This window comes from Arthrobacter sp. Edens01, assembly GCF_001307035.1.
Classification (GTDB): Bacteria; Actinomycetota; Actinomycetes; order Actinomycetales; family Micrococcaceae; genus Arthrobacter_B.
The window spans coordinates 480,576-534,560 of the sequence record NZ_LKIU01000005.1 but is presented as its reverse complement, the minus strand read 5'-3'; the positions used below and the strand labels follow the sequence as shown (position 1 = coordinate 534,560).

The window sequence follows — 53,985 nt, the reverse complement described above, 5'->3', positions numbered from 1 at the left end:
AAAAACCATTCCCAACCGGAAACTTTCTTTTCTTTTCGCACCGCTGTGGTGTTTTACCAGCATATTCCATCCAGGCCGTTTTAGCAATTCGGTGAATTCCCGAAATCTGCTCGAAACAACCAGATGATCCCACACGAAAACGAAGCTTTTTCGCGGCAAAGCCGTGAACCAGCCTCTGTTTTTTGTGGATTGGTCTCCGTCCGGGGATCTCCGTAAGCCTTGGCTTCCGGCGCCCCAACCGCGGCGACTCCAATTACTTTACACACCCCCGGGCACCCGTGCAAGCCGGACCGGGTGTGACCTCCTGCACCCCCGCCTGTAGCCCTGCATGCAGCCCGAAGCGGGGCCCCGCGGCACACAAACCGGGTTGGAATGCCTCCCGTCCCCAAGGAGATCCAGACAAGCAGGAAGGCCGGGCCCCCGAGGGAGCCGGCCTTCCAGTGCTGAGAGGTGTAACCGCCGGTTACTTGGCGGAGACCACCGCGGTAGCGAGGTTTCTCTTGCCTCGGCGAAGCAGCAGGTACTTGCCGTGCAGCAGTTCGGTCTCGCCGATGACGGCGTCGATCTCGGTTACTTTGCGGTTGTTCACGTAGGCTCCGCCTTCGGTGACGGTCCGCCGGGCTTCGGAGTTGGTCTTCGAGAGACCCGTAGCCACCAGCAGGTCGATGATGCCGAGGGCGTCAGTTCCGACCTCTGCCCGGGGCAGTTCGGCGGTGGCCGCGGTCAGCGTTGCCTCATCCAGTTCTTCGAGCGACCCCTGACCGAACAGTGCGGCCGATGCAGCGATGACCTTGTCCGTGGCATCGGTTCCGTGAACCAGGGAGGTCACGTCGTAAGCCAGGGCCCGCTGCGCTTCGCGCTTGTGCGGCGCTTCCTGAACCGAACGCTCAAGTTCCTCGATCTCCGCCTTGGAACGGAACGTGAAGACCTTGAGCCGGTCGATGACATCGGCGTCGGCAGTGTTGAGCCAGAACTGGAACATGGCGTACGGGCTGGTCATGGAACCGTCCAGCCAGACGGCATTGCCTTCGCTCTTGCCGAACTTGGTGCCGTCGGAGTTGGTGATCAGCGGAGTGCCCAGTGCATGCACCGTGGCGCCTTCAACCTTGCGCACCAGCTCGGTGCCGGAAGTCAGGTTGCCCCACTGGTCCGATCCGCCGGTTTCCAGCACGCAGTTGTAATCGCGGAAGAGCTGGAGGTAGTCCATGCCCTGCAGCACCTGGTAGCTGAATTCCGCGTAGCTGATGCCTTCGTCGGAGTTCAGGCGGGAGGCAACGATCTCCTTCTTGACCATGGTGCCCACCCGGAAGTGCTTGCCAATGTCACGCAGGAAGTCGATGGCGCTCATGGGCGCCGTCCAGTCCAGGTTGTTCACCATCCGGGCGGCGTTCTCGCCCTCGAAGCTGAGGAAGCGCTGCACCTGTCCCTGCAGGTAGCCGACCCACTCGTTCACCGTCTCTTTGGTGTTCATGGTGCGTTCCGCCGTCGGACGCGGGTCACCTACGAGTCCGGTGGATCCGCCGACGAGCGCGAGCGGACGGTGTCCGGCAAGCTGCAGACGCCGCATGGTGAGCAGCTGGACAAGGTTGCCCAGGTGCAGGCTGGGTGCCGTGGGATCGAAGCCGCAGTAATACGTGACCGGATCCCCGGCGAGGAGTTTCTCAAGTTCCGCCTCATCGGTGGAGAGCTTGATCAGCCCACGCCATTTCAGTTCCTGCCAGATGTTGGCAAAGCTCGGATCGTTCTGCTGGGCAGCAAGGCCCTCGGAGGTCTGGGTATTCTGTGGCACGCCTTCTAAATTATCAGGATTCGGCGGCGTCGATGCCCGCCGGGATGCCGTGCTCCGCAATAAGACGCAGCCGCTGGGTGGGACGGGTCATCGCAACGTACAGATCCCCCACCTTCCCGGCCGCTGCCGTAAGCAGTTCAGACGGTTCAAGGATGACGACGCCGTCGAACTCCAGTCCCTTGGCCTCCCGCGGGGAAATCACCACGATGTCCTGGCTCAGTCCCCCCGCGCCGGTGCCGACCCTGTCTCCGTACAGCGCCGTGATTTCCCTGCGGACTGTTTCCAGCCGGTGGTCCTCGGTGATGACGGCCAGCAGCCCGCCTTCAATTGCTGCGAGGTCTTCCGGCAGCGTCTCAAGGAGCCGGGTCAGGAGGCTGCCTTCGGGCACAGTATCCAGGAAAGGCGCCCACTGGCCTTCACGGACGGCCTTGGGAGCGGAAACCACCAGTCCGGCCGCATTGGCCATCCGGACGGCTGCTTCGGCGATCTGCGCAGGGGTGCGGTAGTTAACGGTAAGTTCTTCCAGGGTCCACCGCTCCCCCACGAAGGGCTCAAGCGCCTGCTGCCAGGATGTTGCGCCGGCGGCAGAGGACGTCTGTGCAATGTCGCCCACCACCGTGAAGGATTTCAGCGGGCAGCGGCGCATCAGCAGCCGCCACTGCATGGCCGAGAGCTCCTGTGCCTCGTCCACCACCACGTGGCCAAAGGCCCAGGTGCGGTCGACGGCGGCGCGGTCGGCAGCGGTGAGCCGCTGCTCGGTGGCCATATTGTGGTTCGCCAGGTCCTCGGCGGAAAGAATGCCGTGGGCTCCGGAGTCTTCCAGGAAACCTTCAGTGTTTTCGATGGCACGCTCGGCGTTGGCCAGGTCGCGCTTGCGCGCTTCTTCCAGCGCTGCGCTGTCCCGTCCGGCGGAGGCATCGAGTTCACCCAGCAGCTCGGCGGCTTCGTCCAGCAGCGGAACGTCGGACTCGGTCCACGGTGCGTCCGGGCTGCGCCGCAGTGCTGCGCGCTCGGCCTCCGTGAGTTCCGGGGCCGCCGCTTCAAGCTGCCCGGGCTTGCTGAAGAGTTCGCTGATGAGCTTCTCCGGCGTCAGCGGCATCCAGCACAGGTTCAGTGCCACGCGGACATCGCGGGAGCTTCGGACGTCCTCGGCGAGATAGGCGCGGTCGGTGCTGTTGCCCGCGCCGGCCGATTCCTCCAGGATCTCCGTCATCTGATCGGTCAGCTCGCGCAGGAGGATCTTCACGAAGGTCACACGCGCTTCGTTGTGCGGCTTGCCGGTGGCACGTGCACGGTCACGGGCACGGGCCACCTGCTTCGGGGTCAGCGTGATCCAGGTGCCTTCAATGTTCAGCCGCCTCGGTTCGGTGAAGTTCCGCTGCCGGTTCGCCACCGCGCGTGCAACGACGTCGGCCATCGACAGTCGGCCCTTGATCTCCGCTGCCGCGGGAGTCTCTTCTCCGGAGGCAGTGATGCCGGGCATCAGCTGGCCAAGACTGGACATAACGACGCCGGTCTCGCCCAGGGAAGGCAGCACACGCTCGATATAGCGGATGAACGCGTTGGACGGGCCGACCAGCAGCACGCCGGCGGACTTCAGCCGTTCGCGGTGGGTGTAGAGCAGATAGGCGGCGCGGTGCAGGGCAACGGCGGTCTTGCCGGTGCCCGGTCCGCCCTGGACCACGAGGGTTCCGGGCAGCGGCGCACGGATAATCCGGTCCTGTTCGGCCTGGATGGTGCCGACGATGTCCGACATCTGCCCCGTGCGCTTGGAATTCAGGGCGGCAAGCAGTGCGCCCTCGCCCTGCAGGTCCTGCCCCTCTTCAAGCATGGAATAGTCCAGGACATCATCTTCCAGTCCCTGGACGTCACGGCCCTTGAGCATCAGGTGCCGGCGGCGGCGCACGCCCTGCCGTTCAAATGCCGTTGCCTGGTAGAAAGTGCCTGCTTCCGGGGCACGCCAGTCGACCATCAGCCGCTGCAGGTCCGCCGTGGACAAGCCGATGCGGCCGATGTAGCGGGTTTCGCCGTCGTCGAGGTCCAGCCGGCCGAAAACCAGGCGGTCATCGACGGCCATCAGCTGCGCCAGCCGGTCCTCATACATGGTGGCAAACGCGTCGCGCTCGGACCGGTTCTGGTGTGAACCGGCAGAGTGGCTGCGCCGCACCTGGGCCAGCTGCTCTCGTTTTTCCTCGCGCAGCTCATCGAGCCGGTGGTACAAGCCGGCCACGTATTGGCGCTCGTTTTCCAGCTCCGTGTGGGCCGAAGACTCTTCAGGCATGTTCGCGTTCCCTCTCGCAAAGGCAGACCGTCAAGTTTACCGTGCTTCGGCACATTTTGTATGCCCTGTCCAGAGTGCGGCCGAGCCGCGGCCTGCCCGAGGGCAAAAGGCTAGTACGTGCGCAGCGAAAGGACCTTGTAGCCCGCCAGGTTTTCGCGTCCGCCCAAGCCGTCGAGTTCCAGTACGACGCCGATTCCGGCAACTGTGGAACCTGCGCGTTCAATCAGCCGGGCGGTGGCGCCAAGGGTGCCGCCGGTGGCCAGTACATCGTCGAGGACCAGGACCCGGGAACCGGCCGGAATGTCACCGATGTGTACTTCCAGGCTGTTGGTGCCGTACTCCATCGAATACGTCTCGTTGTAGGTGGGCCGGGGAAGCTTGCCCGGCTTGCGGACCGTGATGACGCCGTGGCCCGATGCGTATGCTGCAGCCGCTGCCAGCAGGAAACCGCGGGCTTCGACGCCCGCTACGTAGTCGAAGGTTCCCTCGAACCCGGCTAGCAGGGCATCGACCATGCCGCGCAGGGCAGGTCCGTCTGCGAAGACCGGAGTCAGGTCCCGGAAAATGACTCCGGGAGTTGGGTAATCCGGAACGACCGCGCACAGGCGGTCGATGGTCTCAAGAATGGATTCGGCAGGTACTACAGGAGCTGAAGCTTCGTCTTTCACCCATCCACCTTACCGGTCCGGCAACCGGACTCAGCGGTCCATCGCCGGATTCGGCCTGCGCCGCTTGTCACACTGAGGCGCTGCACCTGCGCTAGCGGCCCGTTGCCCTTGAAGTTGCTCCCGCCGGCCGCCGGCGTACGACGGCGGGCCGGTACTTGGAGACCGTGGGCTCGCCGGTGAGCCAGAAACGCCAGGGAAAGGCAGCGCCACCGCCTTCACCGCTGACCCCCACGCGCGGCCCCACGGAGATTCGGGCCGGATCTGCCGGCTGCGGGGGCAACTCGAGGCGCAGCGGCCCGCTAAAAACGTCGGCACCGTTCAGTTCGCGGTCGATCCCCAGCGCCTGTGCCAGCCGGGCCGGACCGCGGGCCAGGTCCAGGTCCGTTTTGGGTTCCTTCCTGCGGCGGCGGGCCGTGCCGTGTCCTTCCACGATCTCCCCTGCCCGCAGCAGGAGCCCGGTGGCCTGCCCTGCTTCACCGCAGACCACGTTGGCGCAGTAGTGCATGCCGTAGGTGAAGTAGACATAGAGATGGCCGGCGGGCCCAAACATGGTCGCGTTGCGCGCAGAGCGGCCGCGGAAGGCATGTGATCCGGGGTCGGCCTCCCCCAGGTAAGCCTCGACCTCGGTGATCCGGACGGCCACGTCCCCGTCCGGAGATTCGCGGCGGAGCACTGCGCCCAGCAGCCATGGGGCTGCTTCTGTTGCGGGAACGGCGAGGGCACTGCGCGGGTCGGAAGGATCCATTGACTCACCGTAGCAAGGCAGCCCGGGAGCTTCCGAAATCTCAGAGCGCAGTGCGGTAGAGCGCCTCCAGCGCACGCAGCCGGTGGGAGTTCGGGTTCGGGGTGCCGCCCTGAAGCCTGATAGCCGCTGAATCCAGGGCCAGGTGCCAGGCTGCCATCAGCGCGGCAGTGTCTTCCGGCGTACCGCCCGGGATGTACTGCCGGACGTGAAGCTTGGCCACTCCTCCATCTTCGCTGATTTCAATCTCCGCTTCCTGCCCCATGCCGAGGTTGCCGCTGGAACTTTCGACGGCGGAGCCCACGTCCTCGGCGGGGGCCCGGTACCAGCGTTCGAACTCGAGGGTCCTGCCGTCCGCAGCGTCCCTCACCGTCCCCATCGTGGGACTGACACCGAACTCGCGGGAGTACGCATCGCGCAGCGCCTCGCTGGATCCGGGTTCCTCCTGGGACGGCGATTCTCCGGCGGCGACGGCGCCAAAAGCGGCCATGATGCCCTGCCAGCCTGCACTGCCCTCGGCCAGGAAATCAGCGGTGTCCGTGTGCGCCCGGAAAGCCAGCAGCGCACCGCCGTCGGACTCCAGTACCTGCCAGTCAAGAACTGCTTCTTCACCAAGCTGGTCATCCCAGGTGATCTGGAGATTGGAGCGGGGACTGAGCTGGAGAACGGTCCCGGAAACGCCGCTTCCACCCATCTCCAGCGTGTATGCCTTGCCGAGTTCCCATCCCGGGCTGATCTGGCCCAGCCAGTTCTCCACCTTCTGCGGGTTGGTGAGGACATCCCAAATGTGGGCGGCGGGGTAATCGAGCTGCTTGTCGAAGGCCAGTACCCAGCCGTCACTGACTTTTTCGATGCGGCCCTCGGGAACCGGTCTGGATTCGGAGTTGCTGGACCCTGCTGGGGATTCGGACATGCCCCGGCCTTCCTGGACGTGGATGCTGACCATTTCAGGCTAGCGGCGGCAGCCGTCGTTCGGGAGGGGGTGCGGGCAGCTTGCACCGGGCGTGCGGAAGAGCGCCTAGAGCACGTACCTGTGCCGGATATGCCGCCGGCCCGGGTCTGCCTGCCAGAACTCGACTTCCCGCGGAGCCAGCGCGTAAAGCTGCCAGTCCGGGTTCTCGGAACCATCGGCGGCCGGCCGCTCCGCCCAGTCCCGGGCTGATGCTTCGGCGCTGAGCAGCACCACGTTTCCGGCCACCCGCACCTGTCGGCCGAGGCCGTGCCAGTAGAAGTTCATGGCCGCACGCGGATTCTCCTCCAGCTCCCGCCCCTTGCGGGAGGTGCGTGAGGTGGCGAAATGCCAGCCGTCGCCGTCGAGGTTCTTCAGGATCAGCATGCGGGAGGACAGGTTTCCGGCAGCGTCCGCCGTGGCGAGGGAGAACGCGTGCGGCTGGGGCACTCCGGCGGCCAGCGCCTCATCCAGCCAGGCCAGGAACAGCTCGGCGGGGTCCTCCGGTGCCTGCTCCGGATCGAAGCCGGGGAGGTTCTCGGCAAAGTCCGGCAGCGCCCGCAGGGTACGGCGAAGGTTCGAGTTGGACATGGCACCACGCTATCCCCTCCCCAAATCGAGATGGCAGAAACTGCCCGTATGACGCGTCAAACGGGCAGTTTCTGCCATCTCGATGGTGGGGGAAGGGGCTTAGGCAGCGAAGGCGCGGGCCGCGTCGAGCTGCTGCTTCAGCTCGGCCAGCTGCGACTCCACTGCTGAACGCGCAGTGCCGCCCTGGCTGCTGCGGCTGTCCAGCGAACCCTCGGTGGAGAGCACGGTGCGGACTTCCGGAGTCAGGTGCTCCGAGATGCCGGCGTATTCCTCGTCAGTCAGGTCCCAGAGTTCGACGCCGCGGGTTTCGGCGAGCTTCACGGCGGCACCGGAGAGCTCGTGCGCCTCGCGGAACGGCACGCCCTGGCGGACCAGCCATTCGGCGATGTCCGTTGCCAGCGCAAAGCCCTGCGGAGCCAGGGACTGCATGCGCTCGGTGTTGAAGACCAGGGTCGCGATCATGCCGGAGACGGCCGGGAGCAGCAGCTCCAGTGTGTCCGTTGCGTCGAAGACAGGTTCCTTGTCCTCCTGCAGGTCCCGGTTATACGCCAGCGGCAGGCCCTTGAGCGTGGCCAGCAGTCCGGTCAGGTCGCCGATGAGGCGGCCGGCCTTGCCACGGGCCAGCTCGGCGACGTCCGGGTTCTTCTTCTGCGGCATGATCGAGGAGCCGGTGGAGAAGGCGTCATCGAGCGTGACGAAAGAGAATTCCTTGGTCGCCCAGAGGATGATTTCCTCGCTGATCCGGGACAGGTCGACGCCGATCATGGCGGCAACCCAGGCGAATTCTGCGTAGACGTCGCGGGAGGCGGTGCCGTCGATCGAGTTCCAGGCCGCGGAGTCGAAGCCCAGGTCTGCGGCGACGGCGTTGGGGTCGAGCCCCAGCGAGGACCCGGCCAGTGCACCGGAACCGTACGGGGAAACCGCTGCACGCTTGTCCCAGTCGGCCAGGCGCTGCACGTCGCGCAGCAGGGCCCAGGCATGGGCCAGCAGGTGGTGGCTGAGCAGCACCGGCTGGGCGTGCTGCAGGTGGGTGCGGCCGGGCATGGCCACACCGAGGTGCTTCTCGGCCTGCTCCACCAGGGAGTCGATCGTGGCCAGCACACCGGCGGCGATGATCCGGGCGTGGTCGCGCAGGTACATCCGGCCCAGGGTGGCGATCTGGTCGTTGCGGGACCTGCCGGCGCGGAGCTTGCCGCCCAGCTGGGGTCCGGCGCGTTCGATCAGGCCGCGTTCCAGGGAGCCGTGGACGTCCTCATCCGACTCGGCCGGGAGGTAGGCGCCCGAGCGCACATCGGCGTCGAGCTCATCCAGTGCCTTGAGCATCCCGGCGAGTTCTTCGTCGGAGAGCAGCCCGGCTTTGTGCAGCACCCGGGCGTGCGCCCGGGAGCCGGCAATGTCATAGCCGGCAAGCCGCCAGTCGAAGTGGGTGGACTTGCTCAGGGCTGCCAGTGCGTCGGCCGGACCGCCGGCGAAGCGGCCGCCCCACAGTGCACCCTGGACCGTGGAGCCGCCGGCTCCTGGAAGGTTGGTCCCTGTTTCGATTGACGGCTTGCCGTTGACCATGTTCCTTACTTTCCTTCTGCCAGGCGCAGGTCGCGGGCCGAGGCGACCTTCGAGGACATGCCGAACAGCTCGATGAACCCGCGGGCCATCGACTGGTCGAATGTGTCACCGGTGTCGTAGGTGGCCAGGTTGAAGTCGTACAGCGAGGACTCCGACCGGCGGCCGGTGACCGTGGCGCGGCCGGCATGCAGGTTCATGCGGATGTCGCCGGAGACGTACTTCTGGGTGTCTTCGATGAAGGCATCCAGGGAGTTCTTCAGCGGGGAGAACCACTGGCCGTCATAGACCAGTTCGGTCCAGCGCTGGCCCACGGTCTTCTTGAAGCGGGCCTGCTCGCGCTCGATGGTGACGTTCTCGAGTTCCTTGTGTGCGGCGATCAGGGCCATGGCACCGGGAGCTTCGTAGATTTCGCGGCTCTTGATGCCTACCAGGCGGTCTTCGACGATGTCGATCCGGCCGATGCCCTGCGCGCCGGCACGGCGGTTCATTTCCTCGATGGCCTGCAGCGGGGTGACCGGCTTGCCGTCGATCGCTACCGGAACGCCTTCCTTGAAAGTGATGACAACTTCGTCAGCGGCAATGCCGGAGGCGGGATCGGAGGTGTACTCGTACACGTCCGGGGTGGGGCCGTTCCAGATGTCTTCCAGGAAGCCGGTTTCCACGGCGCGTCCCCAGACGTTGGCGTCAATGGAGAACGGGTTCTTCTTGGTGGTGACGATCGGCAGGTTCTTTTCCTCGGCGAAGGCAATTGCCTTGTCGCGGGTCAGGGCCAGGTCGCGGACCGGGGCGATGCACTTCAGGTCCGGGCCCAGGGTCTGGATGCCGACCTCGAAGCGGACCTGGTCGTTGCCCTTGCCGGTGCAGCCGTGCGAAACGGTGGTGGCACCGAATTCACGGGCAGCGGCCACCAGGTGCTTGACGATCACCGGACGGGACAGGGCGGAAACCAGGGGGTAGGAATCCATGTACAGGGAGTTGGCCTTCAGGGCCGGCATGGCGTACTCGGCGGCGAACTCGTCGCGGGCATCAGCCACGTAGGCTTCCACCGCGCCGCAGTCGAGGGCACGCTGGCGGATGGTCTCCAGGGATTCTCCGCCCTGTCCGACGTCGACCGCCACGGCGATGACCTCGGCGCCGGTTGCCTCGGCAATCCAGCCGATGGCTACAGACGTATCCAGGCCACCGGAGTAGGCCAGAACAATACGTTCGCTCACGAATGTGCTCCTCTTGCGATTGGTGCAGCGCGCACGCTGCGGTTTGGTTGTAAAAGTGGGGGAAAACCTGTTCCGGGGTGCCTGCCCGTCCAGGTTCTACAGTATGCGATTGTCAGGTGCCTGCCCGCTGGCAGTTGCCTCGTCCGCGATGGACAAAAAGCGTGCCGCCAGCTCCGCGCCGCCGTCGGGCTCCCGGGTGACCAGCAGCACGGTGTCGTCCCCGGCCAGGGTGCCCAGGATGGACGGCATGATGGAATGGTCGATTGCCAGGGCGAGGAAGTTCGCGGCGCCGGGCGGGGTGCGCAGCACCACGATGTTCCCGGAGGCCTCGGCGGTGACCAGCAGTTCGCCGCACAGGCGGGCGAGCCGCGCATCGAGCACTTCCGGGCTAATCCCGGACTGCGGGGTGCGTTCGCCTCCCTCGGAGGGAACGGCGTACACGAGCACCCCGTCCTTGCCGCGCATGCGCACGGCGCCGAGTTCCACCAGGTCGCGGGAAAGCGTGGCCTGATTGACCTGCACTCCGTCATCGGCCAGCAGCGCGGCCAGTTCTGCCTGCGACCGCACGGACAGTCCGGTCAGCAGCGCACGGATGCGGGCCTGCCGGGCTGTCTTGGTGGTGGGCATGGTCATACCGCTTCCTCCGGGATCCCGGTGAGGCCGGACCTCGCCATCAGCCAGACCATCAGTGCCTTCTGGGCGTGCAGCCGGTTCTCGGCCTCATCCCAGACCACGGACTGCGGGCCGTCGATCACGTCGGCGGAAATCTCGTAGCCGCGGTAGGCGGGCAGACAGTGGAGTACGACGGCGTCTTCCGCGGCCTGTGCCATGGCTGCGGAGTCCACGGCGTAGTTCCGGAACAGCTCCTGCCGGGCAGCTTTCTCGTCTTCCTGGCCCATTGAGACCCAGGTGTCAGTGGCGACGACGTCGGCTCCGGCAAGGGCTTCGGCGGCGTCCGTGGTGATCGTTACCGATCCCCCGGTTTCCTCGGCGCGGGCTGCCGCGGCGTCGACGATCTTCGGATCCGGCAGGTAGCCAACCGGTCCGGCGACCCGGACGTGCATGCCTGCGGTGACCCCGGCCAGCAGATAGGAGTTGGCCATGTTGTTGGCGCAGTCCCCCAGGTAGGTCAGCGTCAGGCCGGCCAGGGTGCCCTTGTGCTCGCGGATGGTCATCAGGTCCGCCAGGAGCTGGCAGGGGTGGTAGTCGTCGGAGAGCGCGTTGATGACCGGAACGGAGGAGTTCGCGGCCATCTCTTCCAGTCCGGACTGGGCGTAGGTGCGCCAGACGATGGTTGAGACCATGCGTTCCATAACCTTGGCCGTATCCGTGATGGATTCCTTGTGGCCCAGCTGGGACTCCCCCGCGCCAATGATCAGCGGGACGCCGCCCAGATCGGAGATGCCGGCGGCGAAGGAGACCCGGGTGCGCGTGGAGGTCTTGTCGAAGATGACCGCGACGGTCTGCCGGCCGGAGCCCTCACCGGCGTAGGGCTGGTACTTCCAGCGGTCCTTCTTCAGGGCGTCCGCAAGGTCCAGGACCTCAGCCTGTTCGGCCTGGGTCAGATCGGTGTCAACGAGGAAGTGGCGGGTCATGGCTGTCCAATCGTGGCCGCGGCGGCCTGCAGAAGGGCGGGGAGCTTGTCCAGGAAACTCTGCGCCTGGTCAGTGGTCAGGATGAGCGGCGGTGCCAGGCGAAGCGTCGCAGGCCCAGTGGCGTTGATGATGAATCCGGAGTCCAGGGCCGCCGTGACCACGGCTGGAGCAATCTCCTGCTCCAGGTCAATGCCGATCAGTAGCCCCTCACCGCGGACTTCGGTAACGCCGGCGGTGCCGCGCAATCCGTTCCGCAGGTACTCCCCTGTGGCCTGGACGTTCGCCAGGATGTCTCCGGATTCAATTGCGGAGAGCGTGGCCAGTGCGGCAGCGGTTGCCACGGGGTTTCCGCCGAAGGTGGTTCCGTGCTGGCCGGGGCTCAGCAGGGACGAAACGTCCGGCCCGAAGGTGATCAGCCCGCCGATTGGGAAGCCGCTGCCCAGTCCCTTGGCCACGGTCATGGCATCTGGAAGCACACCTTCGGAGGCGAACCAGCGTCCGGTGCGGCCGATGCCCGTCTGGACCTCGTCGAAGACCAGCAGCGCACCGGCGTCGCGCGTGATCTGCCGTGCTGCTTCCAGGTACCCGGCAGGCGGCACCCGCACACCGGCTTCACCCTGGATGGGTTCGATGAACACTGCGGCAACGGTCTCGTCCACGGCGGCACGCAGCGCCTCGACGTCCCCGTACGGAATGTGCTCGACGCCGGCGGGAAGCGGTTCGAAAGGCTCACGGTAGGCGGGCTTGGCGGTCAGCGCCAGGGCACCCATGGTCCGGCCGTGGAAGGCACGGTCCATGGCGATGATCCGGGTGCGTTCCGGCGTGGAGTTGCGCCGGGCGAGCTTGAAAGCGGCCTCAATGGCTTCGGTGCCGGAGTTGGCGAAGAAGACCTTGGATCCCGCCGGGGCCTGGGCGAGCTGCAGCAGCTTCTCGGCCAGCGCCACCTGGGTAGGACTGGTGAAGAAGTTGGAGATGTGTCCCAGGGTGTTCAGCTGGCTGGCAATCACGGAAGTGACGAACGGATGGGCATGACCCAGGGCGTTCACGGCGATTCCACCGAGCAGGTCCAGGTATTCCTTGCCGTCCGCGTCCCAGACCGTGCACCCGTGGCCGCGGACAAGCACGCGCTGCGGGGTGCCAAAGACACCCATCAGCGAATCGGTGTATCGTGCCAGCCATTCGCTGCCGGAACCGGCAGGGTCGACCACCGCGGACGCGGAGGGCTGCACAGCGGAAGTAGTGGGGTTGCTCATGCTTCTGCTCCGTCCGGAATGATCTGGGTGCCGATGCCGGCGGTGGTGAAGACTTCCAGCAGCATCGAGTGGGCCATGCGCCCGTCGACGACTGCGGCGCGGTCCACTCCCCCGTCCACGGCAGCCAGGCAGGCTTCCATCTTGGGGATCATGCCGGATTCAAGGGTGGGCAGCATATCCCGCAGTTCGCCGGCAGTGAGGGCAGAAATCAGCGAGGATTTGTCCGGCCAGTTGGCGTAGAGGCCTTCGACGTCGGTCAGGACCACCAGGCGGCAGGCGCCCAGTGCCACGGCAAGGGCAGCGGCGGCGGTGTCGGCGTTGACGTTGAGCACCTGACCCGTGGGGCTGCCGTCGGCGCCGATCTCCGGGGCGACCGTGGAGATGACCGGGATGCGGCCGGCTTCGATGAGGTCCAGGATGGCGCCGGGGTTCACGCCCACGACTTCGCCCACCAGGCCCAGGTCCACTTCTTCCCCGTCGATGACGGTTCCGGTGCGGACGGCCTGCAGGAGTCCACCGTCTTCTCCGGAGAGGCCAACGGCGTAGGGGCCGTGGGAGTTCACGAGGCCAACCAGTTCGCGGCCGACCTGCCCGGTGAGCACCATGCGGACGGCGTCCATGGCTTCGGGGGTGGTGACGCGCAGCCCGCCCTTGAACTCGGATTCGATGCCGAGCCGGTCCAGCAGGGCACTGATCTGCGGCCCGCCGCCGTGGACCACTACGGGGTGCACGCCCACGTGGTGGAGGAAGACGATGTCTTCGGCGAAGGCCTGGCGCAGTTCGTCGTTGATCATGGCGTTGCCGCCGTACTTGATCACGATGGTGCTGCCCGCGAAGCGCTGGATCCAGGGCAGGGCTTCAATCAGGGTGGCGGCCTTGTCCTGTGCCGCTGCCTGGTCCTGCTGGGTGGCTGTACTCATGCTGTTCTTTTCCCGCCTAGCTGCTGTACGCCGAGTTTTCGTGGACGTAGTCCGTGGTCAGGTCGTTCGTCCAGATGGTCGCGGACTCGGTGCCGGCAGCGAGGTCGATTTCAACGCTGACGGCCCGTCCGGTGAGGTCCACACCGTCGCGCGGTTCCCCGATGCCTCCGTTGCGGCAGACCTGAACGCCGTTGATGGTGACGTTGATCTGGTCAGGTTCGAACGCGGCGTCGGTGGTGCCGACGGCTGAGAGCACCCGGCCCCAGTTCGGGTCGTTGCCGAAGATGGCGGTCTTGAAGAGGTTGGAACGGGCGACGGCGCGGGAGGCGTTCTCGGCGTCGGCCACCGTGGCCGCGTGGACCGTAGTGATCGCGATGTCGTGGCTGGCGCCTTCGGCGTCGGTGATGAGTTGCTGGGCCAGGGAGTGGCACACCTCGGTGAGTCCGCGGGTGAACTCATCAGTGTCCGGGGTGGTGCCGGATGCGCCGGAGGCCATGAGGATCACGGTGTCGTTAGTGGACATGCAGCCGTCGGAGTCGGTGCGGTCGAAGGTGACGGCGGTGGCGGCGCGCAGGGCCGCATCCAGGGCAGCGGCGTCGAGGTCCGCGTCCGTGGTCAGGACCACCAGCATGGTGGCCAGGCCCGGTGCCAGCATGCCGGCGCCCTTGGCCATGCCGCCGATGCTGTAGCCGCTGCCGGTAAAGACTGCCTGTTTGGAGACGGTGTCCGTGGTCATGATCGCTTCGGCTGCCAGGGCACCGCCGTCGGCATCCAGCGCCGCTGCGGCAGCTTCGGCACCCGGGAGGATCTTGTCCATGGGCAGCTGCTCGCCGATCAGGCCGGTGGAGCAGACCAGCACATCGCCGGCGGAGATGCCGAGCAGGTCGGCGACTTTTTCGGCGGTGGCGTGGGTGTTCTGGAAACCCTGCGGGCCGGTGCAGGCGTTGGCGCCGCCGGAGTTCAGGAACACGGCGTCGGCCCGACCGTCGGACATCACCTGGCGGGACCAATGCACGGGAGCTGCAGCCACCCGGTTGCGGGTGAACACTGCGGCGGCTGCCTTGGACGGGCCATCGTTGACCACCAGGGCGACGTCTCGTCCGCCGGAAGCTTTGAGTCCGGCGGTGACGCCTGCGGCACGGAATCCGGCCGGCGCGGTGATGCCGGTTGCTGCGGTGGTGGTCATTACGGTGCTACTCCCTGCAGGGTGAGCCCGGTGGTCTCTTCGAGGCCCAGGGCGATGTTCATGGACTGGACAGCGCCGCCGGCGGTGCCCTTGGTGAGGTTGTCGATCACGGCGGAGACAATCACGCGGCCGGCGTGCGGATCGTAGGCGAGCTGCAGGGCGGCGTAATTGGAGCCGACCACCATCTTGGTGGCCGGCCACTGGCCTTCGGGCAGCACCCGGGCAAACGGTTCATCGGCGTAAGCCGCTTCCCACGCCTGGCGCAGGGCGGCGGCGTCGACACCGGGGCGGACCTTCGCCGTTGCGGTGGTGAGGATGCCGCGGGCCATGGGGGCCAGCGTCGGGGTGAAGGAAATGGAGACCTGCTCCCCCGCTGCGGCGGAGAGGCCCTGTTCGATTTCCGGAGTATGCCGGTGCCCGCCGCCTACGCCGTAAGGGCTCATGCCGCCCATCACTTCGGAGCCGAGCAGGTGCGGCTTCGCTGCCTTGCCCGCGCCGGAGGTGCCGGAGGCAGCGACGATAACGACGTCGTCGGGCTCCAGCAGTCCTGCTGCGAAACCGGGGGTGAGCGCCAGCAGCGAGGAGGTGGGGTAGCAGCCGGGAACGGCAATCCGGCGTGCGCCGCGCAGCATTTCGCGGTGGCCGGGCAGCTCGGGCAGGCCGTACGGCCAGGACCCGGCGTGCGGGGAGCCGTAGAACTTCTGCCAGGCTGCGGGATCGGTAAGCCGGTGGTCAGCGCCGGCGTCGATCACCAGGGTGTCTTCGGACAGCTGGGCGGCGATCTCTGCACTGGCTCCGTGCGGCAGGGCCAGGAAAACGACGTCGTGGCCGGCCAGGTTTTCCACCGTGGTGTCCACGAGCACACGGTCAGCCAGGGCGTGCAGGTGCGGCTGGAGTTCGCCGAGCCGGGAGCCGGCGTTGCTGTGGGCGGTGATGGCGCCAATTTCGACGCCGGGGTGGCCGGCGAGCAGGCGCAGGACCTCTCCCCCGGCATAGCCACTGGCACCTGATACAGCTACGGAAATCGTCATGCCAACCACCCTACAGCAGTTTTATGCATGAGGCTTCATAATTATGCAATGTGACTTCGGCGGGCACGGATCCGTGCCTCCCGGCCGACGCCGCCCTACGATGGGTTCGAAGGTCGTGAACCCGGTTACAGCCGCCAAACCATCGGAAGAGGCATTCCATGCATAAGGCCATTGTCGTCCCGAAAGCGGGCGGACCCGAAATCCTGCGCTATGAAGACGTGGATCTTCCGGTTCCCGGCCCCAACGAACTGCTGGTGAAGGTCGCTGCCGCCGGCGTGAACTTCATCGACACGTACCAGCGCAGCGGCGTCTACAAGATGAACTACCCCTTCATCCCCGGTTCGGAGGCTGCGGGAACCGTGGTCCAGACGGGTATGGACGTCGCCGCTTTCAGCGATGGAGACAGGGTGGCGACGGCGGAAGGCGGCGGCGCCTATTCGGAATACATGCTGCTGGATGCTTCCAAGGCACTGCCCGTGCCCCGCGACGTGAGCAGCGAAGTGGCTGCCGCTCTTCCACTGCAGGGTATGACGGCGCATTACCTGTGCAACTCCACCTATCCGGTCCAGTCCGGGGAAACCGTCCTGACCCATGCCGGTGCCGGCGGAGTCGGCCTTCTGCTGACCCAGCTCCTGAAGGCTAAGGGCGCCACGGTAATCACCACGGTTTCCACGGACGAGAAGGAAGCGCTGGCCTCGGCGGCCGGCGCGGACCACGTTCTGCGCTACGACGGTTTCGCTGACCGGGTCCGCGAGCTGACGGACGGGCGCGGCGTGGACGTGGTGTTCGACGGCGTCGGCGAGGCCACGTTCGACGGTTCCCTGGCCAGCCTTCGTCCGCGCGGAATGATGGTGCTGTTCGGCGGAGCGTCGGGCCAGGTGCCTCCGTTCGACATCCAGCGGCTGAACGCCCTGGGCTCGCTCTACCTGACCCGGCCGACCATAAGGGATTACCTGCTCAGCGCCGAGGAGCGGCAGTGGCGTGCGCGCGAGCTGTTCGAAATGGTGGAGGCCGGAACCCTGGATGTCCGGATTGGTGCCACCTATCCTCTGGCCGACGCTGCCCGTGCGCATGAGGACCTTGAGGGCCGGAAGACGACCGGCAAGGTGCTGCTGGTTCCGTAGGCCGGCCGGCCCTGGTTCTTGGGCTTCATCAGCGTCCCCGCCGGCCCTTTCTTGGTTTCCCTCCGCTTTGTCCCAAACGCTCCGGTTCGCGGCGGAGGGATCTGCACAAACCGGAGCGATCCCGATTCTCTCGACAGTGTTGCCATCCGCACCAACCCGTTATATCGTTTATCAATATTATTGACAATCGATATGGGGAATGATGACGAACGTGACGCACACCAGAAAACCGAAGTCCGTCCAGTTGGCGGTGATCTCGGTTTGGATCGTTGCCTGCCTCGCAGCACTCGGTAGTGCTGCGGAGGCATTCGTGACGATCTTCGGCCGGACTCCGTTGGCCTTCGGGGGTGCTGATCCGCGGGTGCAGCTCGTTATGCTCCCCCAAATCAATCAGGCGGAACTCCGTGAGGGTGCAGTTGGCTATCTGGTGGATATTCCGTTGTGGCTGCGCGTGCTGTGTGCGACCCCTGCACTGCTTTACATTGTCATGGCACTGGTGGCCGCGTTCCTCATCGCGAGAGTCCTGCAGGAAATCTCTGCCGGACGGCCGTTCACAGCGCGGGTACGGAAGAATCTACTGGCCCTTAGCTTTCTCCTGATTGGAGCTGGGCTTCTGTACGGCACGCTCGACGCTACGGCAAACCGGGCCGTCTTTGAGGTGGCGAGCAATTTCGGCACCGAAGGTTTCCCGCTCGGCGCGGATTACGCAGTAATCAGCACCGACGCTCCCCGGTGGCCGTACTTCATGATCACCAGCGGCGTCGTTGGCCTGGCGCTCTCCAGCGCTTTCAAGGCAGGCGGACGGCTGCAGGAAGAGACGGACGGACTTGTCTGACACTCGATCCGCTGCCGAGCCAGCCAGCGGCCACCGAGTGGTGTGCCATCTGGATAAGGTGCTGCTCCAGCGGGGAATGACGTTGACTGAGCTTTCAGTGCGGACCGGCATAACCATGGCAAACCTTTCCATCCTCAAAACGAACAAGGCCAAGGCCGTTCGGTTCACCACCTTGACAGCCGTCTGCGACGCTCTGGAAACCACGCCGGGCGAACTCTTCAGCATCGAGCCTCGGACTTGAAACTGTTTGTCAGCGTCTAGGCCCGCTGCCGGCTTGCCGGTTCCGCTCCACTTTGTGGCAATCGCTCCGATATGCCGCGGAGCGATCTGCACAAAGCGGAGCAGATCCGGGTTCTGTTGCCGGTTTGGGGGTTGCTGCCTGATCCAAGCGGCAGCAGAAGTGCGAACCGGTCGGATCTTCCTGAACAGGCAGCAGAATCTCCGCGCATCCCCCGCCCCCGTGTCCGATACCTCGGCTGCACTGCGGGCGCCGCGCGTTTGTGCGATGCTCGACGCCATGATGAGCGCACAAGGCCCGGATCGGGTCGCGCAGGTCGACGCCGTCAGCATCGCACTCGCCGCTGCCGGCATTCTGAGCGGCAACCTGCTCGGACTGCCGCCCGACGCACAGGCGGCCCAGCTGATGCTGCTATTCACCGGACTCGCCGCTGCCCTCCAGGTGATCAGGGACCGCCGGGCCGCCGCAAGACACGAAACCTTCCGCACATTCCAACCAACAGGCAAGCGCCTGGCGGGAACTCTGCTGTTGCTGGGAGTAGTCGTCGTCCCCGTAGCTCTTTACGTCAGCTCGATTCCGGGGCACGGTTGGATAGCGATCGGATATCTGCTGATTGGCATGGGAATGACCGCCCCGCTCCTGGTGGCGAACCGGAAAACCAGTTCGACAGATCCCGTGGGCAACCGTCCTTACTGAAAGGCGGCACGATTATGCAGTCGGACCCAGCGCAGGAGACCCTGGCACAGCGCATCCGGCAGAACCTGTCCTCCCACCCTGACGTCCGGGAGAAAAACATGTTCGGCGGCGTCGCCTTTATGGTGGACGGACACCTGGCGGTGTCGGCTGGCCGGGACGGGGACCTGCTGGTTTGTGTGGATCCGGCGCATTACCAGGATCTGCTGATCGCCGGCGGCCAGCCCGCCGTCATGGGCGCGGGCCGTCCGATGGGCGAAGGATGGATGAACGTTCCCATGGACATCATCGCGGACGGTGAAGCCCTGGACTGGTGGATCTCCGTCGGCCGTACGTCGCGGGGCGGCTAGGCCGGATCGGCGAGCAGAGCAAATTCCTTCCGCAGGTCCGTGCCCTCCGTGTGCAGCACCACTTGCATGCCCAACGCCTTGGCGGCTTCGATATTCGCCGGATTGTCGTCAATGAAGACCACGTCTTCGGGGGCTACACCCAGGCCGTCAAGGACGTGCCGGTAGATCCGCTCATTCGGTTTGACCATGCCCAGCCGGCCGCTGAAGTAGCGGGCAGCAAAGAACGCCGGCCAGGACGACTCCGACTCGTACCGGTAAGACATCTCCGCCGGCATGTTTGAGAGCAGCGCCAGCTGCGCGCCCTCCCCCGCCAGGAACTCCAGCACTTTCAGGGTGTGCGGATTGAGCCGGGACCACTGCCGGGCGTCCAATTCTTCGAGCCGCGCCAGCTCCTCTTCGTCCACACGCCGGCCGAGGACCGAAGCCCAGTAATCCTCGGGACTTAGCTCACCGCCGTCGTACTCCAGCCGGGTGGCCCAATAGGGACTCGATGCTGGCTGGAGATCCAGTCCGGTGACTTCCCGGAGCGCATCCCAGTCTTCCGGGAGCGGCGCGGCGGAGATCACCATGCCGTAGTCGAAGAGGTACCAGGTGCCGGGGCGGGAAAGAGTGCTCACCCGCTACAAGCTAGCAAAAGCGCGCAGAGCCCCGCCGGAAAATTCCGGCAGGGCTCTGCGCGTTTTGAGGTGGAACTACCGCTGCACGGCACCAAAACGCTCGGCGGCCAGCGCGACGGCGGCCGCCCGGGATTCGGAGGCCTCGTCGGCGGTCAGCGTGCGGTCATCGGCGCGGAAGCGCAGGGCAAAGGCCAGGGACTTGTGCCCCGGCTCGATGCCCTTGCCGGTGTAGACGTCGAACAGCGCGATGTCTTCCAGCAGGTCGCCGGCACCTTCACGCAGGGTTTCCAGCACGGACTCGGCAGGGATCTCCTCGCCCACAATGAGCGCCACATCCTGCGTGGTGGCCGGGTACGTGGAAATTTCCTTCGCCACGATCACGTCCGGTGCTGCGTCGAAGAGAGCATCGGCGTCGAGCTCCAGCGCCACGGTGCGGGCCGGCATGTCCCGCGCTGCGAGCAGCTTCGGGTGCAGTTCACCGGCGTACCCCACGGTCTCACCGCTGCGCAGCGAGATCCTGGCGGTGCGTCCCGGGTGGAAAGCCTGGTGTTCGCCTTGGCCGATGACCAGTTCGACGCCGAGCACGTCGCCCATGAGCCGGGCGGTGTCGACGGCGTCGGCCCAGTCCCAGGCACGCGGAGTGTGGCCGGCGCCGGCGGGTGACTCGTGGCCGGTGAACAGTACGCCGATGTGCAGCGGCTGGTCCGGGATTCCGTTGTAGAGGCCGTCGAGGACCTCTTCCGAGGGCTTGACACCCAGCGGCGGAATCGACTCCGTGCCGTTCTGCTCCCCCGGAAGGAAGACGAGCGCGGATTCGAAGAGCGCCAGGTCCCGGAAGCCGCGTGAAAGGTTCCGCTTGGCGACGTCGAACAGGCCCGGCAGCACCGAGGTGCGCAGGTAGCCGAACTCGGCGGAGAGCGGGTTGGCCAGCTTCATGGCCGGGCGTTCTTCGCCGGCCACCGGGGTGCCGAAGGTGTTGTTGTCCGCTTCGGTGACGAAGGGGTAGGACAGCACTTCGGTGAGGCCCGACGCCGCGAGGGACTGCTGCAGCCGGCGGCGCTGCTGCTGGACGCGGGTCAGGCCGCGGCCGGGAGGAGCAACCGGAAGGGTGGAGGGGATCTTGTCGTAGCCCACCAGCCGGATGATTTCCTCGGTGAGGTCCTCACGGGTTTCCAGGTCGGTCCGCCAGCTCGGGGGAACTACCCGGAAGCCGCCGTCGGCCTTTTCAACGTCTGCGCCCAAATCGGTGAGCGTGCCGGTGATCTGGTCCTCGGTGAACTCCAGGCCGATCAGCCTGGCCGGGAAGTCCGCCGGCAGGAAGATGCTGCGGGTTTCCGGTGCGGTTCCGGCGTCGGTGATGGATTCGTCGGCGGTGCCGCCGGCCAGTTCCACCAGGAGGTCGACGGCGCGCTGGGCAGCGATGTCCGCGACGTACCAGTCAACGCCGCGCTCGAAGCGCTTGGACGCCTCGGACGGGAGCTTGTGGCGGCGGCGCGAACGGCCAATCGAGACTTCCTCGAAGTGGGCGGCCTCAATCAGGACGTTCTGTGTGGCGTCGGAGACCTCGGTGGCATTGCCGCCCATCACGCCGGCGATGCCAATGGCACCGGAGCCGTCAGTGATCAGCAGGTCCTCGGGGTCCAGCGTGCGGACCTTGTCATCCAGGGTCTTCAGCGTCTCGCCCGGGTTGGCGCGGCGGACCACGATCTCGCCCGTGAGCTTGTCCAGGTCGTAGAAGTGCAGCGGCTGGCCGAGCTCGAGCATCACGTAGTTGGAGATGTCCACGACCAGCGAGATGGACCGCATGCCGGCCAGGCGCAGGCGTGAGGACATCCACGGCGGCGTCGGGCGGGTGGGGTCCACGCCGCGGACGGTGCGTGCCACGAAGCGGTCGCAGCCGGCCTTGCCGTAGATCGGGGCTTCGTCGGCCAGGCGCACCGGGTACCCGGCGCCGTCGGCTTCCGGAACCTCCACCGTGGCCGCGGGGTCGGTGAACTTGGTGCCGGTGGCGTGGGCGTACTCGCGGGCAGCGCCGCGGATGGAGAAGACGTAGCCGCGGTCCGGGGTGACGTTGATTTCCGCCGCCTGGTCGTAGAGGCCCAGCAGCTCCATCGCGTCGGTGCCGACCTCGGGATCAAGACCCAGGGTGGAGAGCACCAGGATGCCGTCGTGGTCTTCGCCGATGCCGAGTTCACGCACGGAGGCGATCATGCCGGCGGAAACGTGGCCGTAGGTCTTGCGCGGGCTGATCCGGAAATCACCGGGCAGCACGGCGCCGGGCAGGGTGACAACAACCTTGTCCCCCACCTCGAAGTTGTGCGCGCCGCAGACGATGCCCTGCACGCCGGACGGGTCAATGCCGTCACCGGTCAGCGTCTGCTCAGCGCCCTCCGGCACCACCCGGACGGAGCACCAGTTGATGGTCTTGCCGTTCTTCTGCGGCTCGGGCTCCTTGGAGAGCACCTGGCCGACCACGATCGGGCCCTGCAGTTCGTCGGTGGGACGGTGGACGTCCTCTTCCTCCAGGCCAACCTTGACCAGCTCTGCCATCACGTCTTCGGCGGTTGCATCCGCCGGCACCTGGGCGTACTCGCGCAGCCAGGAAAGTGGGATTCTCACTTAGATCTCCATCCCGAAGTGTTCGCTGAAACGTACGTCGCCTTCGATCATGTCCCGCATGTCGGATACTTCGTTGCGGAACATGAGGGCACGCTCAATGCCCATGCCAAAGGCAAAACCTGAATAGACCTCGGGGTCGATTCCCGCGGCGCGCAGCACGTTGGGGTTGACCATGCCGCAGCCGCCCCACTCGATCCAGCGCGGACCGCCCTTGGCGCCGGGGTGCCAGATGTCCAGCTCGGCGCTGGGCTCGGTGAACGGGAAGTAGTTCGGGCGCAGCCGTACCTTGGCTTCGTCGCCGAAGAGCACACGGGTGAAGTGCTCCAGGGTGCCGACCAGGTCTGCCATGGTGAGGCCCTTGTCGATCGCGAGGCCCTCGAACTGGTGGAACACCGGGGTGTGCGTGGCGTCGAGTTCATCGGTGCGGAACACCTTGCCGGGACACAGCACGTAGATCGGCAGGTCGCGCTCGAGCATTGAACGGACCTGCACCGGGGAGGTGTGCGTGCGCATCACCAGGTGCGCTTCGGGGGGCTCCACGAAGAAGGTGTCCTGCATTTCGCGGGCAGGGTGGTCCGGCTTGAAGTTCAGGGCGTCGAAGTTGAACCATTCGGATTCAACCTCGGGACCCTCGGCGACTTCCCAGCCCATGCCCACGAAGATATCGCTGACGCGGTCCTGCAGGGTGGAGAGCGGGTGGCGTCCGCCCATGCGGCGGCGGCGGGGAGCTGCGGTGACATCGACGGCTTCCTCGACGAGGATCCGGGCATCACGCTCAGCTTCAAGCTCAACGGTGCGGGCGGCGAGCGCCTGGTTGATTCGTCCGCGGGCCGGGCCAACAACCTTGCCGGCGGCGGCTTTCTGGTCCTTGGGCAGCGATCCGATCTGGCGGTTGGCCAGGGACAGCGGGGACTTCTCGCCGGTCACGGCGATGCGGACGTCCTTGAGGGCATCCAGGTCCGCTGCGGAGCTGATCGCGGCGAGCGCTGATTCAACGGCAGCGGCTATCGCTGTCTCATCAAGCGGATTGGGTGCCGCGTTGTCTGGGGAGTCCGTCCCCGGTATGGAATTCGACATGTACCGTTCTTACCTGTTTCCGGCCGTGTTGATGTGGGTGAAAGCAAAAGGGATGCTGCAGGCAAAGGTACGCAGCCTGCGGCTACCAGTCTAACCAACTAACGCCGTCCGCCCGGGCAGTGTGAAGACCGTCCGCTCACTTACCATGGGCAGCATGAGCCTTGCCCGGCAGTGTTTGTCCCGTAGACAGGCAATGCGCCGCGCACTGAATCTGGTCAACGGCACGACGGCGGCCGGCCTCCTGGTTGCCCGAATCGGCGGGGTGCCGGTGCATCGGGGCTCTGGCGGGCTGCTGCTGGCCGGGGGCTGGAAGCTGGGCCTTCCGCACGCAGCGGCGTTCACCGTCGGGAACGTGATCCTCTACCGTTCCCGCGTTGCCCAGGCGTTCGACGCCGCGCCCGCCGCGCCCGCCTCCACGCTGCTGCGCCACGAGGCCCGGCACAGCTCCCAGTACGCCGTGCTTGGACTCGCGTTCCTGCCGCTCTACTTTGCTGCTGCGGGCTACTCCCGGCTGCGGACCGGGGACCCGGCGTCGTCGAACATCTTTGAAGTCCTGGCCGGGCTGGCCGAAGGCGGTTACCGGCCCCGCCCCTCTCCCCGCCGAAAGGCCAGTTACGGCTCTTTTCGGCGCTGAAAAGAGCCGCAACTGGCCTCTCGAGGGGTAGGCCATAATTCGAACGTATGTTCTAATTGGTCGCATGAGATGGCAGGAACAGGAACCAAAAGCAGCGCCGTCCGCTGACGCGCTGCTCCCCCTGCAGGGGCTGGTCCGGTCAGTACAGACACCGGGATTCGCGGGCGTGACTTTTCACGAGGTCCTCGCGAAATCCGTCCTGAACAAGGTTCCGAAGACTTCCTCCATGCCGTTCTGCTGGACGGTGAATCCCTACCGGGGCTGCAGCCACGCCTGCGTTTACTGCTTCGCCCGGAAGACACACAGCTACCTGGACCTGGATACCGGTGCCGACTTTGACAGCCAGCTCGTAGTCAAAACCAACGCCGGCGAGGTTCTGCGGAAGGAACTCGCCAAGCCGTCCTGGCAGTACGAACACGTGGCCATGGGCACCAACACCGATCCGTACCAGCGGGCCGAGGGCCGCTACAAGCTCATGCCGGACATCATCCGGGCGCTGGCGGACAGCGGAACTCCCTTCTCCATCTTGACCAAGGGAACCCTCCTCGCCCGCGATCTGCCGCTCCTGGCGGAGGCGGCACAACAGACCAGCATCAGCATGGGAATCTCCCTCGCCCTGCTGGATCCGGACCTGGCCCACCAGGTAGAGCCCGGAACCCCGTCACCCAAAGCCCGGCTGGACCTGATCCGGCGCATCCGGGATGCCGGCATGGACTGCAATGTGATGGCCATGCCGATCCTGCCGTGGCTGACCGACGGCGACGAGTCGCTGGACGCACTCTTTTCCGCACTGGCGGACGCCGGCGCCATGTCGGTCACGGCCGGCGCCCTGCACCTTCGCCCGGGAGCGCGAGAGTGGTACCGGGAATGGCTCGCGCGCGACTATCCTCAGCTTTCGGCACGCTACGACCAGCTGTACGACGGCGGCACGTACGCATCGAAGGAATACCGCCAGTGGCTTGCGGGACGAATCACGCACTTCAAGAAGCGGCACGGTTTCGCCGGCAAAAACCAGTTCCTCGCCACCCGGGGTGCAGCCCGGCCCGCTCCGAAGACGGCGGCCGGCCTGCCCGTGGCAGCCGGCACTCTCTTCTAATTTCCCCGGAGGTCTTGACCGGTGCCGCGGCGAGTCCTAAGTTACAACCAAATGGTTGTAGATGCGTTGTCAGACGAAGCCGTGAACCGCCTGTTCCATGCCCTGGCGGACAGCACACGCAGGGACATCCTGCGCCGTGCGGCCGCCGGTGAACTGTCGGTATCGCGGCTGGCCGAGGCCTATCCCATGAGTTTCGCGGCGGTGCAGAAGCACGTCGCGGTCCTCGAAGCGGCAGGCCTGGTCTTCAAGGTTCGCCGCGGGAGGGAACAGCTCGTGAGCACCGCACCGGACGCCGTCGACCAGGCACACCGCGCGCTGGACGCGCTGGCTGAGGCCTGGGAAGGCCGGCTGAACCGGATGTCAGACCTGCTGCGGCAGGAAACGCCCGGGAACGGACCCCGGTAGAGGAGATTAGTCATGAGCGTGAAGAGCATCGACAAGGACTACGACACCCTGACCATCACCGCCCTCGCGGAGTTCGAGGCAGCTCCCGAACAGGTCTGGGAGCTGTGGGCCGACCCGCGGAAGCTCGAGCGGTGGTGGGGTCCGCCAACGCACCCCGCCACGGTTCCGCAGCACGACCTGACGCCCGGGGGCACGGTCACCTACTTCATGACCGGACCGGACGGCGAAACGTACCACGGTTGGTGGGAGGTGATCTCGGTCGAACGCCCGGAGAAGCTGCGCTTCCGCGACGGCTTTGCCGAGGAGGACGGCACCCGCCGGGACGACATGCCGATCTCCGACGTCACCGTCACCTTCGCTGCCCGGGACAGGGGAACGGTCGTTGAAGTCGTGACGGCATTTGCGGACCGGGAGCAGATGGAGGAACAGATCTCCATGGGCGCCATTGACGGCGTGGCCTGCGCCATGTCCCAAATGGACGCGATCCTCGCGGACGCCTGACCCGGCTTCCAGCGGCGGCGCCTTAGCGGCGGCAGGGCCCCGGCGAGGCGATTCCAGCCGGGGGCTGACCCGCGGCCGCACGAACCGCCGTGACGATCGGCAGGTCCGCCGGAATCCAGGGCAGGTCAGCAAGCTCCGGGGAATCAAGCGGGACCCAGCGCAGCTCATCGTGATCCTCGAGCGGCTGCGGCTTCCCGGCCGAGACCTCCACGAGCCAGACACGCATCGCGGCTTTGGCGTTCAGCGGCCAGCCCTGGTCCAGCGGTCCGGCCACCTCGGCGCCCAGAACCACCTCAATGCCCAGTTCTTCGGTGAGCTCACGGTGCAGGGCGGCTTCGCAGGTCTCCCCCGGTTCAACCTTGCCGCCGGGAAACTCCCACATGCCGGCATAGGCTTCCGGGGCCGTGCGCCGAGCGGCCAGCAGGCTCCGCGGCTGGCCCAGGTCATCCACGATCGCGGCTCCGACTACCTGCTTCAGTTCTGAATTCGACACAGATCGAGTCTACGGTGCCCGCTGTCCTAGACTTGGAAGGAACGGCATCGTGGCCGTTTGGCCCCCGGCCAACGGCAGCCCCTGCTCCCGCGCTGGTCCCGGGCCCGCCAGACGCGACCGTGCTTTTCACGGCTCCGCGGCAACCGCTGATCCGAAAGCACCCCCGCACTTATGCCTTCCCTGCGCGTAGCGACGCCCAAAACCCGCAACGTTTCCCTGGCCATCACTGCCCTTGCCGCAGGTGGCTTCGCCATCGGCACCACCGAGTTCGCCATTATGGGACTGCTCCAGGAGATGGTCGCAGAACTGGGTGTCTCCGTCCCCGAAGGCGGGCACGTCATCTCCGCCTACGCCCTCGGCGTCGTTGTTGGTGCGCCTCTTCTTGCAGCCGCCGGAGCCAAGATGCCGCGCAAGTGGCTGGCCCTGGGACTGATGGCGTTCTTCGCCGTGGCCAATCTTTCATCCTTCATTGCCCCGGACTACGGGTGGCTGCTGGTCACCCGTTTCCTTTCAGGACTGCCGCACGGTGCCTTCTTCGGCGTCGCGGCCGTCATCGCGGCCTCCCTGGTGGCACCCACAAAACGCGGCTGGGCAATCTCGATGGTCATGCTCGGGCTGAGCATCGCCAACGTGATCGGAGTGCCCTTCGCCACCTGGCTGGGACAACTGGCCGGCTGGCGCTGGATGTTCGTCCTGGTGGGCGCCATTGCCCTGCTGACTGTCGCTCTGGTGGCATGGTTCGTGCCGTTCCAGGCCGCGCACCCGGATGCCAGCATCAAACGTGAGCTGAGCGCCCTGCGCCGCATGCAGATGTGGCTGGCCCTCCTTGTGGGCACCGTCGGTTTTGGCGGATTCTTCGCCGTCTACACCTACATCTCCCCTACCATGACCGAGGTCGCAGGTTTCTCCATGGGAGTGCTGCCGCTGATCGTGGGCCTCTACGGTGTGGGTCAGGTAGTGGGCAACATCGTGGGCGGCCGGATTGCCGACCGTTCGGTGATGGGCAGCATCTACGCCGTCCTGGCCGGTACCGTCGTGATCCTGGCCGTCTACGCCTGGGGTGTGCAGTACAAGGCCGGCGCCATCATCCTGGTCTTCCTGGTAGGTGCCATCGGCTCCGCCCTGACCCCCGCGCTGCAGACCCGCCTGCTCGATGTCTCCCCCGGAGCGGCATCGCTGGCGTCCTCCCTGAACCACGCCGCACTGAACATGGCCAATGCCCTGGGCGCCATGGCCGGCGGCCTGGTGATTGCCTGGGGCTGGGGCTTCCGTTCACCGGCAATCGTGGGTGCCGTCCTGGCTCTGCTGGGGCTGGGAGTTGCACTGCTCAGCGGAGCGCTGGACCGTCGCCGTTCGGTGACCGCACCGCTCCAGGATGAGCCTGCTGAGCCCGCACCGTCTACGTCGCGCTAGCGGGCTCCGCCCGTGCTGGCCGCGGGTGCCTGCAGGTTCGTGTCAGCGGTTCTGGGCCCGGGCTGAGGCGTAAAGGCAGACGGTGGCTGCCGTGCCCACGTTGAGGCTTTCGGCCTGCCCGTAGACGGGGACGGCAACGCGGAAATCAGCGGACGAGAGTTCAGTATCGGAGAGTCCCTGGGCTTCGTTGCCGAACAGCCAGGCTGTCGGGTTTTCGAGGCGGGGTCCGGCAGCCGCAGGGTCCGCGGCCTCCGGTGCCAGGCGACGCAGCGAAGAGGCGTCCTGCAGCGCGTCGAGGTCCTCGCTGCCATAGCCGTCGGCAGCAAGAACGGTAATTCCGGCTTCCTTCACGGCTTCAGCCAGTTCCTCGAACTCGACGCCGGTGACAACCGGCAAATGGAACAGGGAGCCTACGGTGGAGCGCACGGCTTTGGGGTTGTAGATATCCACGCTGGAGGCAGTCAGCACAACGGCATCCGCTCCGGCAGAGTCTGCGGCACGCAGGATGGTCCCGGCGTTGCCCGGATCACGCACCTCGCACATAACCGCCAGCAGCTTCGGCCGGGTGCCAAGGACATCCTGCAGGGTAGGCGACGGGATGCGGCAGACGGCCACAATTCCCTGCGGTGAGACCGTATCCGCCATGGCCGCCAGCACTTCATCCGTGGCCAGGCGCAGTGCCGCGCCCTCAGCGAGTTCTTCAAGCTCCGGGAGACGCTCGAGACACGCCTGGGTCGCGTAGGCCTCGACGACGACGCCGGGACGGCCCGCTGCCAGCGCGTCGCGGTGGGCAACGAGCGCCTCACGGACGGCCTGCGGACCTTCGGCCAGGAAACGGCCGGTCTTTAAACGCGCCGGACGCCCCGCCAGCTTCGCTGCTTCCTTCACCCGATCAGCTCGGGGATTGGACATCAGCGGCGCTGGGGAGCGTCCGGCGTCAAACATATTCAGCAGGTACCGAAATTAGCCCTGGAACTTCTGGCGGTTTTCGCCGCCAGCAGGCTCCAGGCCGGCAGCCTTGGCTGCTTCCACGGAGTTGAACCAGTACTCAGCTTCGGTCTGCTCGTACCAGGTGGAACCCGGAACGTGGTACTTGCCGGTTGCGGCACCCTTGATGACGTAGCCCTCAGGAGCTTCGCCTTCGGAGGCCTTGAAGCCGCCGTCAACAACAGTGGCAGTCGCAGCCGGAGCGCTCTTTGCAGCAGCCTTGGCAGCAGGCTTCTTCGCAACCGGAGCTGCAGCGGCAGCCGGAGCGGAGGTGTCGGACGGCAGGGCATCCTTGGCAACCTGAACCAGGGTGGCGAACGCGTTGGCGTCGTTCACGGCCAGCTCGGCGAGCATACGGCGGTCAACCTCGATCTCAGCAGCCTTCAGGCCCTGGATCAGGCGGTTGTAGGTGAGGCCGTTGGCGCGGGAAGCAGCGTTGATGCGCTGGATCCACAGGCGGCGGAAGTCACCCTTGCGCTTGCGGCGGTCGCCGTAGCTGTACACATACGAGTGCAGCAGCTGCTCTTTGGCCTTGCGGACCAGGCGCGAACGCTGTCCGCGGTAGCCCTTTGCGCGCTCGAGGATTACCCGACGCTTCTTATGGGCGTTAATCGCCCGCTTCACACGTGCCACGTGCGTACTCCTTAGAAATAGTCCCGCGCACACTACCGGTGCTGCGGCCCGTCCTGGGCCGCGGGAAAGTTAGTTGATTGGTGGAGCAGTCCCTATGCCGGACCGCCCGAAAAAGATGGTTACTTGCCGAGCATCTTCTTGATGACCTTGGCCTCGCCCGGGGTGACGATCTTGTCACCGGCGAGACGGCGGGTCAGGCGGGAGGACTTGTGCTCCAGGTAGTGGCGGCGGTTGGCCTGCTGGCGCTTGAGCTTGCCGGTGCCGGTCAGCTTGAAGCGCTTCTTGGCGCCACTGTGGGTCTTCATCTTCGGCATGGGAACCGATCTCCTTATAGTTTCCGCGGTACGAACCCGCGGGGATATGGGCACCTGTAACGGGTGCCAGGGTTTCCTAGGGACGCCTGGGCGTTCTTAGCGGTTTGCGCGGTGGCTTACTCCGCAGTACCAGGCTTCTTCTGGCCGGAGGCTCCCTGTGAGGGTGCCTTGCCAGCAGGCTTGGGCGCGGCGGCCGGCTTCGGCCGGGCAGCAGGCTTCGGCGCGGACGGCTTGACGGCCGTCGGCTTGGGCACTGCCATCGGCTTCGGCGCTTCAGCCGGCTTGGCTGCAGCAGGAGCTGCTGCTGCCGGCTTGGCAGCCTGTGCCGGCTTGGCGGCTGCAGCCTTGGCTGCTTCCTCCGCACGGCGGGCATCTGCGGCAGACTTGTCTGCTGCTGCCTTGGCTGCCTGGGCTGCCTTTTCCTTCTCGGCCTTTTCCTTCTCAGCACGGGCCTTGTCGGCCTCTGCTGCGGAGGAGCCAAGACGCAGGCCGTCCGGCAGGAGGTCTGCCAGGCTCTGCGTCATCGGGGCCTTTTCGGCACTGGTATCAACCCGTGCCGGGGCTTCGCCCTTCTTGGCGGCTTCGTTGGCGGCCTTTGCCTCGGCACGCTGTGAGGCGCGGCGGGCTTCAGCCTTGGCTTCTGCCTTGTTCTTCAGGGGGCCGATCACCATGACCATGTTCCGGCCGTCGATGCGGGGGCTGGATTCAACCACACCGACCTCGGCGACGTCTTCGGCGAACTTCTGCAGCAGGCGGATGCCCATTTCAGGGCGCTGCTGCTCACGTCCGCGGAACTGGATCATGGCCTTGACCTTGTCACCCGCGCCGAGGAAGCGGAGGGCGTGCCCGCGCTTGGTCTCGTAGTCGTGGGTGTCGATCTTGAGGCGGAAACGGATTTCCTTGAGGACCGTGTTGGTCTGGTTCTTGCGTGCCTCACGTGCCTTGACTGCGGCTTCGTACTTGTACTTGCCGAAGTCCATTAGTTTGCACACCGGGGGCTTCGCCTGCGGTGCTACCTCAACAAGATCCAGGTCGGACTCCGCAGCCAGTCGCAGGGCGTCCTCGATCCGGACCACACCTACCTGTTCCCCGGCAGGTCCTACCAACCGCACCTCAGGGACACGGATCCGATCATTGATTCTTGGCTCGCTAATGTTGCAGCTCCTGTTTGACTCAAAACGGCTACCGCCTGCAACTGAAGAAGGCCCCCAATTGCACGCGCAATCGGAGGCCTCGGGGATCGGCCGGCACGGCTTTCGCTGCGCACTTTCCTTCGCAGCCACCCGAAGGTGCTGCCCTGGAAGGGCCGACCAGAACCCGGCAACTCTGATCCTGCCGTTAGGCTGGATTAATCAGGCTGACGCGGGTGGGAGAGTCTCCGCTTGCATACCGGTCCTGTTACTTACAAAAGCAGCCCACTTTGCTGAGTTTCCCCAGCTGCCGCGAGCTGCCGTAAATAACGTCTACCGGTCGGTCTGTGACAAGCTTACCAGTATGAGTACCCCACAGAGCAATCCGGCTGGCGATTCTGCCCGCCATTCCTTCCCCGGAACCACCGAAGAAGCACACAGCCACGCAGAGGCACCCGTCTCCGCGCAGGTCCGTGACATCGCCGAGGTGCCCGCCGTGGAAGTTATCACCACCGCAGCCGTCCACCTGATGAGCGCAGCTGCCGTTAAGTGCGGGCTGGCCGAAGGCGCCGACGCTGAAGACCTGAAGGACCTGGACGAGGCCCGCAAGCTGATCACCGCACTCGCAGGGTTCGTCACCGCTGCCGCACCGGAGATCGGCAGCCAGCACGCCGGTCCGTTGCGCGACGGCCTGCGCTCCCTGCAGCTGGCCTTCCGTGAGGCTTCCATGGTTCCGGACGCCCCGGGCCAGGGACCGGGCGAGAAGTTCACCGGCCCCGTCAACTGATTCAGATACCCAAAGAGCCCGAAGAGCATGCTCTTCGGGCTCTTTTGTGTCTGCGGCAGCTAGACGCGGACGCGCCGCGAGTTCACCACGGCACGGGTCCCAAGGGTAATCAGTACCAGGAGGGCAGCGGCCGTGCCCGCGAAGGCGAATCCGGCCCACGGGCCCACAAAGTCGATCGCCATACCCACCAGCGGCGCACCAATCGCGGTGCCCGTGGTGAGGGCCGAGCCGTACCAGCCCATGGCTTCTCCGCGGCGCTCCTCCGGGACCAGGTCAGCCACGCGTTCCGAGGCCGCGGACAGCACCGGTGCACACAGCAGGCCGCCGGGAATTGAGAGCAGGGCAAGGCTGAGCGTATCCGTGGCCAGGGACATGGGCAGGGTCAGCACTGCCATGGCCAGCAGCAGGAGCATCGGCGAAATACGCCGCTTCATCGCTCCGTAAACCAGGCCTCCAATCAGCGAGGCGAAGCACCACACGGCGAAGACGATCCCCAGCTGTCCGGGATTTCCGGAGGCTTCCACCGATGCCACGATGCCGACGTCGCTGCCCGCCAGCAGCAGGCCGGCACCGGCGGCTACCGCGAACACCACTGCAACGCTGAGGGTCATCCAGGAGAAGCCGGCGGCGACCCGGGCCAGCAGGCCTCGGCGCAGGTTTGGATCCTCTTCCTCAGCGGCTGCACCGGCCGCCTGGGTAAGTTCGGCAGCCGGCTCGCTTAGGTGCGCCGGGGCCGAACTGACCACTGCGGCAGCGGCCGCTTCGACGTCGTGGTCCGGCAGCTCCAGCGCCTCGGAACGGGTGGGCGGGTTGAACCACATAAGGAACAAGCCGGCGCCTGCCGTACAGATTCCCACCAGGGTGAGGCCGACGGCGGTGGAGACGGAGGTCGCCAGGACGGCACCAACGGCGGGACCGCCCATAAACACGACTTCCGTGGCGATCGAGTCCAGGGTGAACGCCGTCCGCCGCTTGTCTCCTTTGGCGAGAACGCCGAGCGACTGGCGGACCACGCTGAAGACGGGCAGCGTAAACAGGCCGCCGATCAGCGCCAGGACAAGCAGCCATTCGTAGCTCACGTGCGGCGCAACCGACCAGATGACAGCTTCGGAAATCACGGAGGGAATCAGGGCCTTGCGCAGGCCAACGTTGTCCACGCGGCGTCCGCGCCACGGTGCGCCAACAGCAATGCCGATTGTCACAAGTGCGGCCACGGCACCTGCTGCGGCGTAGCCCTTCTCCAGGGTCAGCACCACATGGAGGGTCAGCAGCACACCCGCTGCTGCGTGCGGGAAGCGGGCGAGCATACCAACAAGGAGCACCCTGCGGACCGGGACAATGGCCAGCAGGTCCCGGTAAACACTAAAGTTCACTGCACTTCTCTTCTGGCCCGCCTGGGCCGGTCAGCGCGTGATCTTCATTTCAAGGGAGTCGACGCGCTCAACGAATTCTGGATGGCTGGCTAGGCGCTGCTGCAGGGCTGCTGCAAGGGACTGGATGCCAGCCGCGTCAAGCCCTGGGGCCAACTGGAGGGTGATCCTCAGTTCCGGCCCGGCGCCGCCGCCGGAAACCAGCGTACCTCCTGCGGTACGGGAGGTTACGCCGGTGCCGGCACTGAGCCGGACCTGGCGTACCGCCGACTCCTGCGCCGCTGCATCGGACACTATTCCGGCCAGGGACCCGTCCTCATAGGACGGCACCCATTCGCGCTGCTGCGCCAGTGCCCACATGGCCGGCCGGCGCACCACGAAGGTGATGTCGCCGCCCGGATCAATCACCAGCAGCTGGGCTTCCTCGGAGACAGCCGAAAGCGCTGCCCGGGGCGCATAGACCGCCACCGGGCGTGCCTCGGGGTGCCAGCGAGCCAGCGCATCGACGGAGGAAAAAACCGGCAGTGCCTTGCGTCCGTCCGGTGCGGTAAGGGTCACAAGGGCAAGGTCGGCTTCCTTGTCCGCCGCCAGCCCGTGTGCGGACTCGGCTTCCTCCCCCAGCGTCGCGACAATCGCCACATACACCCGCGCCGTGGCCAGCGACCTGACCACGTCGGCTTCCGAACCGGTTCCTGCCGTGAGAGCCGCTACAGCACTGGTGTAGCCGGCGTCGGGCTGGCCGTCGTCCTTGTCGAACCGGTGCAGCGGGTTGCCTTCGCCTTCGAGGCTTCGGCCGGCCCAGGGGACACCGGCTGAATCCGCCGGTCCCCCGGCCGCAGCCAGGGCGGCCGCAATATGCCCGGGCAGTTCGCGCTTGGCCATGGCTTCTAGCGTTCCGGGTGGCCCGCGACGTCGAACGCCTGGGGAAGCGTGAAGGCACCGGCATACAGCGCCTTGCCCACGATCGTTCCCTCCAGGCCCAGCGGCACGAGTTCACGCAGGGCAGCCAGGTCGTCGAGGCTGGAGATGCCGCCGGAGGCAACAACCGGGCGGTCGGTCCGGGCGAGCACGTCGCGGAGCAGGTCCACGTTCGGCCCGCGCAGGGTGCCGTCCTTCGTGACGTCGGTGACTACGTAGCGGGGGCAGCCGGCATCTTCGAGGCGGGCCAGGACCTCCCAGAGATCGCCGCCTTCCTTGGTCCAGCCGCGGGCTGCCAGGGTGGTGCCGCGGACATCAAGCCCGACGGCGATCGCGTCGCCGTAGCGGGCAATGGCGCTGGCGGTCCACTCCGGATTTTCAAGGGCCGCGGTGCCGAGGTTGACGCGGCGGGCACCGAGCTCCAGGGCCTTGTCCAGCGACTCATCGTCACGGATGCCGCCGGAGAGCTCCACCTTGATGTCCAGTGCTTCGACAACACGCTTGAGCAGGGGCAGGTTGCTGCCGCGGCCGAAGGCTGCGTCCAGGTCCACCAGGTGCACCCACTCCGCGCCGTCGTTCTGCCATGCCATGGCGGCGTCCAGCGGGTCGCCGTAGCTGGTCTCCGAACCTGCCTCGCCCTGGACCAGGCGGACGGCCTGGCCGTCGGCAACGTCCACGGCGGGGAGCAGTTCGAGGATGGGCGTTTCTGTGAGGGACATGGTCCTGCTTTCGGTGACGTACCGGCTCAGAGGCCGAGGGTAAGGACATAGGCGCCGAGCAGGGACATTCCTGCGAGCACCCAAAAACTGATGGTGACGAAACGCGGCAGGCCCTGCCGTCGGAAGGAGATGGCTCCGCCGATGAGCAGACCGGCCAGGCCCATAAGAACAACACTCCACATGGCTTTAGCCCAGACCCTTCAACCAGTTTTCAAGGAGGGCAGCGCCGGCGTCACCGGACTTTTCCGGGTGGAACTGAGTGGCGCTGAGCGGACCGTTCTCCACTGCGGCGACAAAAGGTCCGCCATGGTTGGACCAGGTCACCAGCGGCGGCTGCATGGCCGGCTGGGTGACGTCGAAGTCCCATTTCTGCACGCCGTAGCTGTGTACAAAGTAGAAGCGCTCATCCTCTATGCCGGCGAACAGGCGGGACCCTTCGGGAGCCTGGACAGTGTTCCATCCCATGTGCGGAACGACGTCTGCTGCCAGGCGCTCCACGACGCCCGGCCACTCGCCCATGCCCTGGGTCCGCACACCGTGCTCGACTCCCTCATCAAAGAGGACCTGCAGGCCAACGCAAATGCCCAGCACGGGCCGGCCGCCGGCGACGCGGCGTCCGATCATCCGCAGGGCGTCTACGTCCCTGAGTCCCTTCATCACCGCTGCGAAGGCACCGACTCCCGGGACGACCAGTCCGTCGGCCTCGAGCACGTCAGCAGACTTGGAACTGAGCGTGACGCTGGCGCCTGCCCGCTCCAGTGCCCGGACGGCCGAGTGGATGTTCCCGGAGCCATAGTCCAGGACGGTGACGTTGCGGCTCACAGCGCGCCCTTCGTGGAGGGGATGCCCTCGACGCGGGGATCGGGTTCGACGGCGGCGCGGAGGGCGCGGGCAAACGCCTTGAACTGTGCCTCGACGATGTGGTGCGGATCGCGCCCGCCCAGCACGTTCATGTGCAGGCAGATCTGGGCGTGCAGCGTGATCGCTTCGAAAACGTGGCGGGTCAGGGAGCCAGTGAAGTGCCCGCCGATCAGGTGGTATTCCTGGCCGGCCGGTTCACCGGAGTGCACCAGGTAGGGGCGTCCGGAAATGTCCACGACGGCGTTGGCAAGGGCTTCATCCAGCGGCACGGTAGCTTCGCCGAACCGGCGGATGCCGGCCTTGTTGCCCAGCGCGGTTTTCAGCGCTTCACCGATGCTGATCGCGACGTCCTCCACGGTGTGGTGGGCGTCGATGTGGGTGTCCCCGGTGGCCTTGACGGTCAGGTCAATCAGGGAGTGCTTCGAGAGTGCCGTCAGCATGTGGTCGTAGAACGGCACCGAGGTGCTGATATCCGAACGGCCGGTGCCGTCCAGATCCAGTTCTACAAGCACGGATGATTCGCTGGTGGTCCGCTCGAGGCGGGCCGTGCGGCCGGTGGCGGTCTCCACGGTCATAAAGGTTCCTTAGGAAGAAGTCGGTCTGGTTACCAGTCTAGTGTTTGCGGCGCCGGGAACTCACGCCGCACCTGGCCCGGGCCGTCATGGTGCTACGCAGAGAGCAGGCTGCGCAGGGCGGAGAGGAAGGCAGTGGTTTCCGCTTCGGTGCCGGCAGTGACGCGCAGGTGTCCGGGGATGCCTACGTCGCGGATGAGGACACCGGCGTCGAGCAGTCCCTGCCAGACCTTCCGGGGGTTCTCCAGTCCGCCGAAGAGCACGAAGTTGGCATCCGACTCCGCCGGCTGCAGGCCCATTTCGGTCAGCTCTGCGACGATCCGGTCACGCTGGCCCTTGATGTCTTCAACGTTGGCAAGCAACGAGCCGGCGTGGGCCAGCGCAGCGTTGGCTGTTGCCTGGGTGACTGCGGACAGGTGGTACGGGAGGCGGACCAGCCGGAGCGCATCGGTAACTTCCGGCGCCGCGGCCATGTAGCCGAGGCGTGCACCTGCCAGCGCGAACGCCTTGCTCATGGTCCGGGAGACGATCAGTCGTTCCCGGCCCGGCAGGAGCTGCAGGGCACTGGGCGTTCCGGCATGCGAGAACTCGGCGTAGGCCTCGTCAACGATGACAATCGCGTTGCTGGCTTTCCCTGCCTCATAGACGGCTTCCACCACATCGAGGCCCAAGGCCGTGCCCGTGGGGTTGTTCGGGGTGCAGAGGAAGACAATGTTCGGCTTGGCTGCCCGCACCTGCTCTGCCGCTGATTCAGGGCTGAGGGTGAAATCTGCCGCCCGGACACCGGTCAGGTAGGCGGTGCCGGTTCCGCTGGAAAGCAGCGGATACATGGAGTAGGTGGGCGGAAAGCTCATTGCTGTCCGGCCCGGCCCGCCGAATGCCTGCAGAATGTGCTGGAGGACTTCGTTGGAACCGTTGCCTGCCCAGATGTTTTCGATCGCCAGGCCGTGGCCAAGATAGGCGGCGAGGCGTTTGCGCAGTTCGGTGAACTCCCGGTCGGGGTAGCGGTTGAGCCCGGCTACGGCGTCGCGTACCGAGTCCGCAATAGCCTCAGCGACCTCCTGCGGCAGCCCGTGGGTGTTCTCGTTGACGTTCAGCAGGATCGGCACTTCCAGCTGCGGCGCACCGTAGGGGGTCTGGCCCCTCAGGTCGTCGCGCAGGGGAAGTCGGTTCAGTTTTTCCAGCTGTTCAGTCACCCGTACAGCTTAAGGCGCTGCCCGGCGGGCTGCAGAATCCGCAGTAACGTGACGGCCGGTATTGTCCCCGAAAACTAGCCGGCGACGGGGATGTAGAGCTGCACGCCGGCCGGAACCACCGCGTCGGAGAGGTTATTCAGTTCCATGATGTCTGCCACCACTGCCCGGGGGTCCCGTTCGGGAGCGTATTCCGTGGCGAGGCTCCACAGGCTGTCCCCGGTGCTGACGCTGACCTGCTGGGTCCGGGTCAGTTCCCCGCTGCCGCTCGCTGCCAGGGCAGGCGCGGTGAAGAAGCCAATAAAGGTGAGCAGCGCGGCCCCTCCCAGCAGGACGGGAGCACCGATGAGCAGGAGCCGGCCGCGGCGGGTGAGCCGCAGCGGTCCGGAGTCAGCTGCGCGGCGCGGCGCTGCAGTCCTGGTGGAATCCTGGTGACGGACAGCGTTGGAGGACGCGGGGGTGGAGCGGGCGGAGCGGATGTGGCCCAGGGAAGCACGGGGTGCCGCGAACTGAACTGACATGGCAAAACCTTTCCGGCTCGAGTCCGTTCCCCCGGCCGGCATTCTCGCGGCTTCGAAACTGGATTCGAACAGTTGGCGTACGTGAATCGAACATGTATTCGATTCCTGCTGTTTCCTTTTCTAGCATCTATCTACGAACGATGTCGAGACTCACTCGAACAAATGTTTGAAAATGACCTGCCGCTCCCCTAGCGTGGGTATCGGCAGGAAACCTTCGGTTTGGCTGCCGGTCAGGACAGTTGCATCCGCCCGCGGGTGTTTGTGTCCAGTCCGGCAGTTCCGTTCGGAGTAAAGAGAAACACCCGCCACTGACATTGCCGCCAATCCGGTTAGCCCGGAACGCTCGAAGGGAAGCCGAAGTGCCCCGTAGGACTAACTCCGATGGCAGCCCGGCTGCCGCTGCTGCGGCTGACTCTTCGCGTCCCCGGGCGCTGACCCCGCGGCAGAAGAAGATCCTCGAAACCATCCAGGCATCGGTAAGCACCAACGGCTACCCGCCGTCGATGCGCGAAATCGGCGACACCGTGGGACTGGCGAGCCTCTCCAGCGTGACGCATCAGCTGAGCCAGCTGGAGAAGATGGGTTACATCCGCCGCGATCCCAAGCGCCCCCGCGCCATGGAGATCCTGGTCCCGCTGCTGATGCACAAAGAGCCGCAGGGCACCGAATCATCGGCACCGGACGGCACCGCCGCTGCGTCTGTCACTGAGCTCACCACAGCCGTGGACACGGCAATGGTCCCGCTTGTTGGGCGGATCGCCGCCGGCGGGCCCATCCTGGCCGAGCAGGTGGTGGAGGAAATGGTTCCGCTTCCCCGCCAGCTGGTCGGGCACGGCGAACTGTTTATGCTCCGTGTCTCCGGAGACTCCATGGTCGACGCCGCCATCTGCGACGGGGACTGGGTAGTGGTGCGCAGGCAGCAGACGGCGGAAAACGGGGACATTGTTGCCGCTCTCCTGGACGACGAAGCCACGGTCAAGACCTTCCGGCAGCGCAACGGCCACACCTGGCTCCTGCCGCAGAACACCCGCTACGAGCCGATCATGGGCGACCACGCGACCATCATGGGCAAGGTCGTTTCCGTGATGCGGTCCCTCTAGGGATTCCAGGTTCCTCCGGGGGTTCAGGGCGGCGGCACAAGCCGGCCCCGGCGCGGCTAGGCGTCCGCGCGCTGTCCGGTGTTCAGCCGCTCCAGAATGCCCAGGGCGACGGTCCTGTCGGTAGTGGACCAGAACGGCGGCAGAGCCGCACGCAGGAACCCTCCATACCTGGCCGTTGCCAGCCGTGAATCAAGCACAGCGACCATGCCCCGGTCCCCCGCGGCGCGGATAAGCCGGCCGGCGCCCTGGGCAAGCCGGACTGCGGCATGGGTCGCAGAGACGGTCATAAACCCGTTTCCGCCTGCCTTGGCCACCGCACGGGTGCGGGCTGTCATCAGCGGGTCATCCGGCCGGGGGAACGGGATCCGGTCAATGACCACCAGCCGGCAGGCGTCACCGGGCACGTCGACTCCCTGCCAGAGGGACATTGTTCCAAACAGGCACGTCGAATCCTCCTCCGCGAACTGCTTCACGAGGGCGGACATTGAGGACTCGCCCTGGCAGAGAATCGGGAAATCGACTTTGTCCCGGAGCGCAGCAGCAGCATCCTCCGCCGCACGGCGCGAGGAGAAGAGTCCCAGTGCCGCGCCTCCGGAGGCCTTCAGCAGCGCTTCAAGTTCGGCCAGCTGTGCCGGCGACGTGCCGCGGTCGGGCTTGGGCAGGTCACGCGCGACGTACAGCACACCCTGGCGCGGGTAGTCGAACGGACTTCCGACGTCGGTGCCCGTCCAAGCGGGAGCGCCGGCACCGCTCAGGCCCAGCCCGCCGGCCACGGGCCCAAACTCCGAGCCAATAGCGAGCGTGGCCGAGGTGAGCACAACAGTGTGCCCGTCAAACAGTCCGTCCCTCAGCCGGCCGGCCACCGAAATCGGTGCCACGTTGAGCGTTGCAGGTGCCGACTCGTCCGGCGGCGAATAGCCCTCCCCCGGCGAGAAAGTGCTGGGACGTGAAGACCACAGGACCTCACCGGATTCCGGAGCTTCGAGCACGCGCTCACAGAGTTCAAGTACCGCGAGGAGGCGGGACCGCGCCATCTGGCGCCCGCCGTCGCCGGCGTCGCCGCCTTCCGGTTTGGAGTCCGATAATGCAACCCGGCACGCCTCGCGTACCCGGGCCACTGCCAGCTGCTGTTCCTCGTTGAGCCCGGAGGGCAGCAGTCCGGCGGGAATGCCCTCAACCGAAAGATCGAACGCCCGGCCCGCGGCGGCCAGCTCCTCGACCGAGGCTGATGTGTGCTTGCGGGCGGCCGTCACGGCTGCGCTGATGACCGTGCCGGAGAGCTGACCGGTGACTGCGCCCGTGACCCGGTCCTGGAGCTCATGGGCCTCGTCAATCACCACAACGTCATAATCCGGCAGGACGGCAAGTCCTTCGAAGGCGCTGATGGCGAGCATTGCGTGGTTGGTGATCACCAGGTCGGCGAGGGCAGCCTTCGCCCTGGCCTGTTCGCTGAAGCAGTGTTCTGCAACGGGGCAGCGCTGGGCGCCCAGGCATTCCATGGCGGTGACGGAGACCTGCCGCCAGGCGCGGTCGCTGACTCCAGGGAGGAGTTCGTCGCGGTCGCCCGTCTCGGTTTCCTCTGCCCATTCACGCAGCCGGACAACCTCACGCCCGAGCGCCGAGGTGGCTCCGGGCGCCGGGGCAGGATGCGGGACGGCCTTTTCCTCACTCAGGGAGAACAGTGCTCCGGGGTCGTCGTCGTCGGGGAAGCCGCCTCCGGTCTTATGCACGCAGACGTAGTTGCTGCGTCCCTTCAGCAGGGCAACGTCCACGTCCCGGGGCAGCTTGGGCTTCAGGGCAGTCAGCAGGCGCGGTACATCGCGGCCGACGATCTGTGCCTGCAGCGCCAGAGTGGCCGTGGAGACAAGTGCCGGTTTACTGCTTTGCAGCGCATGGTGGATCAGGGGCACCAAGTAGGCAAGTGATTTGCCGGTGCCGGTTCCTGCCTGAACCAGGAGGTGCTTCCCCGACTCAATCGATTCAGCAACTTCCCTGGCCATTTGCTGCTGTCCCGGACGCTGCTGTCCGCCCATGGCTGCAATGGCGGTCTCCAGCAGGTCCAGGACCTCCGCCGCGGTGTCTTTCTTAGGCATGGTTGAGGAACGGCTCCAGCTCCGGAGCCAGCGAATCGCGCACCTTGACCCTCATCCGGGTACCGCTTTCCTCATGTTCAAGCGAAAGAATTTCGGCGTCCTGGCTGTGCAGGCGGGAAACGACGTCGCCGCGTTCGTAGGGAACCATCAGGTCCAGTTCCACGCCGGGCCGGGGAATTCCTTCGGAGATGGCCTGGAGGAGTTCCTCAATGCCCTCTCCGGTGCGTGCCGAGACCACCACGGTGCGCGGTTCCCGCTGGCGCAGCCGTTCGATGACGAACGGGTCGGCGGCGTCAGCCTTGTTCAGCACGATGATCTCGGGGATCCGGCGGGCGTCAACATCGGCCAGGACGGAACGCACGGCCGCGATCTGTCCTTCAGGATCCGGGTGGGAGGCATCCACTACGTGCAGGATCAGGTCGGCGTCGGCAACTTCTTCCAGGGTGGACCGGAAGGCTTCCACCAGCTGGGTTGGCAGGGAGCGCACAAATCCCACGGTGTCAGCCAGCGTGTAACCCAGTCCGTCCGGGGTTTCGGCTCGGCGGATGGTCGGATCCAGGGTGGCGAACAGTGCGTTCTCCACCAGGACCCCTGCATCCGTGAGCCTGTTCAGCAGCGAGGATTTTCCTGCGTTCGTGTAGCCGGCAATCGCCACGGACGGGATCTGGTTCCGCTGGCGGTTTGCACGCTTGGTTTCCCGGGCGGGCTTCATGCCGGCAATCTCGCGGCGCAGCTTGGCCATGCGGGTGCGGATCTTCCGGCGGTCAAGTTCGATCTTGGTTTCACCGGGGCCGCGCGATCCCATACCTGCTCCGGCACTGCCGACCTGTCCACCGGCCTGGCGGGACATCGATTCGCCCCAGCCGCGCAGACGCGGAAGGAGGTATTCAAGCTGGGCCAGCTCAACCTGGGCCTTGCCCTCGCGGGACTTGGCGTGCTGGGCGAAGATGTCCAGGATCAGCGCGGTTCGGTCAATGACCTTCACCTTGACGATGTCTTCCAGCCCGCGTCGCTGGGAGGGCGAAAGTTCGCTGTCCACAATGACGGTGTCCGCGCCGGTAGCCATCACTACGTCCTTGAGTTCCTGTGCCTTGCCTGACCCCAGGAAGGTTCCGGGGTCCGGCTTCAGCCGGCGCTGGATCATCCCGTCCAGCACTTCGGAACCGGCTGTTTCGGCCAGTGCGGCCAGTTCACGCAGCGAGTTCTCGGCGTCGGCGGCCGTACCTTCGCTCCACAGTCCGGCCAGGACAACCCGTTCCAGCCGAAGCTGCCGGTACTCAACCTCGGTGACGTCTTCAAGCTCTGTGGAGAGACCGGCAACACGCCTGAGGGCGCGGCGGTCCTGAAGGTCCTGCTGATCCCCGTCGAAGTCAGAGTGCTCCGCTTCCTGGGCCGACAGCGCCTGTGCCTGGCCGCGGAATCCGCCGGCCGGCGTAACGCTCTGCTTGGCAGCAGCAGCGTCGTCCTTTGCCAGGATCCGGTCGATGACACCCTGGATTTCTTCGGGCTTCAAGTCCGTGGGCGTCGAGCCGGCGGCGGGACGGGAATTGTTGATGGTCATAATCTCCTTAGAAGCGGTGTTAACCATGGTAGGCCAGTGGACCCACATTGTGGCGGGAGTCCGCGAGGTTGTGCAACAGAGGTAAGGGAGGGCTGGAGGACCTCTGCGTGCATCCGGCGGCCGTCCAGCCACTAACCTTGATAGTTATGGGTTCAGAGCATTACTTCAGTTCACAGCCGGCGACGCCGGAGGTCCGCAGGCCGCTGTCTGTCACCTTGGCAGGACGCGAGGTCACCCTCGCCACTTCCGGCGGGATCTTCTCTCCTGACGGTGTTGATAAGGGAACGCAGGTACTGCTCTCCGGTATTCCCGATCCGGCTGCCGAAGGCAACCTGCTGGACATTGGTTGCGGCTGGGGCCCGATCGCGCTGACCATGGCCCTGAAATCGCCCGCAGCGCAGGTGTACGCGGTGGACGTGAACGAGCGCTCCCTGGGCCTCACACGTGACAATGCCGCCACGCTGGGACTCTCCAATGTCCACGCCAGCCTGCCCGCCGACGTCGACCCGTCCCTTCGGTTCGAGACCATCTGGTCCAACCCGCCCATCCGGGTCGGCAAGGATGAGCTGCATGCCCTGCTGCTGCTGTGGCTGCCGCGGCTGGCACCGGACGGAACCGCCTGGCTGGTGGTCCAGAAGAACCTCGGGTCGGATTCGCTTCAGCGCTGGCTGGCGGAGAACCTGGGCGCGGACTTCAGCGTGAGCCGGTACAGCACCGCGAAGTCCTTCCGCATTATCAAGGTCCAGCGCAGCGCCTGACCGGCCCTTTCCCGGGCCCGCCTCCTAGAGCAGGGTTCCGCGGGCCACCAGCACAGCGGGCCCGCTGAGTTCCACGTGCTCGCGCCCGTCCGGCCCGGTGAGGAAGCGGATACCCAGAACTCCCCCGGGCACTGCGACGCTCCAGGCATTTGGTGCGCCGGCTCCGGCCCAGAAACGCGTGGCGACGGCGGCGGCGCACGCCCCGGTGCCGCAGGAAAGGGTTTCCCCGACGCCGCGTTCGTGCACCCGCATGGTCAGCTGGCCCACGCCGTCGACCACCAGCGGCTCGGCAGGGACCACGAATTCAACGTTGGTTCCGTCTTCAGGGACCGGTTCCACACTGGGTGCATTCACCAGGTCCGTTGCGGCCAGCTCGGAGAGTTCAGCCAGCGCAACGACCGTGTGGGGGTTGCCCATGCTCACCGAGAGCCCGGGGCGCGGAACTTCCAGTCCCCCGGCGTTAACCACGGTATCCATCGCCTTGGCGGCAGCGTGGTCCGGGAAGATGAACTCCCACGGCCCCATGTCCACGGCATAGCCGGTACCGGTGCGGGTGACAGTCTTCAGCCCCGCCCGGGTGCCGATTGCCAGCACTTCACCTTCAGCAAGCTCGGCAAGTCCCTCTTCGATCAGGAAGTGGACGAAGACCCGCACCCCGTTGCCGCACATTTCAGAAACGCTGCCGTCGCCGTTGCGGTAGTCCATAAACCACTGCGCTTCGGGGTTGGACTGCAGCAGCGCCTGGCCCTCCGGTACGTGGACGGAACGGACAGCACGGATGAATCCGTCCGCGCCGATTCCGTTGTGGCGGTCGCAGACGGCGGCCACGTCGGCGGCGTCGTAGTCCCGCAGTCCGTCGGGATCAGCGACCAGGACAAAGTCGTTGCCGGTGCCGTGTCCTTTCGCGAAAGCGAGGCCGGCGAGGCCGGACGGCAGGCCGGAAGCGGACAGGGCGGCGGGGGAAGTTGTGCTCACCCCTCAAGAATAGCGGTGGTCGCAGCCTTCAGCAGTTCGGGATTATCGAAGTCCAGCCAGGTGACCCGGGGGTCTGCCCGGAACCAGGTCAGCTGGCGGCGGGCGAACTTCCGGGTGGCAATCACGGTGTCCTCCACCGCCTGCCCAGTGTTCCAGTGGCCGTCCAGAACTTTCAGGAACTGTGCGTACCCCAGTGCCCGCGAGGCTGTCCTGCCGCTGCGCAGGCCTGCGGCGTCCAGTACCCTGACTTCGTCAAGCAGCCCCTGCTGCACCATCTGGTCCACGCGCCGCGCCAGCCGAACATGGAGCACGGGACGTTCCACGGCAAGGCCCAGCTGGACGGCCGGCTGATAGTAGGTGCGTTCCGGCATAAACGAGCTGAAGGGCCGGCCGGTCAGTTCGTGCACTTCCAGCGCACGCACTACTCTCCGGGCATCACCAAGACGGTCTGCGGAGACCGGATCGACGTCCCGCAGTTTTGCGCGCAGTGCTTCAAATCCAACGGATTCGAGCTCGTCTTCGATCCTGCGCCGCAGCTGGGGATCGGTTCCGGGGAATTCAAGCACATCCAGTGCTGCCCGGACATAAAGCCCGGACCCGCCGACCAGGATCGGGTAGTTGCCCCGCGAGCGGATCCGGTCGATGGTCTCCCTGGCCTGGGCCTGGAAATCGGAGACGCTGGCCTCTTCGGTGACATCCAGGATGTCCAGGAGATGGTGCGGTATTCCGCCGCGTTCGTCCTCCGGGAGCTTGGCTGTGCCAATATCCATGCCGCGGTAGAACTGCATTGAATCGGCGTTGATGATTTCCCCGCCGAGGCGTTGAGCCAGCGCAACACCCAGATCGGACTTGCCGGAGCCGGTGGGTCCGACGACGGCGATGACCGGCAGCGTGCCTGCCGTCACCGGCGCGGCGGCAGGGCAGGCATGCCGAGTGAGACACCGGCGCGCGCGGCGCCGTCGGCGGCCGGAACGCCGCAGGACTCGGCCTGGGACCGGTCCCAGGCATCACCGGCGCGGGACCGGCGCACGGAGTAGTCGGCAGCGGAGGCCGGATCGGCGACCAGGTGGAAGGCAGCCGCGGAGGTCACCGGAACCGTTACGAGGTCTCCGGGTCGGGGAACAGGCGCTCCTTCGGGCACGGAGAAGTGCACCAGGCGCTGGTCGCGGGAACGTCCGGAGAGCCGTCCGGTTTCCTCCGACTTGCGGCCGGCAGCTGCGGTGACCATGACCTCGACGGTGGTGCCGACCTGCTTGGCGTTTTCTTCCGCTGCGATGCGGTCCTGCAGTGCCGTGAGCCGCTCGAAGCGTTCCTGCACCACTGCCTTGGGCAGCTGGTCCGGCAAATCAGCCGCCGGGGTGCCGGGACGCTTGGAGTACTGGAAGGTAAAGGCGGTGGCGAACCGGGCCTGCTCGACGACGTCGAGGGTTGCCTGGAAGTCTTCCTCCGTCTCCCCCGGGAAACCGACGATGATGTCAGTGGAAATCGCCGCGTGCGGCATCTGCCGGCGGACCTTCTCCAGGATCCCGAGGAACTTCTTGGAACGGTAGGAACGGCGCATGTCCTTGAGGACCTTGTCCGAGCCTGACTGCAGCGGCATGTGCAGCTGCGGCATCACGTTGTGGGTTTCTGCCATGGCGTCAATGACGTCATCAGTGAATGCGGCCGGATGCGGGCTGGTGAAGCGCACCCGCTCAAGTCCTTCGATTGAGCCGCACGCGCGCAGCAGCTTCGCGAACGCTCCCCGGTCGCCGAACTCCACACCGTAGGAATTCACGTTCTGGCCAAGCAGCGTGACTTCAATGGCGCCGTCGTCTACCAGAGCCTGGACTTCGGCAAGGATTTCTCCGGGACGCCGGTCGCGTTCCTTGCCGCGAAGAGAGGGCACGATGCAGAACGTGCAGGTGTTGTTGCAGCCGACTGAGATGGAGACCCAGCCGGAGTAGACCGAGTCCCGTTTGGTGGGCAGCGTGGAGGGGAAGACTTCGAGGGATTCCAGGATCTCCAGCTGGGCTGCGTCGTTGTGCCGGGCACGCTCCAGCAGTGCAGGCAGGGAGCCGATGTTATGCGTACCGAAGACTGCGTCCACAAAGGGGGCCTTGGCAAGGATGGTGTCCCTGTCCTTCTGGGCCAGGCATCCGCCCACCGCAATTTGCATGCCGGGGCGGGTTTCCTTGACGTGGGCAAGCTGGCCCAGGTTGCCGTAGAGCTTGTTGTCGGCGTTCTCGCGCACGGCGCAGGTATTGAACACAACGACGTCGGCGTCCCCCTCATCCGCCGGGACGTAGCCGGCGTCTTCGAGGAGTCCGGAGATCCGCTCGGAATCATGGACGTTCATCTGGCAGCCGAAGGTCCGCACCTGATAGGTACGGGGATGCTCTTCGGTGTCCAGGCCGTTTAGCTGAACAGGGGCGGGGCGCGATACTGACAGGCTCACCATACAAGGGTACGTCCCCGCGCAACCGGCTCCCCAATCCGGCCGGGAGGACAAAAAGAAGGCCTTCCCGGTGTGGAAAGGCCTTCTTCGGTCTCCTCGGCGGAGGAAGGGACTAGTACCAGTTGTTGGCGTAGTGGAAGTTCAGCGCCGAGCAGGGGCTGCCATAGCGGGATTCGATGTAGGTCAGTCCCCAGTCGATCTGGGTACGGTAGCTGGTCTGCCAGTCACCGCCGGCCGTGGCCAGCTTGATACCCGGAAGCGCCTGCGGAATACCGTAGGCACCAGAGCTTGCGTTGGTTGCGCTGGTCAGCCACTCCGATTCCTTGTTCCAAAGTGTGTCCAGGCAGGTCATCTGCGAGGCATCCCAGCCGTGGGATCCCAGTACGGACGATGCGTAGGCTTTCGCCCCGGCCGGGTCATCCACGGGTACAGACGCGGCGGCGATCCGGGCGGCTTCCTCAGCGGCTGCCCGCTCGGCAGCCTGGGCCTGTTCGGCTGCAGCTGATGCGGCGGCTTCCTCGGCCTGGCGGGCGGCAGCTGCCTGCGCTGCCTCCTCGGCGGCAACGACGTCGGCGGCAGCGGCGTCAGCGGCGTCAGCGGCAGCGGCGTCCTGCTTAGCCTCTTCCTCGCCGCCCTCGGCTGCGGGGGTGCTCTCCGGGGCAGGAGAAGCGTCACTTTCGGCGCTGTCAGGAACGGCAGACGGTGTTGGCTCTGATGCGCGGTCCTCGGCAAACAGCGGAAGGGCTATGCTGGCCAGCTGAATGCCGGCGGTGGCGCGGAGATCCTCGTCCCCTGCAGCAGCACCGGCCGTACCCAGGACAACCAGACCGCCCAGAGCCACTACTGCTGCCCCGGCCTTCATCCGGTCCCGGCGACGCTGGACCACGCGCCGGCGTCTTTGTTCACGACGTCCCTGAGAGTTATTCATAAGACCGGGACTGTACACACAGTTTCTGGGACAGATCGCGAAACGGTAACGGCCGTGTTGCGGAATGGTAACGAACCCGCTTTAATACCAGCCCACGCGCTCGGAGTGTGCCCATGCCCCGCACGGGGTGGAATAACGCCAGCTGATGTAGCTGAGTCCCCAGTGGATCTGGGTACGGTAGTTGGTGCGCCAGTCACTGCCCGAGGCGGCCATTTTGTCGCCGGGAAGGGACTGCGGAATTCCATAGGCTCCGCTGTACGGATTCATGGCGCTGGTCAGCCAGTTTGATTCGCGGTTCCACAGATCAACCAGGCATCGGAACTCGCCGCTGCTCCACCCGTAGCCCGGCATGAGTGACGACGCGTATGCCTGCGCGCCTGCCGGGTCATTGACCGGGGCAGCGGGAGGTGGGGGCGGCGGAGGCTGGGGTGCTGGAACCGGCGCCGGAGCCGGGGGCTGGGGCGCCGCTACAGGCGGGTTCGATGGCGCCGGCGCAGGCGCGGGAGCCGGAGCAACGGGCTTCTCCGGCACTGCGGGGCTTGTGGGACGTGTGGGATTAATCACTGTCCCGGCTTCCCGCGGCGGAGTTTTCCCGGCTTCCTTGCCTGCCTGCTCCGCCTGCTGGCGGACAGACTCTTCAAGCCGGGCCGCCTGCAGCCTGCTCATCTCTGCTTCGGCAGTGGTATTGCGCAGCTCGGCCAGCTGGGCAGCCAGAACGGCGGTGCGTTCCTCCTGCTCGCGAACGGCTTTCTCGGCCGCTGCCGTCGCAGCTTCCGCGTCCCGGTACTGTGCCTCGGCGGATTCGGCCAGCTTCTCCCTTGCCTCGCGGGCTGACTGTTCAGTCTCTTCCAGGGACTCGGCCGTCTGCTCTGCCGCTGCGGCTTCTTCGAAAAGACGCGAAGTCCTTTCGGTGACGAGGGACAGCGTGCTGAGCCGGTCGAAGTGCGCGGCACCTTCGTCGGCGTCAAGAATAAACAGGACGGTGCTGTCCATTCCGCCGGTTTTGTAGGTCTGGGCAGCCAGGGCACCGACCTGGCTGCGCAGTTCGGATGCACGCGCCGAAGCGGCGCTGCGCCGGGCAGCGAGATCGGCCAGCCTCGCGTCGCTGGCTACCAGCTCTGACCGAAGGCTCTCATAATGGCTCGACGCAGTGACTGCGGCGTTGCCCAGGCTTCCGGCTTCGGCGTGGAGCCGGTCCAGATGCCCCTCAAGCTCGCGAACCTGTTCTTCGGTAGCGGCGGTGTCTGCCCTCGCTGCGGCGACCTCGTCCCACGTCGGGTACTCCCCCGCCGCCGCCGGAGTGGCACCGACAAGCAGGGCCGCTGCCATCAGACACGACACCGCTGCCGCGGTCAGGGCAGGCGCAGCTGCGGTCAGGGCAGGACGGCGCAACTCTGGCCCCAATAACCTCACGGTAAACATAGTGATGACAGCATACGGCACGCTTTGCGCGCGTGTGCCGGACGTATGTGCGCGGGCCAAGCCTGCTCTGGCCTACAACTCGCCGCTTTCCTGCGCGGCGAGAATGTCGTTCACCACAGAGAATCCCAAACCCGGCGAATAACCCTTGCGGGCAAGCATTGAAACCAGCCGGCGCACCTGCTTATCCCTCTCCTTGGGATCCTGCGGCACGGCGGCCCGGCTGAGCTTACGTTCGACCAGGGCCCTGGCGGCCTCAGCCTCATCGTCTGAGCTGATCTGTTCAAGTGCATCCTCAGCCAGTTCCGGGTCGATCCCCTTCTCCGACAGCTCGCGCCGAATGGCGGAGCGTGCCAGGGAACGGGTCTGGGACCTGCTTCGAACCCACATGCGGGCAAACTCTGAGTCGTCTATGAGCTGGACCTCTTCGAACCGGTCCAGCACAGCTTCGGCGACTTCTTCCGGGACATCCCTCTCGGCCAGTTTGTCGGCAAGCTGCTTCCGGCTCTTGGCGGAACTGGTCAGCTGGCGGAGAACGATCGCCCTGGCAACTGAGTAGGGATCTGCCTCAGGAGTTGAATCGGCCGGTGAACCGGGAGTGGGCCCTTTCTGGCTGTCCACTCCCGGCTTGCGTCGGCGGTGCTGCTGCATTGCGGGGACTAGGCTCCGGGTGCTGCTGCTTTGGCCTTGTCGTCGGCAACCTGCTCTTCGGGCTGTGCATCAACACCGAGTTTCACGCGCAGGCGCCGTTCGATCTCATCTGCCAGCTCCGGGTTATCCCGCAGGAACCGCCGGGAATTTTCCTTGCCCTGGCCAAGCTGATCCCCGTCGTAGGTGAACCAGGCACCCGACTTCTTGACGATTCCGTGCTCCACGCCCATGTCGATCAGGCCGCCTTCACGGGAAATACCCTGGCCGTAAATGATGTCGAACTCAGCCTGCTTGAAGGGCGGGGCCATCTTGTTCTTGACGATCTTGGCGCGGGTGCGGTTACCAACCGGGTTGGTACCTTCCTTGAGCGTCTCGATCCGGCGTACGTCGATGCGTACGGAGGCGTAGAACTTGAGCGCCTTGCCACCGGTGGTGGTTTCAGGGCTGCCGAAGAACACACCGATCTTCTCGCGGAGCTGGTTGATGAAGATCGCGGTGGTTTTTGTCTGGCTCAGGCGGCCGGTGATCTTTCGCAGCGCCTGGCTCATGAGGCGTGCCTGCAGGCCGACGTGGCTGTCGCCCATTTCGCCTTCGATTTCGGCACGGGGCACCAGTGCGGCAACGGAGTCGATAACGACGATGTCCAGAGAGCCGGAACCGACCAGCATGTCCATGATTTCCAGGGCCTGCTCACCGGTGTCCGGCTGGGAAACCAGCAGGGCGTCTGTGTCCACGCCCAGCTTCTTGGCGTACTCGGGGTCCAGCGCGTGCTCGGCGTCGATGAACGCGGCGATGCCGCCGTTCTTCTGCGCGTTGGCTACGGCGTGAAGCGCCACGGTGGTCTTACCCGAGGACTCGGGACCGTAGATCTCTACGACACGGCCGCGGGGCAGTCCGCCAATGCCCAGCGCGATATCAAGCGCAATGGAGCTGGTGGAGATTGTTTCGATTGGGGCGCGGGTCTCGTCGCCCAGCCGCATGATCGAACCCTTGCCGAACTGCTTGTCGATCTGGGCCAGTGCTGCTTCGAGTGCTTTGGCGCGGTCTGGAGCGGCCATTCTTCACCTCTGTTGTTGTGGCTGTTGCTGATGTTCCCGGCCCGTGGGCCTGCTGTCGGTTGCTCACTGAAAACCGTATGCGACGGCACTGACATTGCCGTGGCTGGCAGGTGCCGGTGTGGACAGCCGGAGCGGGGCGGACCAGTGGCGTGCCCCTGTGTAGGAGCATATCGGGATCCGAACAGATATTCGAATAGATCCTCCCGCGTGTCTAGACCTGCTTGGGCTTGATGTCCCGTCCAAGACGGCGGTCCTGCGGCACTTCCTGCATGTCGCACACCGCCAGCCAAACGCGTTTTGGCTCGGTTCCCCTCTCCAGGGCCTGCTGCGCCGTCATGCCGCCGAGACCGGTCAGAACGAGGTCCCCGGCCAGCACTCGTGAATAGGCTGGGCCGAATTCGTCGTCCATAAGCCGCCAGAAATCGCTGATACGCATCAATTAATCCTCTCACGCCGTGCGGCCGCCCGGGCCCGGGCTTCCCGGCAGGCAGCGGAGTGCTCGGCTGCTATGGGACGGGCGCCAACTAGAATAGGGTGCATGACCGAAAAGCCGCCGGCAATACAGTCCGCTCCGAGCAGGGCAGTCGAGACCCTTGAACAGGAGCTCAGTGTCCTGTGGCGCCGCGCCCGTGCTGTCTCGCACCGGGTCGCCAAGGCAGTACATCCGGATCTTGAGCCGGCAGCCTACGGCCTGCTGGTGCTGCTGCAGAGGCGGGGCCCGCTGCGGCTGACTGATGTTGCCGCAGCGATAGGCGTCGGCAAACCATCCGTGAGCCGGCAGATCGTGATGCTCGAGTCCCTGGGGCTGGTCCGCAAGCAGGCGGACCCTGAGGACGGCAGGGCACAGACGATCAGTTTGACTGACTCCGGCAGTGAGCAGCTGATGAAGGCCCAGCGCGCCCGCGAGAAGCACTTCCGCGCCCTCCTTTCTTCCTGGGATGAGGAGGAACTGCAGACGCTTGGCGTGCTGCTTCACAAGCTCAACGCCTCCGAGGTGCCCGGCACCGTGCCCTCTTCCTGACAATCGATTCCCGCAGGACAAACGAAAAGACCCCGCCGGGAGGCAGGGTCTTTCGGTATGTCTTGGGACGGGCAGCAGAAGCTGCCCGAGGTTGTTACGGTGTGCGGGCCAGGTCCCGAGCCAGGTCCTCCGGGAAATCACGGGCAAATTCGCGCGAGAATTCCGTTGGAACCGTATCGGGAATGGAAACGCCTTCGGCGCTGGCCACACGGTCACTGACCTCACGAAGCATCAGGGACAGAGGTACATCGAGAGCACTGCAGATTGAAGACAGGAGTTCAGAAGAAGCTTCCTTCTGGCCCCGTTCAACTTCGCTCAGGTAACCGAGCGAGACCCGGGCACTGTGCGACACCTCACGCAGGGTACGGCCCTGGCGCTGACGGACGTCGCGGAGTACATCACCAATCTCGTGGCGTAGAACTACCATTTTGCGCTCCTTAGGCTCCCGGTGTGCATCTTCCGCCAACCCTACATCCCGCCAGCGAATGACGCCGTTCACGGACACGGGTTGCTTCACCATGTGTATGTCCTGCTCCCTTTATCGATCCGTCCGCGGTAGAAACCGCGGAATGTCTACGATCCTAAACCGGAAACCTTGGTGGTTCCTGATACTAACAACTGACGTGCTTCCGGATTTGTTCCCGGGTACAGATGGGGCATTGCGGCGCCGGATACCTGCCGGAGTCTACGCGGCGCCCAGCTCCTGAGCCAACTGTTCGAGCGCAGCAGAGCATGCCTGGCTGCGGATCGAAGAACGGTCCCCGGCAAAGAGGTACTCGCGGGACCGTGTTCCTGAGGGGCCCGAGATGCCAATGAAGACCGTTCCCACGGGCTTGCCGTCATGCGGTTCCGGTCCTGCGGCGCCGGTGGTGGAGACTCCGATGTCCGCGCCGAGAAGGGCGCGCACGCCGGCCGCCATTTCCTCGGCAACCCGGGCATCCACCGATCCGGCTTCCGCAAGCAGGTTCCGGTCGACGGACAGCACTGCCGCCTTGACCGAGTTCTGGTAGGCGACAACACCGCCCTGCAGGACTGCCGAAGCGCCCGCAACGGAACCGAGCTCAGCTGCCACCATCCCGGCTGTCAGCGACTCCGCTGCAGCGATCCGGCTTCCGGCGGCAACCGCTGCTGCGATCACCTGCGCGGCGGCGGCCGTCATGCCCCGGTCTTCCCCCGTGCGCCGGCACGCAGCTTGGCCGCCTGCACAACGTAGTCGATTCCGGTCACGACGGTGACGATCACGGCGGCTGCCATGACGGCCGCGCTGATCCACCAGGCCCAGTCCCCCAGCCACGTGGTGAGCGGCAGCAGGAACAGGAAGATGGCAAAGGTCTGGATCACGGTCTTGAGCTTGCCGCCCCGGGAGGCCGCCATGACGCCGTAGCGGATGACTACGAACCGCATCACGGTGATGCCGATTTCCCGCACGAGGATCAGGATGGTGACCCACCACCACAGCTCGCCGAGGACCGAGAGCATCACCAGCGCCGAACCGATCAGCAGCTTGTCCGCGATGGGATCGGCGATCTTTCCGAAGTCCGTGATGAGGCCGCGGCTTCGGGCAAGATCGCCGTCCAGCTTGTCCGTGTAGATGGCAACGGCGAAGGTTGCCACCGCCAGCCAGCGGAAGAGGCCGTCCCTGCCGTCGTCGGCCACAAGGAACCAGATAAACAGGGGAACCATGACGATGCGGATGACCGTCAGGACGTTGGCGATGTTGAGGGTGGGTACCCGTTCGGTTCCAGAATTGCTCACGGAACCAGCCTAACCGGATTCACCGGCCGGTGAGGTTCCATGCGTCCTCTGAACCTTCGCCGTCCTCGCCCGATTCCTCAGCGCCGTCGTAATACTCCGTGGCCTGCGGCCGCGATTCAAGGTCCTGGGCCACCAGGTCCACTGGTCCGTCGGTCTCGAAACCGTGGTTGACGTTGGCGTTCTCCGCCAGGGCAGCGGTCTCGGCGGCATCCGGACCGCCCAGCGGTTCGCCGCCCTGGATAGCAGCCAGGGTGGCAGCGAGGTCGTCCGGCTTCACCAGCACGTCGCGGGCCTTTGAGCCCTCGGACGGGCCGACGACTCCGCGTGATTCGAGCAGGTCCATCAGG

Annotated in this window: 58 protein-coding genes (1 of these 58 cut by a window edge); 14 read left to right on the top strand and 44 right to left on the bottom strand. The window is 65.8% G+C overall.

Annotated elements, in window-relative coordinates; translation table 11 throughout:
- Positions 1 to 463 precede the first annotated feature (463 nt).
- The 14 genes from tyrS to argC all read right to left on the bottom strand — a co-directional run bounded on the left by tyrS (position 464) and on the right by argC (position 15,782).
- The gene (gene tyrS / locus AO716_RS08625) at positions 464 to 1,789 is read right to left on the bottom strand and encodes a tyrosine--tRNA ligase (protein WP_055240508.1); all 1,326 of its coding nucleotides are present in this window, start codon (positions 1,787 to 1,789) and stop codon (positions 464 to 466) included.
- Between the two features lie 13 nt (positions 1,790 to 1,802).
- A complete protein-coding gene (locus AO716_RS08620; RefSeq protein WP_055240507.1) occupies positions 1,803 to 4,070 on the bottom strand; it encodes a UvrD-helicase domain-containing protein in 2,268 nt (755 codons plus the stop codon).
- A 110-nt stretch (positions 4,071 to 4,180) separates the two neighbouring features.
- On the bottom strand, positions 4,181 to 4,738 hold the full coding sequence (locus AO716_RS08615; protein WP_055240506.1) for an adenine phosphoribosyltransferase: 558 nt from the start codon (positions 4,736 to 4,738) through the stop codon (positions 4,181 to 4,183).
- Positions 4,739 to 4,829: 91 nt separating this feature from the next.
- Positions 4,830 to 5,483, bottom strand: a complete 654-nt coding sequence (locus AO716_RS08610) for a DNA-3-methyladenine glycosylase (RefSeq protein WP_055240505.1) — start codon at positions 5,481 to 5,483, stop codon at positions 4,830 to 4,832.
- A 40-nt stretch (positions 5,484 to 5,523) separates the two neighbouring features.
- Positions 5,524 to 6,393, bottom strand: coding sequence for an SRPBCC domain-containing protein (locus AO716_RS08605; RefSeq protein ID WP_055240504.1), 870 nt, complete (start codon positions 6,391 to 6,393; stop codon positions 5,524 to 5,526).
- A gap of 105 nt (positions 6,394 to 6,498) precedes the next feature.
- The gene (locus AO716_RS08600) at positions 6,499 to 7,020 is read right to left on the bottom strand and encodes a pyridoxal 5'-phosphate synthase (RefSeq protein WP_055240503.1); all 522 of its coding nucleotides are present in this window, start codon (positions 7,018 to 7,020) and stop codon (positions 6,499 to 6,501) included.
- A gap of 99 nt (positions 7,021 to 7,119) precedes the next feature.
- Complete coding sequence (gene argH, locus AO716_RS08595; protein ID WP_055240502.1) at positions 7,120 to 8,583, bottom strand: argininosuccinate lyase; 1,464 nt, start codon at positions 8,581 to 8,583, stop codon at positions 7,120 to 7,122.
- 5 nt (positions 8,584 to 8,588) lie between these two features.
- A complete protein-coding gene (locus AO716_RS08590) occupies positions 8,589 to 9,797 on the bottom strand; it encodes an argininosuccinate synthase (RefSeq protein WP_055240501.1) in 1,209 nt (402 codons plus the stop codon).
- A 96-nt stretch (positions 9,798 to 9,893) separates the two neighbouring features.
- Positions 9,894 to 10,430 (bottom strand): arginine repressor, encoded by a 537-nt coding sequence (locus AO716_RS08585; protein WP_055240500.1) that lies wholly within the window; start codon positions 10,428 to 10,430, stop codon positions 9,894 to 9,896.
- Positions 10,427 to 11,392, bottom strand: coding sequence for an ornithine carbamoyltransferase (gene argF / locus AO716_RS08580; RefSeq protein WP_055240499.1), 966 nt, complete (start codon positions 11,390 to 11,392; stop codon positions 10,427 to 10,429). The genes AO716_RS08585 and argF overlap by 4 nt, the downstream gene beginning before the upstream one ends.
- Positions 11,389 to 12,645 carry an acetylornithine transaminase gene (locus AO716_RS08575; protein ID WP_055240498.1) on the bottom strand — a complete coding sequence of 419 codons (1,257 nt, stop codon included), beginning with the start codon at positions 12,643 to 12,645 and terminating at the stop codon, positions 11,389 to 11,391. Before AO716_RS08575 ends, argF begins: the two co-directional genes overlap by 4 nt.
- On the bottom strand, positions 12,642 to 13,565 hold the full coding sequence (gene argB, locus AO716_RS08570) for an acetylglutamate kinase (protein WP_055240497.1): 924 nt from the start codon (positions 13,563 to 13,565) through the stop codon (positions 12,642 to 12,644). The genes AO716_RS08575 and argB overlap by 4 nt, the downstream gene beginning before the upstream one ends.
- Before the next feature lie 16 nt (positions 13,566 to 13,581).
- Positions 13,582 to 14,751: a bifunctional glutamate N-acetyltransferase/amino-acid acetyltransferase ArgJ gene (argJ, locus tag AO716_RS08565; protein WP_055240496.1), complete on the bottom strand. Its 1,170-nt coding sequence runs from the start codon at positions 14,749 to 14,751 to the stop codon at positions 13,582 to 13,584.
- Positions 14,751 to 15,782, bottom strand: coding sequence for an N-acetyl-gamma-glutamyl-phosphate reductase (gene argC / locus AO716_RS08560; protein ID WP_055240495.1), 1,032 nt, complete (start codon positions 15,780 to 15,782; stop codon positions 14,751 to 14,753). Before argC ends, argJ begins: the two co-directional genes overlap by 1 nt.
- A 158-nt stretch (positions 15,783 to 15,940) precedes the next feature.
- Here argC and AO716_RS08555 point away from each other — a divergent pair, with 158 nt between their 5' ends.
- From AO716_RS08555 to AO716_RS08535, 5 genes are all read left to right on the top strand, one after another.
- Positions 15,941 to 16,906: a quinone oxidoreductase family protein gene (locus tag AO716_RS08555; protein ID WP_055240494.1), complete on the top strand. Its 966-nt coding sequence runs from the start codon at positions 15,941 to 15,943 to the stop codon at positions 16,904 to 16,906.
- A 211-nt stretch (positions 16,907 to 17,117) separates the two neighbouring features.
- Complete coding sequence (locus AO716_RS08550; RefSeq protein ID WP_152969922.1) at positions 17,118 to 17,741, top strand: DUF2975 domain-containing protein; 624 nt, start codon at positions 17,118 to 17,120, stop codon at positions 17,739 to 17,741.
- A 37-nt stretch (positions 17,742 to 17,778) separates the two neighbouring features.
- Entirely contained in the window at positions 17,779 to 17,982 is a 204-nt protein-coding gene (locus AO716_RS08545) for a helix-turn-helix domain-containing protein (protein ID WP_321164372.1), read from the top strand.
- A 219-nt stretch (positions 17,983 to 18,201) separates the two neighbouring features.
- Positions 18,202 to 18,675, top strand: coding sequence for a hypothetical protein (locus AO716_RS08540; protein WP_055240491.1), 474 nt, complete (start codon positions 18,202 to 18,204; stop codon positions 18,673 to 18,675).
- A gap of 14 nt (positions 18,676 to 18,689) precedes the next feature.
- Complete coding sequence (locus tag AO716_RS08535; protein WP_055240490.1) at positions 18,690 to 19,022, top strand: TfoX/Sxy family protein; 333 nt, start codon at positions 18,690 to 18,692, stop codon at positions 19,020 to 19,022.
- Here AO716_RS08535 and AO716_RS08530 read toward each other — a convergent pair.
- The 3 genes from AO716_RS08530 to pheS form a co-directional block, all read right to left on the bottom strand.
- Positions 19,019 to 19,639, bottom strand: a complete 621-nt coding sequence (locus AO716_RS08530; protein WP_235472040.1) for an HAD family hydrolase — start codon at positions 19,637 to 19,639, stop codon at positions 19,019 to 19,021. The two genes, AO716_RS08535 and AO716_RS08530, sit on opposite strands and share 4 nt — an antisense overlap.
- A 75-nt stretch (positions 19,640 to 19,714) precedes the next feature.
- Positions 19,715 to 22,258, bottom strand: coding sequence for a phenylalanine--tRNA ligase subunit beta (pheT, locus tag AO716_RS08525; protein ID WP_055240489.1), 2,544 nt, complete (start codon positions 22,256 to 22,258; stop codon positions 19,715 to 19,717).
- On the bottom strand, positions 22,259 to 23,335 hold the full coding sequence (pheS, locus tag AO716_RS08520) for a phenylalanine--tRNA ligase subunit alpha (RefSeq protein ID WP_055240488.1): 1,077 nt from the start codon (positions 23,333 to 23,335) through the stop codon (positions 22,259 to 22,261).
- A 193-nt stretch (positions 23,336 to 23,528) separates the two neighbouring features.
- Between pheS and AO716_RS08515 the strand changes: the two genes are divergently transcribed.
- The 4 genes from AO716_RS08515 (at position 23,529) to AO716_RS08500 (ending at position 25,971) form a co-directional block, all read left to right on the top strand.
- Positions 23,529 to 23,969 (top strand): hypothetical protein, encoded by a 441-nt coding sequence (locus AO716_RS08515; protein ID WP_235472039.1) that lies wholly within the window; start codon positions 23,529 to 23,531, stop codon positions 23,967 to 23,969.
- 64 nt (positions 23,970 to 24,033) lie between these two features.
- On the top strand, positions 24,034 to 25,065 hold the full coding sequence (locus tag AO716_RS08510) for an Rv2578c family radical SAM protein (RefSeq protein WP_055240487.1): 1,032 nt from the start codon (positions 24,034 to 24,036) through the stop codon (positions 25,063 to 25,065).
- A gap of 51 nt (positions 25,066 to 25,116) precedes the next feature.
- Positions 25,117 to 25,470, top strand: a complete 354-nt coding sequence (locus tag AO716_RS08505; RefSeq protein WP_055240486.1) for an ArsR/SmtB family transcription factor — start codon at positions 25,117 to 25,119, stop codon at positions 25,468 to 25,470.
- A 12-nt stretch (positions 25,471 to 25,482) separates the two neighbouring features.
- The gene (locus AO716_RS08500) at positions 25,483 to 25,971 is read left to right on the top strand and encodes an SRPBCC family protein (RefSeq protein ID WP_055240485.1); all 489 of its coding nucleotides are present in this window, start codon (positions 25,483 to 25,485) and stop codon (positions 25,969 to 25,971) included.
- Between the two features lie 22 nt (positions 25,972 to 25,993).
- Here AO716_RS08500 and AO716_RS08495 read toward each other — a convergent pair whose 3' ends face one another.
- Complete coding sequence (locus AO716_RS08495; protein WP_055240484.1) at positions 25,994 to 26,464, bottom strand: (deoxy)nucleoside triphosphate pyrophosphohydrolase; 471 nt, start codon at positions 26,462 to 26,464, stop codon at positions 25,994 to 25,996.
- A gap of 171 nt (positions 26,465 to 26,635) precedes the next feature.
- Between AO716_RS08495 and AO716_RS08490 the strand changes: the two genes are divergently transcribed.
- Positions 26,636 to 27,877, top strand: coding sequence for an MFS transporter (locus AO716_RS08490; protein WP_055240483.1), 1,242 nt, complete (start codon positions 26,636 to 26,638; stop codon positions 27,875 to 27,877).
- Between the two features lie 42 nt (positions 27,878 to 27,919).
- On the opposite strand, the gene AO716_RS08485 is transcribed toward AO716_RS08490, so the two are convergent.
- From AO716_RS08485 to infC, 4 genes are all read right to left on the bottom strand, one after another.
- Positions 27,920 to 28,822, bottom strand: coding sequence for a TrmH family RNA methyltransferase (locus AO716_RS08485; protein WP_055240482.1), 903 nt, complete (start codon positions 28,820 to 28,822; stop codon positions 27,920 to 27,922).
- Between the two features lie 18 nt (positions 28,823 to 28,840).
- A complete protein-coding gene (rplT, locus tag AO716_RS08480; protein ID WP_055240481.1) occupies positions 28,841 to 29,497 on the bottom strand; it encodes a 50S ribosomal protein L20 in 657 nt (218 codons plus the stop codon).
- Positions 29,498 to 29,616: 119 nt separating this feature from the next.
- On the bottom strand, positions 29,617 to 29,811 hold the full coding sequence (gene rpmI, locus AO716_RS08475; RefSeq protein ID WP_055240480.1) for a 50S ribosomal protein L35: 195 nt from the start codon (positions 29,809 to 29,811) through the stop codon (positions 29,617 to 29,619).
- A gap of 116 nt (positions 29,812 to 29,927) precedes the next feature.
- Positions 29,928 to 30,923, bottom strand: a complete 996-nt coding sequence (gene infC, locus AO716_RS08470; RefSeq protein ID WP_055240479.1) for a translation initiation factor IF-3 — start codon at positions 30,921 to 30,923, stop codon at positions 29,928 to 29,930.
- A 382-nt stretch (positions 30,924 to 31,305) separates the two neighbouring features.
- Between infC and AO716_RS08465 the strand changes: the two genes are divergently transcribed.
- A complete protein-coding gene (locus tag AO716_RS08465; RefSeq protein WP_152969920.1) occupies positions 31,306 to 31,728 on the top strand; it encodes a DUF1844 domain-containing protein in 423 nt (140 codons plus the stop codon).
- A 59-nt stretch (positions 31,729 to 31,787) separates the two neighbouring features.
- Here AO716_RS08465 and AO716_RS08460 read toward each other — a convergent pair whose 3' ends face one another.
- From AO716_RS08460 to AO716_RS08430, 8 genes are all read right to left on the bottom strand, one after another.
- A complete protein-coding gene (locus tag AO716_RS08460) occupies positions 31,788 to 33,101 on the bottom strand; it encodes an MFS transporter (protein WP_055240478.1) in 1,314 nt (437 codons plus the stop codon).
- A 30-nt stretch (positions 33,102 to 33,131) separates the two neighbouring features.
- Positions 33,132 to 33,980, bottom strand: a complete 849-nt coding sequence (locus AO716_RS08455; RefSeq protein WP_055240477.1) for an SseB family protein — start codon at positions 33,978 to 33,980, stop codon at positions 33,132 to 33,134.
- Between the two features lie 5 nt (positions 33,981 to 33,985).
- A complete protein-coding gene (gene priA, locus AO716_RS08450; protein ID WP_055240476.1) occupies positions 33,986 to 34,735 on the bottom strand; it encodes a bifunctional 1-(5-phosphoribosyl)-5-((5-phosphoribosylamino)methylideneamino)imidazole-4-carboxamide isomerase/phosphoribosylanthranilate isomerase PriA in 750 nt (249 codons plus the stop codon).
- Between the two features lie 26 nt (positions 34,736 to 34,761).
- A complete protein-coding gene (locus AO716_RS17560; protein ID WP_195840634.1) occupies positions 34,762 to 34,917 on the bottom strand; it encodes a hypothetical protein in 156 nt (51 codons plus the stop codon).
- A 4-nt stretch (positions 34,918 to 34,921) separates the two neighbouring features.
- Entirely contained in the window at positions 34,922 to 35,557 is a 636-nt protein-coding gene (gene hisH, locus AO716_RS08445) for an imidazole glycerol phosphate synthase subunit HisH (protein ID WP_055240475.1), read from the bottom strand.
- The gene (gene hisB / locus AO716_RS08440) at positions 35,554 to 36,171 is read right to left on the bottom strand and encodes an imidazoleglycerol-phosphate dehydratase HisB (RefSeq protein ID WP_055240474.1); all 618 of its coding nucleotides are present in this window, start codon (positions 36,169 to 36,171) and stop codon (positions 35,554 to 35,556) included. The genes hisH and hisB overlap by 4 nt, the downstream gene beginning before the upstream one ends.
- Before the next feature lie 92 nt (positions 36,172 to 36,263).
- Complete coding sequence (locus AO716_RS08435) at positions 36,264 to 37,364, bottom strand: histidinol-phosphate transaminase (protein ID WP_055240473.1); 1,101 nt, start codon at positions 37,362 to 37,364, stop codon at positions 36,264 to 36,266.
- A 74-nt stretch (positions 37,365 to 37,438) separates the two neighbouring features.
- Complete coding sequence (locus AO716_RS08430; RefSeq protein WP_082413440.1) at positions 37,439 to 37,882, bottom strand: LysM peptidoglycan-binding domain-containing protein; 444 nt, start codon at positions 37,880 to 37,882, stop codon at positions 37,439 to 37,441.
- 431 nt (positions 37,883 to 38,313) lie between these two features.
- Here AO716_RS08430 and lexA point away from each other — a divergent pair, with 431 nt between their 5' ends.
- The gene (gene lexA, locus AO716_RS08425; protein ID WP_152969985.1) at positions 38,314 to 38,982 is read left to right on the top strand and encodes a transcriptional repressor LexA; all 669 of its coding nucleotides are present in this window, start codon (positions 38,314 to 38,316) and stop codon (positions 38,980 to 38,982) included.
- Between the two features lie 56 nt (positions 38,983 to 39,038).
- Here lexA and AO716_RS08420 read toward each other — a convergent pair whose 3' ends face one another.
- Positions 39,039 to 41,075 carry an ATP-dependent DNA helicase gene (locus tag AO716_RS08420; RefSeq protein ID WP_055240471.1) on the bottom strand — a complete coding sequence of 679 codons (2,037 nt, stop codon included), beginning with the start codon at positions 41,073 to 41,075 and terminating at the stop codon, positions 39,039 to 39,041.
- Positions 41,068 to 42,636 carry a GTPase HflX gene (gene hflX / locus AO716_RS08415; protein WP_055240470.1) on the bottom strand — a complete coding sequence of 523 codons (1,569 nt, stop codon included), beginning with the start codon at positions 42,634 to 42,636 and terminating at the stop codon, positions 41,068 to 41,070. The genes AO716_RS08420 and hflX overlap by 8 nt, the downstream gene beginning before the upstream one ends.
- 146 nt (positions 42,637 to 42,782) lie before the next feature.
- Between hflX and AO716_RS08410 the strand changes: the two genes are divergently transcribed.
- Entirely contained in the window at positions 42,783 to 43,394 is a 612-nt protein-coding gene (locus tag AO716_RS08410; protein ID WP_055240469.1) for a class I SAM-dependent methyltransferase, read from the top strand.
- Positions 43,395 to 43,418: 24 nt separating this feature from the next.
- Here the strand turns inward: AO716_RS08410 and dapF are convergent, their stop codons facing one another.
- The 8 genes from dapF to AO716_RS08370 all read right to left on the bottom strand — a co-directional run bounded on the left by dapF (position 43,419) and on the right by AO716_RS08370 (position 51,298).
- A complete protein-coding gene (dapF, locus tag AO716_RS08405; RefSeq protein WP_055240468.1) occupies positions 43,419 to 44,369 on the bottom strand; it encodes a diaminopimelate epimerase in 951 nt (316 codons plus the stop codon).
- Positions 44,366 to 45,274 carry a tRNA (adenosine(37)-N6)-dimethylallyltransferase MiaA gene (miaA, locus tag AO716_RS08400; protein ID WP_055240467.1) on the bottom strand — a complete coding sequence of 303 codons (909 nt, stop codon included), beginning with the start codon at positions 45,272 to 45,274 and terminating at the stop codon, positions 44,366 to 44,368. Before miaA ends, dapF begins: the two co-directional genes overlap by 4 nt.
- Entirely contained in the window at positions 45,271 to 46,800 is a 1,530-nt protein-coding gene (gene miaB, locus AO716_RS08395; protein WP_055242045.1) for a tRNA (N6-isopentenyl adenosine(37)-C2)-methylthiotransferase MiaB, read from the bottom strand. The genes miaA and miaB overlap by 4 nt, the downstream gene beginning before the upstream one ends.
- 118 nt (positions 46,801 to 46,918) lie before the next feature.
- Positions 46,919 to 47,692 (bottom strand): hypothetical protein, encoded by a 774-nt coding sequence (locus AO716_RS08390; protein WP_152969919.1) that lies wholly within the window; start codon positions 47,690 to 47,692, stop codon positions 46,919 to 46,921.
- A 123-nt stretch (positions 47,693 to 47,815) separates the two neighbouring features.
- Positions 47,816 to 49,138: a coiled-coil domain-containing protein gene (locus AO716_RS08385; protein ID WP_152969918.1), complete on the bottom strand. Its 1,323-nt coding sequence runs from the start codon at positions 49,136 to 49,138 to the stop codon at positions 47,816 to 47,818.
- A gap of 90 nt (positions 49,139 to 49,228) precedes the next feature.
- Positions 49,229 to 49,774, bottom strand: coding sequence for a regulatory protein RecX (locus AO716_RS08380; protein WP_055242044.1), 546 nt, complete (start codon positions 49,772 to 49,774; stop codon positions 49,229 to 49,231).
- 38 nt (positions 49,775 to 49,812) lie between these two features.
- On the bottom strand, positions 49,813 to 50,862 hold the full coding sequence (recA, locus tag AO716_RS08375) for a recombinase RecA (RefSeq protein WP_055240464.1): 1,050 nt from the start codon (positions 50,860 to 50,862) through the stop codon (positions 49,813 to 49,815).
- A gap of 211 nt (positions 50,863 to 51,073) precedes the next feature.
- Positions 51,074 to 51,298, bottom strand: coding sequence for a DUF3046 domain-containing protein (locus tag AO716_RS08370; RefSeq protein ID WP_055240463.1), 225 nt, complete (start codon positions 51,296 to 51,298; stop codon positions 51,074 to 51,076).
- A 102-nt stretch (positions 51,299 to 51,400) separates the two neighbouring features.
- On the opposite strand from AO716_RS08370, the gene AO716_RS08365 reads away from it, so the two are divergent.
- The gene (locus tag AO716_RS08365) at positions 51,401 to 51,883 is read left to right on the top strand and encodes a MarR family winged helix-turn-helix transcriptional regulator (RefSeq protein ID WP_055240462.1); all 483 of its coding nucleotides are present in this window, start codon (positions 51,401 to 51,403) and stop codon (positions 51,881 to 51,883) included.
- 94 nt (positions 51,884 to 51,977) lie between these two features.
- Here AO716_RS08365 and AO716_RS08360 read toward each other — a convergent pair whose 3' ends face one another.
- From AO716_RS08360 to AO716_RS08345, 4 genes are all read right to left on the bottom strand, one after another.
- Positions 51,978 to 52,403, bottom strand: coding sequence for a helix-turn-helix domain-containing protein (locus AO716_RS08360; protein ID WP_055240461.1), 426 nt, complete (start codon positions 52,401 to 52,403; stop codon positions 51,978 to 51,980).
- Between the two features lie 165 nt (positions 52,404 to 52,568).
- Entirely contained in the window at positions 52,569 to 53,042 is a 474-nt protein-coding gene (locus tag AO716_RS08355) for a CinA family protein (RefSeq protein ID WP_055240460.1), read from the bottom strand.
- A complete protein-coding gene (pgsA, locus tag AO716_RS08350) occupies positions 53,039 to 53,638 on the bottom strand; it encodes a CDP-diacylglycerol--glycerol-3-phosphate 3-phosphatidyltransferase (RefSeq protein WP_055240459.1) in 600 nt (199 codons plus the stop codon). Before pgsA ends, AO716_RS08355 begins: the two co-directional genes overlap by 4 nt.
- Before the next feature lie 19 nt (positions 53,639 to 53,657).
- Positions 53,658 to 53,985, bottom strand: partial view of an FtsK/SpoIIIE family DNA translocase gene (locus AO716_RS08345; protein WP_082413591.1) — the end only. The gene runs 2,525 nt beyond the window's last position; only the last 328 of its 2,853 coding nucleotides appear in the window; its start codon lies off the right edge, out of view; the stop codon is at positions 53,658 to 53,660.

Coding starts and splice junctions, on each gene's coding strand:
- AO716_RS17560 (WP_195840634.1), bottom strand. CDS start 34,917: ATGTGGAGTGTTGTTCTTATGGGCCTGGCCGGTCTGCTCATCGGCGGA.
- AO716_RS08620 (WP_055240507.1), bottom strand. CDS start 4,070: ATGCCTGAAGAGTCTTCGGCCCACACGGAGCTGGAAAACGAGCGCCAA.
- rpmI (WP_055240480.1), bottom strand. CDS start 29,811: ATGCCGAAGATGAAGACCCACAGTGGCGCCAAGAAGCGCTTCAAGCTG.
- AO716_RS08355 (WP_055240460.1), bottom strand. CDS start 53,042: ATGACGGCCGCCGCCGCGCAGGTGATCGCAGCAGCGGTTGCCGCCGGA.
- AO716_RS08585 (WP_055240500.1), bottom strand. CDS start 10,430: ATGACCATGCCCACCACCAAGACAGCCCGGCAGGCCCGCATCCGTGCG.
- argF (WP_055240499.1), bottom strand. CDS start 11,392: ATGACCCGCCACTTCCTCGTTGACACCGATCTGACCCAGGCCGAACAG.
- AO716_RS08465 (WP_152969920.1), top strand. CDS start 31,306: ATGAGTACCCCACAGAGCAATCCGGCTGGCGATTCTGCCCGCCATTCC.
- AO716_RS08490 (WP_055240483.1), top strand. CDS start 26,636: ATGCCTTCCCTGCGCGTAGCGACGCCCAAAACCCGCAACGTTTCCCTG.
- AO716_RS08420 (WP_055240471.1), bottom strand. CDS start 41,075: ATGCCTAAGAAAGACACCGCGGCGGAGGTCCTGGACCTGCTGGAGACC.
- AO716_RS08455 (WP_055240477.1), bottom strand. CDS start 33,980: ATGGCCAAGCGCGAACTGCCCGGGCATATTGCGGCCGCCCTGGCTGCG.
- AO716_RS08510 (WP_055240487.1), top strand. CDS start 24,034: ATGAGATGGCAGGAACAGGAACCAAAAGCAGCGCCGTCCGCTGACGCG.
- pheS (WP_055240488.1), bottom strand. CDS start 23,335: ATGTCGAATTCCATACCGGGGACGGACTCCCCAGACAACGCGGCACCC.
- AO716_RS08485 (WP_055240482.1), bottom strand. CDS start 28,822: ATGTTTGACGCCGGACGCTCCCCAGCGCCGCTGATGTCCAATCCCCGA.
- AO716_RS08535 (WP_055240490.1), top strand. CDS start 18,690: ATGCAGTCGGACCCAGCGCAGGAGACCCTGGCACAGCGCATCCGGCAG.
- hflX (WP_055240470.1), bottom strand. CDS start 42,636: ATGACCATCAACAATTCCCGTCCCGCCGCCGGCTCGACGCCCACGGAC.
- AO716_RS08575 (WP_055240498.1), bottom strand. CDS start 12,645: ATGAGCAACCCCACTACTTCCGCTGTGCAGCCCTCCGCGTCCGCGGTG.
- argC (WP_055240495.1), bottom strand. CDS start 15,782: ATGACGATTTCCGTAGCTGTATCAGGTGCCAGTGGCTATGCCGGGGGA.
- priA (WP_055240476.1), bottom strand. CDS start 34,735: ATGTCCCTCACAGAAACGCCCATCCTCGAACTGCTCCCCGCCGTGGAC.
- hisB (WP_055240474.1), bottom strand. CDS start 36,171: ATGACCGTGGAGACCGCCACCGGCCGCACGGCCCGCCTCGAGCGGACC.
- AO716_RS08360 (WP_055240461.1), bottom strand. CDS start 52,403: ATGGTGAAGCAACCCGTGTCCGTGAACGGCGTCATTCGCTGGCGGGAT.
- AO716_RS08370 (WP_055240463.1), bottom strand. CDS start 51,298: ATGCGTATCAGCGATTTCTGGCGGCTTATGGACGACGAATTCGGCCCA.
- AO716_RS08430 (WP_082413440.1), bottom strand. CDS start 37,882: ATGTCAGTTCAGTTCGCGGCACCCCGTGCTTCCCTGGGCCACATCCGC.
- AO716_RS08505 (WP_055240486.1), top strand. CDS start 25,117: ATGGTTGTAGATGCGTTGTCAGACGAAGCCGTGAACCGCCTGTTCCAT.
- AO716_RS08600 (WP_055240503.1), bottom strand. CDS start 7,020: ATGTCCAACTCGAACCTTCGCCGTACCCTGCGGGCGCTGCCGGACTTT.
- AO716_RS08410 (WP_055240469.1), top strand. CDS start 42,783: ATGGGTTCAGAGCATTACTTCAGTTCACAGCCGGCGACGCCGGAGGTC.
- AO716_RS08610 (WP_055240505.1), bottom strand. CDS start 5,483: ATGGATCCTTCCGACCCGCGCAGTGCCCTCGCCGTTCCCGCAACAGAA.
- AO716_RS08605 (WP_055240504.1), bottom strand. CDS start 6,393: ATGTCCGAATCCCCAGCAGGGTCCAGCAACTCCGAATCCAGACCGGTT.
- recA (WP_055240464.1), bottom strand. CDS start 50,862: ATGGCCGCTCCAGACCGCGCCAAAGCACTCGAAGCAGCACTGGCCCAG.
- argH (WP_055240502.1), bottom strand. CDS start 8,583: ATGGTCAACGGCAAGCCGTCAATCGAAACAGGGACCAACCTTCCAGGA.
- argJ (WP_055240496.1), bottom strand. CDS start 14,751: ATGACCACCACCGCAGCAACCGGCATCACCGCGCCGGCCGGATTCCGT.
- AO716_RS08555 (WP_055240494.1), top strand. CDS start 15,941: ATGCATAAGGCCATTGTCGTCCCGAAAGCGGGCGGACCCGAAATCCTG.
- AO716_RS08365 (WP_055240462.1), top strand. CDS start 51,401: ATGACCGAAAAGCCGCCGGCAATACAGTCCGCTCCGAGCAGGGCAGTC.
- argB (WP_055240497.1), bottom strand. CDS start 13,565: ATGAGTACAGCCACCCAGCAGGACCAGGCAGCGGCACAGGACAAGGCC.
- AO716_RS08500 (WP_055240485.1), top strand. CDS start 25,483: ATGAGCGTGAAGAGCATCGACAAGGACTACGACACCCTGACCATCACC.
- AO716_RS08515 (WP_235472039.1), top strand. CDS start 23,529: ATGCGCCGCGCACTGAATCTGGTCAACGGCACGACGGCGGCCGGCCTC.